Source organism: Vibrio sp. Vb2880, from assembly GCF_033337975.1.
Classification (GTDB): Bacteria; Pseudomonadota; Gammaproteobacteria; order Enterobacterales; family Vibrionaceae; genus Vibrio; species Vibrio alginolyticus.
Window position 1 is genome coordinate 1 of record NZ_JAWORT010000001.1, and the last position, 57,671, is coordinate 57,671.

A 57,671-nucleotide genomic window follows, 5' to 3' on the forward strand; every position below is an offset into this window, starting at 1 on the left:
CAACAGCAACAGCAACAGCAACAGCAACAGCAACAGCAACAGCAACAGCAACAGCAACAGCAACAGCAACAGCAACAGCAACAAAAGTCTCAAAACGAAGGGAAAGAAGCGCAAGGACAACAGTCACAAAATCAGCAAGATTCTGAAAATAAAAAAGAAAAACAAAAAACGGAACAACATCAACCGCAACGAGATGACAAGCAAGTGAAGGATCAAGGTGAACCAATACAGGCTAAAGCGCATCCCGAAAAAATGCATCAGGATGATCCTGAGTTCCGTCGACTAGAAGCAGTAGAAAGTGCTCGCGACCCAAGCTTTTTGATCCGTGCGCAAATGCAACTTCAAGCGCAACAAAAACAACCTCCACAACAATCTCAAAAGGAGTGGTAAGCCTGTGATGAACAAAGGCGTAAAACTGGTCTTTATTTTTGTGGCCAGCCTAATATCCAGTTTCTCGGTGATGGCACAGACACTTCAAGCTAGTGTGAATAAAACACAAGTAGCCAAGAATGAAGTGATTAACCTCAGAATCATTTCAGATACTGAGCTCAGCTCAGACTCAATCGACTTCAGTGTTCTAGAGAAAGACTTCTTCTTGGGTCAACCTCGTTATGGCCGCTCTAGCAATAACATTAACGGAAGAAAATCAGTGCGTACCGAATGGAGTATCTCAATTGCACCAATGAAAGAAGGTGTTCTGACTATTCCAAGTTTTTCCGCTGATGGCATGAAAACGGAGCCGATCAAACTACGTGTCAACGCAAGCCAAACAGACCCCAATCTTGATGATCTATTTAGCTTCAATATTACGGTCGACAACAGTACGCTCTACCCTCAGCAATCTGCAACATTACGTATACAACTTCTAATTAAAGCGGACACTCGACGCCTAGATAACCCGCAAATAGTACCTCCACAGATTGAAGGCATGAAGCTTGAGGCACTGGGTGGCTTACAACAAAGACAGAAGATCTTAAATGGGTTAGAAGTAGCGGTCATAGAGCAGTCGTTTCGCTTAACGGCCAATCAACCAGGCACTTATACCTTGATAGGTCCTAAACTGACCGGTTCTTATATTTATGGCGACAGCTTGACGGGCTCAACCAAAATAATGCCTATCAACACCAAAGCGGAACGCATGCCAATCACGGTCAAACCGATTCCGAGCGAATTTAAAGGTGAATGGCTTCCTGCTTCAGCGTTAGAAATGACACAGAGCTGGCAAGACGATCAAGGTAATCTATTGTCGACTAACGCGATCAACACAGTAAAACAAGGCTCTTCACTCACTCGAACCATTCAAGTTAAGGCTCGCGGTACACAAGCCGAATATCTGCCACGAGTCAATATTAGTTACCCGAGTTCACTGCGCGTGTATCCCGAACAACCTAAGTTCGATAGCGCGAGAGATGGCACCGTTACCATGACGGTGAAGCAAGTCATTATTCCTACAGAGGCCGGGAAATATACCTTACCAGGATACGACTTGAACTGGTGGGACAGTCAAAATGATGAAGCGAAGAAAACAACGTTACCAGAGCTAACATTAGACGTAGAGAAAAATGACACTGGGCTAATCACGTTGCCGGAATCGCCTCTTTCAGCGCCTTTAGTGTCAGCCCCTAGTCCTGAATCAAGCGGCGATGTAAACAGTCTCTGGCGAACATTAACCTTTGTTTTCTTAGGGCTTTGGATAATGACATTGGTAATCGCTACTTGGGCATGGAAAAAGCGGTCAATAACAGCGAGTGGAACGGTTTCAAATACTGAACAACCACTTTGCATCGACGCGCTAAAAAAAGTCATCGAAGAGGGCGATGCTGCGAAAATTGAGCGCTCTGTAAATGAGTATTTAACCACTCATCAAGACAGGTTAAACCCTGGTGACGTACAAGCAATTAAGCAAGAGCTTAATGCCATGAATCAAGCGTATTTTAGTGCTAACCAACAACCTTGGAGCCCTGATTCGCTGCTAGCGAAAATTCAAAACCTTGGCAAAGCAAACGTAACGAAAACCGACCACCAACTCGAAAAGCTATAAATAACTAGATAACAATGGCAGCTCTCATGAGCTGCCCATTCTCTTATGCGGTCAAATTTGCTTTAGCGGTTTTATCTAGAGCACCAACCGCCGCCCCCTTCCCTATCAAGTTGCTCTTATGAACATCACTCACTCAACAAACACTTGGGGCTCGTATTCGTATCGCCTTACACAATTTCGCCCATGATTCTTCGCTTGATAGAGTGCCTTATCCGACAACTGATATAAATGGTCGAAATTAAAGTCTTTGCCTTTCGCTTTATAACAGGAGTAACCGACTGAAACGGTAAGTAACTCCCCTTCTGGGTTATGTCGATGCTTTATCCCCTCGCCCTCGATGCACTGACGAATGCACTCTGCTCTCAGTCGAACCTCCTCTTGCTCAGAACCAATCATGAGCAATGCAAACTCTTCACCTCCGATACGGCAAAAAACTTCATCTTCACCTTTGGTATGATGATCCAAGATATAGCCAATTCGCATCAATGCGATATCGCCTTCGAGATGACCATAGTGATTATTGAATAAGCCAAAATGGTCAATATCAATCAGGATCAGGCCAAACGACATGTCGTCTTCACACTCTAGGGCACAATATTTTTGCATCACATGTTCTAACATGCGGCGATTACCAAGACGCGTCAAAGGATCGAGCTTAGAAAGTACCTCAAGCTGTCGATTGGCTTCCTCCAACTCTTTTGTTCGGTTCTGAACCTCCAGCTCTAAGTTTTCGTTTAATTCACGAATCGCCTCTTGAGCTTGAGTACGTTGCAATACTTCAGCTAAGCTGGACGCGAACATACGAATCACTTCACGTAACTGAGAAGTTAACGGCGCACGTGTCAGCAAATTATCAACAGCGATAAAGGCGATAGGACCACTGCTATTTGAAGTCAATACCGTCATCGCAGCCCAACCAAAGCCAACAATATTACAGTCATGATAAATAGGCACTGATTCTTCAAATGCGACTTCGTTTGGCATTGAGCGAGCCAGATTTATAAGAGAGAAATCTTGGGTTTCGCCAAAGAAGTAAGATTCATCCACCACATTACCTTGAATATCGGTACCCCACGTTCCTTGCATGTAAGAGCAATTTTCATCAGTTAAAAACACCGCCATTCGATCAATACCAAGATTTTTAATGGCGAAAGTGACGGCCGATTTGCATACTCCACTGACAGTAGTGCAACGTGATAACTCAACCATGCTTGAATGCAGCATGCGTACGTTTTGTTCTTGGCGCTTACGAATGTAAATTTGAGAGAAAAGTGAACCAAACGAGTCCAACATCTGTTTTTGATATGCCGTTATCGGCTTACGATGAATAAAGTTATCTAGCGCGAACCACCCAAACGGTTCATTGCCATCGCGTAAAATCAACATCGCATTCCAGCCCTGCCCGATGACCTTGCCTGCTGTGTATATTGGCGCGTCTTCTACAATCACTAAGTTGCTCTCAAGGCTAGATAACGCGGTGATATACTCCTCGCTAAGTTGATGTAAATCGTATTGTGTGTGAAATTCATCAATCGTAATTCCTGACTCATCCGTGCCGTATGTACCACTGAAGCAGCGCTTTTTCATATCGAGAAGCATCAGTGTAGAGCGATCAAACCCAAGTCGTTCACGTAACGCTTCGACGGCTTTGTAGTACAAGTCCTTTAAAGAATCAGGATTAGAGATTTCGAGTGCAACTTGCTGAACTAACTTCATATTTTCGATAAAGCGCTCGCGTTGGCTAATCTCATCAACATATTGCGCTTCACGAATATCTCTGTGCCTGATCTCTTTCGAGGCATTTTTTTCAGCACGAATACATTGCCAACGCGCCGCTGCGAGCTGCATTGCGTCGTAACTTTCTTCATAGATATTATGTGCTGTGCGAGCATGTACAGATTGAATCAGTAGGTAGGTACGTTTGATAGGCGTGTTGTCGAGCATCATGATGTAACTATCACCGCCTAAATCTCGGGTGTGATTCCAGTTACAAGTGTTGATCGCCAGAGGTATGATGCTTTCAGAGGTATCAAACTGACTTGCCCACTCCCAGAATGTCTCAGGATAGTTTTGGGTTGGGTAAAGCTCTCCGCGAGAGAAGCTCATCGAATGACGAGGGTTAATTGAAGGATCTTCAAAAATAGCGAGGGCTTGAGGGGAGAACAGACTCTCTAAATGATCAAAGATTGCCTCCGCTAGCAACCGATGGTCCCTCGTTGAAGACACTTTTCTTGTAAAACTTCTTAAACTCACCCTACCAACCTAATCTACTTTTTTATCCTCGATAAAAAACTACTTAGGCCATGATATGCAATCAATACGTTCAAATTTGAGCTGTTAAGTCATTCGCAAAATTATCAGACTTAGTGTTACATTCGAGAACTCTTCAGCACTTTTAAAGCCATGTTTCACATAAGTTACATGCTTTATAAACTGAGGAGGAAAGTTGTACTTATTTACAAGATTTTTGTGTTGGTAGATGTTTTAAGCCTACGACTTAAAAAGAAAAAGGCCCCTCATTAAGAGGGGCAAAGTTACCATCGCTTATAGTTATTTAGTTATGCTTGAAATACGGAGGATTAACCGAAATCACCATTTACGTAGCCTTGAGTACGGTCGTCTTGAGGGTTGCTAAAGATCACTTGCGTATCGTTGTGCTCAACCAGTTCACCCATTAGGAAAAACGCAGTGCGGTCAGAGATACGACGCGCCTGTTGCATTGAGTGAGTCACGATAACGATGGTGTAGTTCTTCTTTAGCTCTTCCATCAGTTCTTCGATTTTGTGTGTCGCAATTGGGTCAAGTGCCGACGTTGGCTCATCCATCAGAATCACATCCGGCTCCATCGCGATTGTACGTGCAATACATAAACGTTGCTGCTGACCACCAGAAAGACCGAATGCGTGTGATTTAAGGCGATCTTTCACCTCATCCCAAAGTGCAGCACCGCGCAGCGAACGCTCTACCACTTCATCAATCGTCTTTTTGTCTTTGATACCTTGAGCACGTAAGCCGTAAGCCACGTTCTCGTAAATGCTCATCGGGAATGGGTTTGGCTTTTGGAATACCATGCCGACTTTGATGCGAAGGTCAGCAACATCAATGTTGCCGTAAATATCTTCGCCGTCCATCGCCAATTTACCTGTAATTTTCACGCCTTCGATTAGGTCATTCATTCGGTTCAAACAGCGTAGAAGCGTTGATTTTCCGCAACCTGACGGGCCGATAAGTGCAGTTACTTGGCGAACTGGAATTGGTAAGTTGATCGATTTCAGTGCTTGGTTGTCACCGTAGAATAGGTCTAGGTTTTCAATATCAAATTTGTTCATTGTCTTAATCTCTTAATTCTTGAATTCGTGTCTTTTAACGTGCGTTCTTAATTAGTGTTGTTAGTAAGTTGCGGTGTTAAAACGTCTAGCAATCAGTTTCGTTACCATGTTGATCAAGAGAACAACTACGATAAGCACTGTTGCCGTACCGTAAGCCTGATTCCATTCTTCAACGGTAAACAGTTCGGTAGTCAGTTTGTATAGATGAACGGTTAGCGTACGACCTGAATCCAATAAAGAATCCGGAATACGTGCAACCATACCTGCTGTCAGGAATACTGGAGCAGACTCACCAATGACACGACCAATACTTAGAATGACCGAGGTTAAGATACCTGGCATTGCGCTCGGAAGAATCAAACGCCAGATAGTGTAAATCTTAGAAGCACCGAGGCCATAAGAGCCTTCACGGTACGTTTGTGGTACTGCCATCAGCGCTTCTTCCGTTGTACGGATGATCACTGGCAGGATTAGGATACTTAGCGTCAATGCACCCGACAGAATCGAGAAGCCAAGGCCAAGAATCGCCACGAAGAAAGTCATACCAAACAGGCCGAAAATGATCGACGGGATACCCGCCAATGACTCGGTACAGAATCGGATGATTTTCACCAAACGACTGCCCACTTTCGCGTATTCGGTCAAGTAGATTGCCGTCATGATACCGAGTGGCGCTGCCACTGCGATAGAAGCGATAACCATGTAAATGGTCGCCACAATCATTGGGAAGATACCGTGCTCTTCACCTGTGCGCGTATAGTTATCAGTAATGAAGTTCCAATCTACGTGTTGTAGACCGTTTGATAGGATGTACCAGATAATCCAGAACAAGAAACCTACCGTTAGTGCTGCCGAGATCCAGACAAATGCGTTAAAGACATTATCTTTGAACTGGCGTGCTTTTTTTAGTTTTGCGCGATCCATAATAGTCACCTTTAACGAGCGATTACTTCGCTTTTTCTCGGTTTAGGTACAGTAGTACAGCGTTCAACGACATGATGAAGACCAGAAGTACTACACCTGTAGCGTAAAGTGCGTTCGCGTGAACACCACTTGCGTAAGACATTTCAATAGCGATGTTTGCAGTTAGTGTACGAGCCGAATCAAGGATGCCTTCTGGCATTGCCGGCGCATTACCCATAACCATGATAATCGCCATGGTCTCACCCAACGCACGACCGATACCCAGTATCACACCTGTCATGATGCCTGAGCGAGCCGCTGGAACGAGCAACTTAAAGATGGTGTAGATTTTCGATGCGCCCAGTGCCAAAGAACCTTCTTTATAAGTACGAGGGACAGCGCGGATAGACGTTTCAGATACCGTAATTACTGTTGGTAGAATCATCACACCAAGAACAATAATACCGGCCAAGATAGTGTTACCTGCAGGTACATCAAATACCTTCTGAATCAATGGAACGATAATAACCAGACCGAAGAAACCGTAGACCACTGAAGGAATACCGGCTAGCAGCTCAACCGCTGGACGGATAATGTCTGCTAATCGCTTTGGTGCGATTTCAGCGATAAAAATGGCGGTCAGAACACCAATTGGAACCCCAACAATGACAGCACCAGCCGTCGATACGATAGACGCCACAATCATGGTGGCGACACCGTAAAGCGCAGGTGGTAACCAGTTTTGTCCTAAGACAATGCCCGATACGCCTGCTTCTTGGAATGCCGGAATACTCTCTCGAACGATGAAGTATGCAATAACGGCCAATGAAACAATGCCGATTACGGCACTCGTTAGGAACAAGCCGTGGAAGATGCGCTCTTTCCAGTCTACACGACGCTTCTCGCGTAGGCCTGACTTGCTGATAGCTCTAGCGTCAGTATTCATAAGCTTTTCACTATTTGTTGCGATGGTCATTTAAAAATCTCACGGTTCTGGGCAATGCCGTTGAACACAATGGATAGAAAAGGCTCAGCCCTAAACGTTGGGCTGAGCAAACTTTAGAGTCCCGATGGGATTAGTTAACTGAGATGTAACCTTTTTGGTCAACTAGCGCTTGCGCTTCGTCAGTTAGCATCCAGTCTAGGAATTTTTGCGTTTCTGTTGATGGCTTGCCTTCTTTGTAAAGAACAAGGAATGGACGCGCTACTTTGTAAGAACCGTTTTTAACGTTAGCTACCGTTGCATCAACGCCGTCGATTGCTAGCGCATTAACAGTGTTGTCTACAGTACCAAGAGAAATGTAGCCGATTGCGTATGGGTTAGATGCAACCATTGTTTTCAGTGCGCCGTTACCGTTTGCAACTTGAGCACGTTGAGAGATAGCTGATACTTTCTTACCAGAAATCTTCATTTTTAGAGACATGATGTCTTCAAATGCGCCACGAGTACCAGAAGCCGTGTCACGAGTAATGGCTACGATTGGCTTGTCTGCACCACCGACTTCTTTCCAGTTTGATACTTCGCCTTTGTAGATTGCAGTCACTTGCTCGGCTGTTAGACCTGGCAGTTTGTTTTGTGGGTTAACAACCACTGCGATACCATCACGAGCAACCACTTCTTCGATTAGTGTTGATTCTTTTTCAGAGTCTTTTAGATTACGAGAAGACATACCAAGGTCTGCTGAACCATTTTTCGCTGCTTTTACACCAGCTGAAGAACCAGGACCTTGAACTTCGATAAATACGTTAGGGTTCTTCTTCATGTACGTTTCAGAGAAAACTTCCATCAGTGGAGTTACGCTGCTAGAACCCACTGCAGAGATAGTTTCTTTAGCAGAAACAGGAGTCACTGCCATTGCGCCTAGAAGTGCGATTGCACCGATTACTGTCTTTTTCATCACAATTTCCTTAAGTGGCTTTATTGCCGTTGTGTTTCACTTGAACGGTGCTCACTTTAGAATTTGAATATGACAGTTGTGTTTCACTTAGTTGAACCCTCTATGACACGTTGTCATTTCTAACTATTAATTCCGCGACTTATCCCTCTCTCAATTTGAACGTAACGTTTTTATAAGTTGCCTCATGTTCAAGATGATAACCCCATCGATTTTGGTACATTTCATAACAATTAGATATGAGTAACTCATTGATTTGGCGAATGTAACAATTAAAATCGAAATGCTTATTTATAAAAAAGATAATAATCAAACCGATAGAGGGTCAATCTCATGCGTCAATTTCTTAGTACGCTTTCTATTAAACTTCAGGTTTTTCTGCCTGTTCTATTCACAGTTATATTACTCATCATTGGACTAAGTGTCGGAATCGGTAAACTCGATCAAGCATTCAATAAGGTTTCGGCTTCCACCCATAAGCTAATCATTCACAAAGAGGAACTTAGCGGCATCGTAGACAACACTTACGCCATGCGCATCAAAGCCATTTATAGTCTATTTAGAGCCGAAGATGTTCAGTCTCTCAACCAAGAGCTTTCTGAGCGACAAAACAAAAACCGCGATTTTCTTAACTCCATCGACAATCTCCCTGGCGTTCAAAATGAAGTCAATGCTATGCGTAAGGCCATGAATCACTATGTTGATTTCACTCGCGTTACCATGACACCTCTGCTCACCACTAAACACTCTTCTGATTACACCACCTCTGATTTCAATCAAAAGTACGAATCTGCAATGGCTGAGTATCGATTAGCTGGCGAAGCGATGATCAACGCCATCGACAAACTATCTAAACAATTGAATCAAATCGTCACCGATGAAGTCGAAACGAATGGCGAACAACATTCAACCACGCTAACTTACAGCGCCGTCTCGCTTGCGGTGATCTTGAGTGCCGCTTCACTTATTAGTTGGGTACTCGCCAGCTACATCGTTGCACCGATTCGTAACCTTCAAGTAACGATGCAGGAAGTCGCGAAGGGAAACCTACTAGTTAAGGCCGAAGCCATCGGGAAAAACGAAGTGTCTCAGCTGGCTCGAGATGTAAACCAGACCATAGAAAAACTGCGTGAAACTGTAAGCGCATTGGTTCGCATTAGTGAAGATGTGGCATCAGCATCAACCGAGTTAGCAACTGTTATGACTCAAAGCAGCGTCAACTCGGATCAAGAAAAGCAAGAAGTTGAGCAAGTAGCCTCGGCGATCAATCAGCTAGAGTCGACCGCAGCTGAAGTATCGACCAATGCACAAGAAGCCGATAGTGCATCAAATCAAGCACGTACGTTAACCTCACAAAGTATAAGCATGTTTGGGGAAAGCACTCGCGCAAGTGAAAAGATGGCGGAACAACTTAACGAAGCCGCTGCCGTCGTAACTTCGCTAAAAGATCAATCAGAACACATTGGTCGCGTGATCGAAGTGATTGAAGGTATTTCTGAGCAAACGAATCTACTTGCACTGAATGCAGCGATTGAAGCTGCACGAGCGGGCGAAAGTGGCAGAGGCTTTGCGGTAGTGGCCGATGAAGTACGTATGCTGGCAGCGCGAACTCAGGAGTCCACCAAAGAGATCCAAACCATTATAGAAGAGCTACAGCAACAATCTGGTCACGCAAATGAAAGTATGCATTTCAGCTTAGCGATGTTGTCAGACAACCAAGCTCTGACACAAGAAGTTAGCCAATCACTTGCTAATATCAGTAATGCTATCGCCGATCTGAACTCAATCAACACTCAAGTTGCGACCGCATCAGAAGAGCAGAAGCAGGTCACGGCTGATATCAACAACAACTTAACGAACATCTATGAACTAGTGAGCCAGAACGTCACTGGTATCACTCAATCAGCCGCGGCAGCGCAAGAACTGTCTGGCTTAGCGGAAAACCAAAAACATCAGCTTAAGCAGTTCCAAGTTTAAATACTCTGCTCAACACGATAAGTTCCAAAGGTTAGAAAAGAAAAAGCTCCGCACTGGCGGAGCTTATTAACATCTGGATTCGTGAAAATCCAACGGGGTGATTACTCCTCGTCAGTAACCAGCAGAACAGAGGAAATGTTCGTTGACTCTAGTGGGTTCCAGTTGTAAACCTCACCATTAAATGAATCAAACACCATAACGTTTGAGCCATCACCGTTTGGTGTGTTACTCCAGATGTAACCAGCATAGTCACCCACCTCTAGCGTGTAGCCACTTGCGAATGCAGTGCCGTTCATCGCAGGGCTATGGCAAGCACGTTCTGTCAACGCGACTAACTCCTTAATGTTTGGTATGCGCCAATTCTTTTTGCCAGCGAAGTCATATAAAGCATGATTACCTGATTCATTGCGGATTTGCTCAGCGGTTGATAGCGCTAACTGCCATGACATCTTAGTCGCAGCGCCATCACAAGCTTCGTTTGCCGTATTCCACGTTGAACCAACAGGGCAACGCATCCATGTTAGACCTGTTTTCAGGTCAGTTACGGTACCGCTCTCAGAATATGTATAACGCGTGTTAGGTGCCGTTTTAGCAAAGTCAGTAGAACACTCTTGTGCAGCCATTACAGTTTGAGAAGCCAAAGCAAGAGATAGTACAGTTATTAATTTCTTCATCTTATTGGCCCTTTACTGCTACTAGACGGATTGGGAATTGGAATGACGTGCCTGTGTCACGCTCTACTTTGTCAGAATAAATTTCAACAAAGCTTACGTGGCCACGGTCAGCGCCCTTCGCTGCAATCACTGCAAATTGAAGTGCACCTTCGTAGTTAGCAGGAGAGTAATTATTAAATGTGAAATCACTTAGCCAAATAGCACCTGAATTAGCGTCTGGGCTGCCTTTACCCTGTTGAGGGAAGTAAGCTGTCGTCATACCATAGACATTGCCGTCGGCGTCTTTCTCTGTCTCACCTAAGTCGAGAACATCGTAGAACTCTTGGTATGTTGGTAGGCGCCAGTCACTAATGCCACATAGTGATTGCTTGTTTATATGTTCAACATATTGGCTTGTTGAACAGATGCCATCAGCAGCATCCACACAACCAACGACTTCAAGATCTTCGTAATACGGCTTAAATGTTTCAGACTCAAACGCAAATAGGCGATCTTTAAATTGAACTGAGCTCGCATCCGCACTCTTATTTTCCCAAACAAGACCAGTACGTTCGTCCATAGTACAAGCCCACTTAGTCGCATCTGCTGCTAAAGCTGCACCTTGTGAATCTAGCTTAACGAACTTAAAGCCAGCGCCTGTCGACGTTTGCTTGTCCTCTTTGTCGAAGCCGTATTCCGCATCTTGACCAGGGTAAGACGCTTGAACCTCTACTACGTCTGCTGCTCCTTCAGCAAAATAAAGAACGGCGCCCGTATCGTTACTACCAACCGTTTGTTCAGCAACCGCTACAATTTCTTCAGCAAATGCACTTACTTCCGCTTCAGACAGAAGATCAGAGGCCAACGATTTACCTTGGAAGCTAAGATTTTGAGCAAGCAGCGCTACGCCTTTGATCATTTGCTTTGGTTGCATCGCAGCTAATAGCACAACCGTGTTTTGCTCTAGCTTGTCTAGCTCGCTAGCTTCTGCGTTAGACATCACCGTACCAGAAAGAGAAACGCCGGCATCGGTGAGTTGTGCTTTCACAATCTCTTCAGCTTGAGCAACGGTTTTACCGTCAATTACAAGACCCGCGAGCAACGTTGTTACACCATTGACCGTGTTACCCGTTGCTAAATTTTGACCCGGAGCCGCAAGACGCAACGTTTGGTTTGAACCTTGATCAACTTGAGCAAGAATGGTACTGGTTAGTACGTTTTTGTCGCTTGAAGTCAGGCTAAATTTACCGGCATTATCCGTTTTAGCACTCGGTTCAGTGGAATCACAAACGTAGTTTTGGTTTAAATCGATGCACACTGGCGTATCAAGAAGTGTACCTGCAGAAACGATGGTGCCAGCTACATCATAGGTCGGTGCCGACGTGTCACCACCAGAACCGCCGCCACAGCCAGCTAGGGCTAGTGACATAGCAACGAAAGAATATTGAAACTTCATAGATTTTATCTTCTTTTGATTTTAATTAACGAGAGCGAATCACTCTCACCATTGAAAGCAGGAAAAGTCCTAACAAGGTCCAAGGCGAGCCACTGCCACCTGAACCACCACCACTGCTTTCTTTAGTGGTATCAGCACTGCACTGATACTGAGCAAAGTGACTCACACCCCACTCTTTCAACACCCCAAAGTTCCCTGACACACGGTCAGACACTTCGAGACGCCAAGTACCCCAACTCGGTTGACCGACAAGCGCTTGTAACTCCTCGTCATACTGAGCTGTGAAGTAACCTTTAAATCCATTGGTATTGCTTGATTGATGGCTAAGTAGCACAACTGATTTGCCTTGTGGAGACACTAGCGTCACTTGCAGATCTTGCAGTGAGTCATGTTCGATGTTCAGGTAAACCGCAAACGAATCATCAATCGTGCGTGACTTGTCCGATAGCGTCTGAGAGAACAGTCTGTCGCCCTGTTCCGGCAAAGCGGAGTTCACTGGTTGAGGCTGGATATCGAGCTCTGGCGTACCATTAACCAGCATCACCTTTTCACTCCACTGGTGAGTCTTTAGGCCTTCAGAAAATTGATAATCCAATGAAATAGAGGAATCGAATTGCGTGCCACATGTTAGACCGCTTGGTAACGCCACCTTCATTGAGGTCGAGTCAGAAAGCGTTTCATCAAAGTCGAAAACAGATGCGTTGTTTAGCTGCCATTGCCCTTTGATGCTCGCTTCACGGCCAGTTTGGCTCAGGCTCAAACCAACGTCTTGACCTTGTGCGATGTATCGAGCGTCATAGCGAACACGAAGAGGCGCTTTAAGTAAGTTGTGTCTGTTGAAGCTGTCCGTCAGGAATTGGGCGTAGTCTTTATTTGGGAACAAGGTGTTTGCGGCAAACACGGTCGACTCCGCCAGATCATGCATTTTCACGCCACGACCAATGCCGTACATGCCTTCAAGAACAATGGCGTCAAACTCGCGGAACACCCTATCGGTATCATCACCGTATCGTTCAACCGATGCTTTAAGCGCTTGAAACAGCGGCGTTGACCATAGCTCGTCACCTAGTTCACCGCCCACACTGACGTGCGCTGGGTACTCTGAGCTCTCGAAGTAACGTGCTCTTTGGTTCCATAAGCTACGAGTTGTTTTGCGTGTTCCGAACACACCGTCCCAGTTGAACACCGTATCTAACTCGAATTCTTGACCACGACGCGAAGCATCCAAATATTGAGTTCGGTAGCTCGCGCTGCCCGCCCAGTAATCAGCAAAACCCTCTGCGATAGCACCAGTGTGACCGTACGCCCAATCCGGTACGATTTGGTAATGAATGCCATGCCCAAGCTCGTGTATCACTACATCAGCATCGACTGCATCCGGAGAAACACCACCAACACCCAGCATGAGTGCTTTTGGACCGTAATAGTAAGTAGAGTTATCTTTTGATAAACCGCGAGCATCAAAGCGAAGTGGTTCATCAAACAAGTCGTAAGTCAGGCTTGTCAGATATTGGATCGAGCTATCAAGATGATAAAAAGCCATCAACTGTGGGAACGCATTGTCACCAAACTCGGTGCTTTGCATCTCATCAACACTGTCAAATGCTTGAACCCCTTCTGCGCTGAGAAAGTCCAACGTATCGAGTACAGGCGCTTCACCAGGTGCTGGGGCTGCAAATAAACCCGTCGCATCCACTTGCTTCAATCTTGGGTTAGACAAATAGAACTTACCGCCGGACTGTAAAACCTCAATCGGCTTGGTGACGTACTCGATCGGCTGAGGGTAATCGGATAGTGCTGACCACGTCGATTCTGGTGCCGCTTGTTGTTGCATAGTACGAAGATCTGGGTTGAATAAAGAAACCTCAACATCAACCAAACTTCCAGAGCTCAGAGCCGGTGGCTCTTGTGCTTGCAGTTGGCGAGGCGATTCCAATTCCATTGCAACCGTTGGTTTACCGTTGCGAATTATCGTATCGTCAAGGCTCTTAAACACTCGCACAACGTGATGATTTTTATCGGTTGTTACTACGAGGGTGCGCTGTGCTTGATATTCACCGTTTACCCAAACATCAAAATTGTAATGCTCACCAAGCTGAGACTGGGTTTTGTAACGGAACTTAAACTCGCCCGCTTCCGAGTAGTGGCTGTCTAGATAAGTTTTCGCTTGCGCTTCATTCGTTACCACAGAGTCCGTTGCGGGATAATCCCACTCTGCAGCCTGTGCCGCAGGGGTACAAGCAATAAGCAGCGAAAACGCCAATGGTTTTAGCTTCATGATTTCGTCCTAGAATTCGTATTTTGCATTTAGCGTGAAGTAGCGCCCAGGCTCAGTTGAGTAACGCTTACTTTCCTCAGCGATACCCGCTACGTCTTGGTATCGGATGTATTCTTTGTCGAACAGGTTGATGATGTTTGCGCTAACACGAAGGTCTTTGGAAACGTGGTAAGTTGCGCCAATATCAAACGTATTCCACGCACTTGTCTGCGCGCACTCTGTCGCTAGACCAAGCGTGGTCTGGCATTTAGGAACGCGATCCATGGCCGCGGCCCAGTTCCAAGCCACGTAAGCATTGAAGTCTTGGTTGACGTATTTCAGTTGAGCGTTACCTTCGAATGGCGTAATGCTTCGAACGTATTCACCTTCCGCGTCTTTGCCATCTACGTAGCCAAACTTGGTGCTGATGTTCCATCGCTTAGTGATCGCGTAACCTGCAGAAAGCTCTGCACCATACGTCTCGACACCATCGAGGTTTTGGTATTGTTTAATGTAATTACCATTGCTTGAGTCAAAGCCCGTGGTCACAACGTCGATGAAGTTTTCAAACTTGTTGTAGAACAAAGACGCATAGACATACGCACGACCGTTATCGAACTTGTTACCGATTTCAAATGAGTCGGAAGTTTCAGCTTCTAGATCCATGTTTGGTGCAATGACAAACGGCGTGAGCGGCACAAAGTCGTGGCTTACGAAGCCATACGCTTTATCGTATTCCGGAGCACGGTAACCATGGTTATAAGATACATAAGCAATGTTGTTGGCAAATACCTCACGAGAAACCGACAAACTTGGAGATACCTCTGAGCTATCCATGTCTTTTAATGGGAAGCCGCCCACTTCACCCGCACCGTCTGGCGTGAGACGGTGCGCATCAAAGCGTAGGCCACCTGTGATGGTCCATTTATCCAGTTCCACCATGTCTCGAACATACAAGCCAATGTTATAAGCACGAGCAGGAGCGAAAGGTTGTTTGGTCGAAGGCGTTACCCCGTTCCAATCAATCTTGGAATCGCTATCTGTGCGCTCGTAATAGTCTGTAGAAAGCTCAACACCGTAAGCCAATTGGTGCTCAGCATTTGCTGCATAAATCGTATTGGTGAAATCGCCACGGAAGCCAATTGTTTCGTCAATGAAGGTTTTGTGTTCCAGCTCGCGACGCTTGGTGATCAAACCATTGTGATCCACTTGGCGCATTAAACGGTTGGTGTCTTCCACCACTTCGGTGTGACGCCAGTAAACTTTGGTATCCAACTCTTCGAACCAAGTTGGATTAATCGGTGTCACCTCTGCACCAATGTAAGCGCTGTACTCTTCCGTGGTTTCATCTTCAGCAAAGTCTTCAATATGCCAGATTCCATCAGGTTGAATGGACGGTGATCCCTCCAAACGCTCTTGATTCTGGGTGTAAAGTTCCGCTTTGGCTTTCAACATCACCTCTTCATTGAAAAAGTGGTTGATCGTATAAGCACCGCTGTAACCATCTAGGTCGCGGTTATACAAATCTTCATCAAAGTTACGTGTCTCTTGCCCTTGCCAGTATGAAACGTTGAACAAACTCTCTGTATCACCGGAGCGGAAAGCTAGGTTACTCGTACCTTTGTACTTGTTACTGATGTCGGTGTAAGTACCGGAAACATCGGTGTAGAAGTCTTTGTCTTTTAAGAAATCACCCGGCTGACTGGATTCTAAAATCACCACACCGCCGATCGCGCCAGAGCCATGCACCGAAGAACTTGCCCCTTTAATGATTTGCAGCGATTCAAAATTGGATAAATCAAAAGTATCTCGCCCAACGGCATCATTAATGTCATTCGCACCGAAGCCATCCGCAGAACGAATGCCATCACGAACGATCATAATGCGGTTACCCGTCATACCACGGATGGTAATGTTTTGCGGACGTCCTGCACCGCCCGTCACGCTTACACCAGGTTCGTTACGCAGCACGTCATATAGCTCGGTCTCGCCTCTTTCTTCGATTTGCTCGTTTGTGATAACCGCGACACTACCTGCCACTTTTGACAATGGCTGATCGATTTTATTGGCGGTTACCACCACCTCTTCCATTGAGAAAACCTTAGATTCGGCGTGCACTTGACTGGCAGCAAGTACCGAAAGTACTGCCGCTGACACTGGGGTAAGCTTCATTTACTGCTCCGCTTTAGATGTTTTAATGAGTGATAGTAGAAATGCGTATTCTTTTGCTTGTTGTTCTTGCGCTTGTCGTGGGTCCATTTGGTGGCCCGAATTAAAATCAGTTTGCAACAAGTACGGCCCGTTGCGCTCACTTAACGCTGAAACTTTAGCGAGATACTTTGCGCCTTCCCAATATGGCACGCGCTGATCGATTAAACCGACTTGAACAAACATGGGTGGGTAAGCGTCTTTATGGATATTGAGAATCGGATCGTACGCCTTCATTAACGCCAATTGTTCAGGTTTGGTTGGGTTACCCCATTCGCCATACTGCTGTGTGGTAAGCGGAAGTGAGGTATCCGACATACTTGCAACCACATCAACAAAAGGCACTTTAAGTACGACACCTGAAAACAATTTAGGATCTTGATTAACCGCTCCGGCCACCAACGTGCCACCAGCACTAGAACCGATGGCGAAAACCTCTCTATTGCCACGTTCGAATGTTTGCAGCGCCTTCGCGGCCGCGACAAAATCACCAATAGAATTGGCTTTTCGCACACCACGGCCTTGCTTGTGCCATTCATCGCCAAAGTACCCACCGCCACGGACATGGGCGATAGCGTAAATCACACCTTGGTCGAGTAAACTGATAACCTGAGGCATAAAGTACGGTTTCATCGTAAAACCATACGCACCGTAACCGTAAATCATCACAGGAGATTGTGGGTGCAATTTGTCTTTGCGATACGCCAAAGAGACAGGGACAGAAACGCCGTCGTGCTTAATAAAAATACGTTGGGATACATAACGCTGACTATCAAAGTCTTGGTAAGCATCTTGAGAGTACAAGGATTTATTCAGCGTTTTTACATCGAACTCTTCCCACTGAGGAGGCGTAGTCATCGACATGCTTCGGATACGAATTTTGTTTGATTCAAAATCGCCCAATGTGCTTAGCCAAGCGACATTACCATCGTGTTCCAATGGCAGTATCACTTTTTCCTGACCTTGGTAAGAATACACCGTCAAAGTCGACACATTGTTTGGCTTGCTAAGTGCCACAACTCCTGCATCATAAAGGTAGAACTGTTCAAGCGGCTCACGAGGATTGGTAAAGCGTTGCCATGTTGCGCGAAGCGGTGCGAGTTCGGCTTGGTAAAGGGCGAACTTTCCTTCAAGGTTGCTTTTCAGATAAATGTAACCTTTCGCCACATCCGCGTAATATTCCACACCCACTTCAGGCTTTCGCAATGAATCTGAGACAGTGCCCGTTTCTAGGTCGACAAGCTTCTGCTCTGTTGTTGACTCGTTGTTGCTTTGCAGCACAGCATAACGGCTATCTGCCGCACGATAGAAAGAAAGTAACCAATCTGACTTGGGTTCATTCCATAGGACTGTTTTTGCCAAAGATTCAGTGGAGATACGTAAGATCTGATGAGGTCGCTGAGTGCGCATTTCCTTTGCAACGAGGAATGCCACTTTTCCGTTAGGTGATAACAATACGCCACTATCGACGTGCGTCGCCAGTTCCGTAGATTGGCCGGAGAGTAAATCAACAACCACGGCGCGATATTGTTCGCTGCCGTCGATATCTTCCGTGAAAAGTAATGTGTCACCATTCACTTGCCATTGACCAAGTTGGTAGTACTGATGCGCAGATTGTCGTTCATCGAAATCGAACACCACGTTTTCTGGTGCATGTTGACTCGCACGGGATAATAGTAAGTAACGACCATCGCGACGCGTTAGCGTCCACTCTCTTCCACTCACGATCGACCATGGCTTATCACCTTTGTCTGCCACCATGGTATCCCACTGCGTTAGTAGGTTTTTTGTCAACGTCTGATAACTTTTTTGGTGCTGTTCAGTTTTGTGGTTTTGTTCTGTTAGGTAGGTAAGAACTCGCTCATCTTTACGAGCATCATCTCGAAGCCAGTTGAAATCATCAGCAGCAAAGCCAGAACTAGAGGTAATTATGAGCCCTAAAAAAACATGAGTAAATTTCATATAGAGAGCGAATTCATTTATAGGATTAATACAATGGCGCGTATTCTGCCCTTAAATAAAAATGAGATCAATTATCATTTTCATAATCATGTGAGATTTTTATCTAGTGTGTGAGGAAAAACGTTTGCTTTGACCGAGGTAATAAAACTTAATAACTTCCTAAATTAGCGTTCTATGCTGTTTATATACAACCAGACAAGTATAAAAGCTGACAAACGAGTGAGTATGGAAAGACGCTATTTCACCTAGCGACAGACATAAAAAATCCGAGTGCGAACACTCGGATTTTTAAGAACTAAAATCAATGGGAAACTACAGCAGCTTTTACTCTTCAGAGCTCGGTGCCGCTGGTTTTTTCTTAGGGATGAAGACATCATCACCCACAGATACGTTTTTGTAGAAGCTCTTGTCACGCTTAGCTGGTTTTTTCGCCGACTTTTTCGCTTGAGGGCGAGCTTTCTTTGCGGTCGCTTTCTTATTGCGAAAATCTGGTTTAGGTGGCTTAAGGCCTTTAAACTTACCTTTCAAATCTTCGAACACTGAAAACTCAAGATCTTGTTGTAGGTATGATTCTACACGTTTAAAGCTATCCCAGTCTTTTGGACCAACAAGAGAGATTGCATCCCCTTTGTTTCCAGCACGACCAGTACGACCAACTCGGTGTACGTATTCTTCAGTATGCTTTGGCATATCGAAGTTGATGACGTGTGTCACAGTTGCAATATCCAAACCGCGGGAAGCAACATCAGTCGTTACAAGGATCTTAAATACTGCGCGCTCAAACTGACTCATAATGGTGTTACGTTGAGTCTGGTTCAAGTTACCACTCAGTGCTACAGCCTTCAGTTTCTTTTCGTTTAGCTTTTCTGTTAGTCGCTCAGTATCATCACGCGTTGCCGTAAAGATAATAACTTGACGGTATTCAGCCTCAGAAAGAACACGATCTAAAATTGCCTCTTTATGATCCAGGTGATCACACAAGTAAAATTTTTGCGTAATATCTTTATGTTCTTCGTTAGAAACGCCGATAGCAATACGCTTTGGCGCATTGAGCATTTCAGCCGCGATTTCATTGACGTCTGCATGATCTAATGTCGCAGAGAACATCAACGTTTGACGACGACGATGCTTGGCTGCTTTATGAATGCGACGAAGCTCTGGTGCAAAGCCCAAATCCAACATACGGTCTGCTTCGTCAAGAATCAGCGTTTCCAAACCATCCAGATAAAGCGAACGATGATCTAAGTGATCAGCCAAACGTCCTGGTGTCGCCACGATAAATTTCGGGTAACGACGCAGAGCTTTTACCTGATCGTTAAAGTTCTCACCACCCAAAATCAGTGCTGCTTCATAAGATAGGCCAGCTAGCATAGAACGAAGCTCACCATATACTTGTTTCGCTAGCTCACGAGTAGGAGCAAGGATAACCGCGCGAGGGTCTTTCGCAGAAAACGATTTTGTCTTTAAAGACTTATGAAGCATTGGCAATACAAACGCCAAAGTCTTGCCCGAACCCGTTTTCGAAGATGCCAATAGATCCTTGCCTGCAATCGCAACAGGAATCGCCTGCTGCTGAATGTCAGTCGCTTTTTTAAAATCGTAGTGTTTTAGGTTCTTCAACAATCGGTTGTCTAGGCCTAGATCTTTAAATTGCAAAGTATTCTCCAATAAATCAGTCAGCGTCTGAGCGCTCTGTAGTGTCGTTTCCGCTCTAACGCAGCAAAAAAATAAAGCTCGGTATAATACCGCAAATCATAGGAGTATAGATAGAGATCACACAAACTAATTCCCTGTGGTAACGGTAAAACATCATTTGTGGCTCAGTTCAGAGTAAAGCCTAGCCTTTTTGATATGCATCTGAACGTGAAGTTTAATGAAAGGCCTTTCAGATATGTCTTCTATTCTTCAACAAAACGACGTAAATAGCAGTTATTTGGGCCAATAAACTTTCATTTGTGTCAATATCGTCTAAATTATTGATATCAGGAACGTGGCAAATACACCTGCTATGAAAACTGTTGTGAGAGCGAGGGAGAAGATAGACTATTCACCTTTGTTAAGCTCAGGTAAAAGTTGACGTCAGGTACTCCATGAAATTCTTGGGTTTTTTTGACTTTTGCTACATCATGTACTGATAAAATGTAACCACATTTAACCTCGCTACTGTATAAAATAATAGTTGGTGGCGAGACTTTCACTATAAGCAAGGAGTTCTTATATGAACAAAACGTTGATCGCAGCTGCAGCAACTTCAGTACTTCTACTAGCCGGTTGTGCTTCTTCTGATGACGCAGCAACAGCAAATGCAGCAAAATTAGACGAACTAAGCAACCAAGTTAGCCAACTAAGCCAAGACGTACAAGCTCTTCAATCTGACGTTCAAAAATCAGGCGCAGCAGCAATGGCTGCTCAAGAAGAAGCTGAGCGTGCTAACGAGCGTATCGATAACATCGCTCAGTCTTACACTAAGTAAGATTTGATACCGCGTCTTAACGCCCGTTAAGGCGCGGTTATTTCGACAGGAACCCCATTCTGTGCAGCGATTGCTGCTTTAGCCTTCACGTTTTTCATACCGAATTCATCCAGCCACCACTTTAACTCTTTCGGCACTTTGAGTTCATCTTTCTCGCCATTACTACGAGTCAAAGGCTCATGTGCTTCTAAGAACACACTTCTGTCAGGTTCAAGTGTCATTTTGATAGGCTGATTAATGATGTTAACGTCTTCGCCGTTACGAACCTTGTCAAATAACCACTCAATGTCACTTGGGTCCATACGAATACAACCCGCGCTGACTCGCATACCAATCCCAAAGTCCTTGTTGGTACCATGAATTAGGTATTCGCCATTCCCGTAAGCTAAACGCAATGCAAACATACCAAGTGGATTATCAGGCCCCGCAGGAACAACGGCTGGTAGGTCAATGCCCTTTGCTTTGTACTCGGCACGAATAGAGGCTGGAGGAGTCCATGTAGGGTTCGGTCGTTTTTGGCTGATACGCGTTGTCATTACTGGGGTATCGCGCCCTATTCGGCCAATTCCGACAGGAAATACATGGACAATATCTTCTCCTTTCGGAAAGTAATACAAGCGCAGCTCGGCTAGATTAATAACGATACCTTTATAAGGTACGTCTGGGAGGATTAGCTGTGTCGGAATAGTAAGAACATGCCCCTCTTCTGGTAAGAAGGGATCCACGCCTTTGTTTGCGGCCATTAAACCTAGCATACCCACATCGTAGAGCTTAGCGATATTTGCCATGGTTTCGCCTTCTTGCACGACGTGGTTTTCAAGGCGACCAATTAAACGGCTTCCATCCTCTGGTAATTCGTACATCTTAGCGAATGATAGACCACTCACTAAAGATAACGACACAGATAGCAGGGTACGTTTTGCGAAACTCATTGATCGCTTTTTGCTAAGCATTTCACTCTATTCCTTGGCACTTTTAAAGAGCTGTAAGGTTATCTCTCTTTCTGTCTTGTGATCAACCATCGGCTTGTGATATTCCAGTAAAGAAAAGCCCTCCCAAGTCCAAGGTTTATGGATGTATTTGTTCGGTACACTTTTGATTTCTGGTACCCAGTGGCGCACAAATTCACCATTATCATCGAACTTTTCGCCTTGGCTTATCGGGTTGAAAATACGAAAGTATGGCTGCCCGTCACAGCCCGTAGAAGCAGACCATTGCCAGCCACCATTGTTCGCTGCAAAATCGCCGTCCACCAGCTTACTCATGAAGTACGCTTCTCCCCATCGCCAATCAATATGTAAGTCCTTGGTAAGAAAGCTCGCGACAATCATACGTAATCGGTTGTGCATCCAGCCTGTTTGATTGAGCTGACGCATTGCTGCATCAACGATTGGGTATCCTGTTGTTCCTGTCTTCCATCGCTCAAAGGCTTTCTCATCATAGGACCACTGGATTTTATCCTCCCAATCGATAAATCCTTTGCCTTTGACGAGTTTTGGTTCGAAAACCAATAGGTGCTGATAAAACTCACGCCAAATGATCTCACTTAACCAAGTTGCTTTCCCCTCTGTAAGGTCATTTTGTTGATTTTCAGCATACAAACGAGCAATACACTGCCTGGGTGATAGCGCGCCAATCGCAAGGTATGGAGACAGTTGGCTAGTGCCATCGATAGCTGGAAAGTCTCGCTCGCTTTGGTACGCGTCACTGCGCTCCCGTGCAAATTCCCTAAGCTGTTTCAAAATATCATTAGTCGAAGCCAGCCAGTCTTCACTGGATTCTCGAGGATAGCTAAATGTGAAGCTTGAATTAAATCGAGCCGACTCTAATTGTTCGAGTACCTTTTTATTGAGTGGCGCTTGCTCGTGAGGTTTTACTACCGTCGGCATATGGAACTGCGTTAACCAAGCACGCTTGAATGGCGTAAATACCTTAAAATATTCGCCTTGCTTATTAAGAACCGTCGTTGGCGCGTGCACACATTTGTCATGAAACAGTTCAAATTCGATATCGTGAGAAGCTAACGCTTCACTTACTTGTGTATCGAGCTCTCGTTCGTTCACCTCATAGTGAATGTTTGCCATGACAGACGTAGCTTCAAGTGTTTCCGCCCACCCACTAATCACATCTGTACAAACGGAAAACGACGGCACCTCTTTGTACAAAAAAGGAATATTAAGGCTTTCAAGCTCCTCGTTAAGACAAGCTAAGCGACGAGCAATGAGGTCTGCCTGCATCGGCGCCATGTGATGCTCCCGCCACTGATCTGGCGTCGCGATAAAGCAAGCGACAACAGGCTGACCTGAATCCAATGCCGCTTTGAGTGCCGTGTGGTCTAACGTACGTAAGTCACGTCGAAACCATACTAAAATCATGGTAGCTCCTATCTTTTGTCTACTAAGTTAGGTGTAATTTCTCTATCACTTCAGAGCACCCCATCCGATCACCTAGTTGTGCGTGAAGCATTTTGATGGATGCCACTTGTTTAGCAGCTAGCGCTTTGTTGGAGAAAAGGTAGATAAACGAACCATTTTCAACGACCTCGTGATCTAGTAGACCAGAAACATCATCAACCTTATCGATCAAAGTCGTGTGATACCCTTGTTCACAAAGCTTCGCTGCTTGAATCCAACTCTCAGATTCTCTGTTTTGTTCAAAGCTAATGAGCAGACACTTTCCTTTGGAAGCGGCTTTGTTTTCAGAATCGATAACAAGGGCAAGTCGAGTGATTAAACAAGTCTGAAATAACCCCACCTGCAAGGATCGCAACGATCCTTTTACCATATCTAGCGCATCAAATACTGGGCTAATAAACTGATCAATAACGAGTTTTAGTGGGTACTCTTTAAGCACAGAGGCAAGTAAACTCTCTGCTTTTCCTCGATTCAGGGTAGACAGCGCAAGCAGCATGTTTTCAACTTCTTCGAGTGTGCGAACCTCGTTTTTGACTTCGACATCGGCGCTTTTTCCTAGCAGCCCCTTCACTTTACCAATCGAAATCCCCTTCGCGAGCCAACTCTGGACTTCGCGAATCGTATCGAGATCTTGCTGGCGATAGAGTCTGTGTCCTTTTTCAGTTCGCTGAGGTTGGATCAAGTTGTATCTTCGTTGCCAAGCTCTCAGCGTAACTGGTTTTACACCCGTGATTTCTGCGACATCTCGGATCGCGTATAGTTTTTCTTCTGAACTACAAACCATAGCGTAATCTCATCTCCTGCGGATACGGTTCTAAAAACTTCTGTTTTGCTAAATATTCGTCTGGGTAAGTATTTAAGTAATGCTTAATCAATGTAAGTGGTGCTAGCAGAGGCAGCATTCCGATACGGTAGTCGTGAATCACTGTCGCTAACTCTTCTTTTTCTTCTTTAGTTAGTGAGCGTTTGAAGTACCCTTGTAAATGCATCAACACATTTGTGTTATTTTTGCGGCTAGCCCGATTCGTTAACGCCTTCATCAGTCCTAAACGATACTCTTGGTAAAAGTCTTCAATTTCATAATTAGCGACATCAGCGACTAAGCGGCCAAGGGAGCGGTATGACTCTGGGTGGTGTGCCATTAACGTCAGTTTGTAGCGCGAATGAAAGTCGATGATTTTGCCACGAGTAGGCTCACCATCCATCGAGTCGTAAAAGTCATTTAGACAAAATACTCGAGTAATAAAATTTTCTTTCAATACAGGGTCGTTAAGTCTGCCATCCTCTTCAACAGGCAACCAAGGCATTTTTTGCATCAATGTTTGCGTATACAAGCCAACACCTTCTTTCGCAGCACTGTTCTTGCTGTAAACCTTGACTCGCTCCATGCCACAAGTTGGTGACTTGGCACAAACGATGTAACCACAAAGCTGCTCGCTTTGAAGTTCATCTACTTTATTGGCCGAGTAAGTGAGCATATTGTCGGTATGATCATTTTCTGGATTTTTGGTTTCAACCAATGCAACACGCTCTTCATTAGAAACAAGACGAATGGTTGGACGGGGTACTGGCATACCTACGCCGACTTCAGGGCATACCGAAATAAAGTCAAAATACGGGCTAAGCTCTTTAGTCACAAAGTTGCTCACCTTATGACCAGAGTCAAAACGCACTCGTTCACCCAAAACACACGAACTGATACCTACTTTGATCGAAGATTCCATGATGACGCATCCCTATACAAAAAGTTTTGTTGTATAACTTATAGCAAGCCTTTCCAGATTGTACAAGAAAATAAGTTGTACAATTTAATCGTTTTACTTCACTCGAAAGTATTTCGATCAACCAGCTGTCAGAAAAAAGTTTGGCCCAAAAACAAAGAATTTGTGCGCGCAATCGACAAACTGCTCAAAAGCAAATCGATTGCTCTTTTGGTTTCAACAGATTTAGTTATCAATAGGAGTTGCAGTTTCTAAATGCGTGGTTTTTGTGACTAAGCTCTCAAGGGGCTACTGTACGTCCCGATATTATTGCCTCAACGAAAACGAACAAGTTCAACAGAATTGGTAATAGCGTTCTATAATAGAGGCGTTTTATCAAAACAAAACTTTGGAGAGCACTTATGGCAACCCCACACATTAACGCACAACCAGGTGATTTCGCTGAAACAGTTCTGATGCCAGGCGACCCGTTGCGCGCTAAATACATCGCTGAAACGTTCCTAGAAGATGTGAAACAAGTTTGTGACGTTCGCAACATGTTCGGCTTTACTGGCACTTACAAAGGCAAAAAAGTTTCTGTAATGGGCCACGGCATGGGTATCCCGTCTTGCTGTATCTACGTACACGAGCTAATCGCTGAATACGGCGTGAAAAACGTTATCCGTGTGGGTAGCTGTGGTGCAGTACGTGACGACGTGAAACTAATGGACGTTGTTATCGGTATGGGTGCTTCTACAGACTCTAAAGTTAACCGTATCCGTTTCAACAACCACGATTTCGCAGCAATCGCTGATTACGGTCTTCTAGAAGAAGCAGTTAACCAAGCACGCGCTCAGGAAGTGCCTGTAAAAGTAGGTAACGTATTCTCTGCAGACCTGTTCTACACACCAGAAGCAGACATCTTCGAGAAGATGGAAAAACTAGGCATCCTAGGTGTAGACATGGAAGCGGCTGGTATCTACGGCGTAGCAGCTGACCTAGGCGCGAAAGCACTGACTATCCTGACAGTTTCTGACCACATCATCCGTGGTGAAAAACTAAGCTCAGAAGAGCGTCAGAAGTCGTTCAACGACATGATGAAAGTTGCACTAGAAACTGCAATCAACATCTAAGAACAAATAGTAAGTAATAATTTGCAGCCAGAGTTATGCTGGCTGCCCGAATTATCCCGAGGGGGCGATTGTGTCTAACGGCGAACTGCCAAAAGACGCAGATGGGTTACAACTCAACTTTTGTAAAACATTGGCGTGTGACAACTTTGGATTGAGTGATGCAAAGCGTTACGTTCTGCAACATGCGAACCCTAAGCGTCCGGCGATGGTATGCCGTGAATGTGGAGCTTTCCCCCCCTTACTTAATAATCGCGATGTCGTGAACGAACTTCATCGCCTGCGGCACGTCCACAGTGACGGGTTGCCTGCTTGCCGTAATGATGATTGCGACAACTTTGGACTTTCTGTCCACACTCACAAACACCTCTATCACGCTTTCGGTTACAGTGGCGATCGCCAACGTTACCGCTGTAAAGTGTGTCAAAGTACCTTTGTCGACAAGTGGTCTGGTGCCAACAAGAAGCTTCAATTTCAAGAGAACTTGATGGGCTTGTTGTTTACGGGATATTCAGTACGAGAAATCTGCCGCAAGCTTAGTATTAACCCAAAAACCTTTTACGATCATGTTGACCATATAGCTAGCCGCTGCCGCCGTAAGCTGGCAACCATTGATGCGCGCTGGGTAAACCACGCAACGCATTATGAATTGGCCTCAAACTATATTGCATTGCAACCGAACAGCAATAACGGTGTGTATTGGATTGTTTCTGGCGAAGCGCATTCTGGCTATATTCTTTGCCAGCACGTCAATTATTCCGCTGATGAAGAGCCAATCGCAACGCTCGATCATAACCCTTACGATGAGGTGTCTCGTTTTGTTTCCCAGGAGTACGTAGCGGAAGCAAGTGAGCCGCTTGCGGAACCTTCTCATCACCTCAGAGAGCGAATTGACCAAAAATACCAAACAATTTTGGCTCGCGGTAACGTAGAAGACCCTCTTGGTAATCTATCTGTATTTCATTACCCTTCAAAAGGGGCATTAGTCCGTCCACCATACACCTCATATGCACACTATTTGCACGTACTTGATATGTGCTGCCCAAACAAACGTGTATCTCTATACATGCCTCAAGATCCCCTACTACGTTCGGCTGCACTGAGCGTTTGTTTACCTCGCATTAAAGAGAAAAGTGTCGACTTGATGTACGTAGAAGAGGACGCTAGCTGGGACATGAGTACTCCCTTTGGCAAAGTCGATATCGCCTATATGAGTTGGTGGCGCGATCGTTGGGCAATCTCTAGTCAAAACGAAAACCACAAAGGCATTTGCTACCTCGCTGGCGATCAAAATGAGCCTGAAAAATGGTTTAACGTTGCGACAACTCGTCATGTGAAGTTTTATCAAAACCGCTTTCAGATTCTTTTCGAAAGCTTCATTAACGAGCCACGTCGCAAATTACGACCTGCTGGTATTTTACCTCTTTTAGATATATTCAGAGCTTGGCATAATTTGTGCTATCAGGATAAACAAGGTCTTACCGCTGCACAAAGGTTAGAAGTCTCTGATGCACCTTTGACAATCAAACAGCTCCTATCGTAGCTATTCTATTGGTAATTTAGATGTAGTAATTAGGGGTTGTAACGGTATACATTACGGCCCCTGATCGTTTACCAAAACGTTATCCGCATCGCTTTGGTAAAGAAACATGCATCTAACCACTTAATATTAGGTGTGATTTCCAGTTCGATAGTCATGGATGTGAACGTTGGATAAAAACCAAATTCAGCTAGAAGATGATCTCACTAAGCTTAAAGGCCAAATAAAATCGGCCCCTAAACATACCTTTAATGTTGCGCAGCAATATCGTATCCGCGCGGAACAAATTTTATTTGTGGACGGAGAGATCAAAGCCTTACTCATCATGGCGCAATGCTGTTGGTGCCTAATGGATTACCGACAAGGCTTAAAACTCGTCAAAGACGCTTACAGCAAACAAACACAGCTTGAAACCGACGATCATCTCCCGGAAATTCTCCATCTTTTTGCACTCCAATATTGGGGGCAGGCAAAGTATTATTCCGCGCAACAATATTGGATTAATGCGCTCGAACAATCTGCTCTCGTTGATGATGTTGAAATTCAAATCGAATCTCTAATTGGGCTTGGTAATGTATGGCGCATCACTAATGAACACCAACTTGCCGCTTCAACTCATGAGTTAGCCGTTAAAGTGGCAAACAATGTTCGTATTGCTTGGTTAGAAGGTAAAGCGCGCATCTTATTAGCTTGGGACTATTACTTACTAAATAAGTTTGTCGAGATGCTTACGGTACTGGATGGAGCAACCGAAGTATTAAAAGATCATGATGATAGTACATGGCAAGCCGAGATCTGGGACTTTAAAGGGTTAGCACTGCTTGGACTAGAACGCCTTGATGCGGCCGAAGAAGCCACCCAAAAAGCCCACCAGCTCGCCATTGAGCATGACCTCGTTTGGATGAAAGCACACTCTTTTATTAGCCGAGCAAGACTTGAGCTTTTGCGCCAAAATACAGACAGCGCTGCCAAGTTGCTACTTGCAGCAGAAGAGTCTGCACTCAGTTTCGACCACGGTGAGCTACTCAGCCAAATTTGCTTCCAACAATCACGAGTCGCTGAAGAACAAGGAGACTTTGAGTCTGCGTTTAACGCGTTCAAGAAATACCGTAAGCACGCACTCAAAATGCTCAAAGAACAAACTCATCGAATCAGCATGGATAAAGCAAGAGGCTCTAAACGCCAACTAGAGCAGCGAGCACGTAAGCTGATCAATCATATTCGCTCTCAACACGAATACGACCCTGAAAAACAGTTCTCTAATGTCGTTTCTGAAACCTACTGGTGGGAACAGTTAGTTTTGTTTAAAACGGAGCTCAAACGCTCTAACCACGCCATCATTATGATTCAGCATTCAAACCCCGAAGTTCTCGATGTTTGTACCGAGCTCGTTCATGCATTAACAACCTCCAGCGACCTCATCTCGAGAATTTCCAGTAACAGGCTAGCAATGTTAATTGCAGAAAAAGGTCAAGCAGCAGAAGAGGTCTACCGCACTGTCCAAGCGATGTTAGACATCTATCCATGGAAGCGACGCGGAATCAAAGGCCCGAAACCGATACTGTATTTGCAAGATATCCTGACCTTCCCATTCACGTTAGAACAGCTCGAAGAAAGTTATATTGAGGTAATGAAGAATGGAACAACTGCTTAGCAAGGTGACTGACGCAGGTATCGATCCTTCTTCCGTTTCAGGTGAAGAAGCGATTACGCTATGGGAACACATAGGGTTACATATTGCGTCAACAAACCGAGAGAAAGCGCATTGCTATATCATTAGCGCCGAGTATCGAAGAGAGATCAAACAGCTCAACGACAGCATTAGTGAATTGAAACAAGCCCTTGAGTTACTTGTTTTACCAGAAGATGTGGAAGATATTCTTTCTGTGAAAGCAAGCTTGAGTGAGCGTTTAGTTGAAGTAGGTGACTACAATGCGGCATTAACCGAGTATGTTGCTTCAACCAATATCGCCGTCGAGTACGGCTATATTGATGAGTACGTATTGGCCATTATTGGAATGGGTAATTTGTGCGATGCCTATGGGGATCACCAACGTGCATTACGTTATTATCAAAAAATAGATGCTATCGATCACGCTATTGGCAGTCGATCCCTACGCCTTCGTTACAAGCTGTACATGCTTGCCTGTTATATCAGCTTGAACCGTACCGCAGACGCCAAAGAGCTATTGAGTGAATGTGAAGAACTGAGCATTCTCGTCAGTGATAAAAACCTCGCCGCACAAATTCACCTCTACCGAGCCAAATTACATCGTCTGCAAGAAGACTACCCCAATGCGTTGCTGGCTATTTCGAATGTTCAGTATACAACGGGTAGTGCCACGACATACTGGTTATCTACGATGGTCAAAATTGAGACTGCGTATTGTCTAAACGGTGTAGGGCACACTTCTTTAGCTAATTTAACGTTGGACTCCATCAGTAAAAGGATTCAAAAGCAGCTATCTCCTATCGTTACTCAGCATTTTTATAACGCGATGAGTCAAGTTTACGCCTCTCAAGGGTTGTATCAAGAAGCATTAAATTGTGAAAAAAAAGCGCATAGAATCGAATCTGATCTTGTAAAACATATTCCGATCGGTGAGTTAGGGTCTGCTCAACTACGCCGACTTTCACGCTTTGAGTTACAACTCAAACTCATTTTGTCAGAGCTAGAAAACAAAGAACTAAAAGAAACCACCAAGCAGCATAAAAATACTGTTGCTCAGCTACAGCAGGACGTCTTTACCGATCCACTTACGTCTTTACACAACCGACGCTGGTTAGAAGTTAAACTAAAAGATCTACTTCTGCACGATACTGCATTTGCATTGATGGTCATCGATATCGATCACTTCAAATCTATCAATGACGAACTAAGCCACTTGGTTGGCGACAAAGCGATCAAAAGTGTGTCACAGGAACTGGCGTCCTACTTCAAATTTAAAAGCGCATCATGCGTTCGATTTGGTGGTGAAGAGTTCCTCGTGATCCTTGAAAATACCCAACTGGAACGAGCAGAAATGCATGCCGAGAATTATCGTGAACGGATTTATCAATATGGTTGGGACGATATTCTTGGTGAACGGGGGCTGACCGTATCCATAGGGATTACCTTGCATCGAGAAGGCGAGAATACTCAGCGAACTTTTTATCGTGCAGACAAAGCTCTTTATCGCGCCAAAGCCAATGGCAGAAACCAAGTCTGTACCGAACTTTAAACCATGCCCCGGTTGACACCTGGGGCTTTAGTATACTTTTTATTTATCCTTCCTATATCACTTCACTGCTTGTTTAAATAAGTACTCAGCAACACCTTAACTGCCAATAAACATCAGTGGATACTTACATCGCATAAACATAATTCCTACATAAAAACCGCTTGATTCATCTGTAGTTAAGACAAATACTTAAATTGTTAATTTACGTAGATTTTCCATTTCGCAATACGCACAGGTAGGTAAGATGTTTCTAGACTATTTTGCACTTGGGTTACTCATCTTCGTTGCTTTAGTGATCTTTTACGGAATCATTGTCATCCATGATATTCCATATGAAATCGCCAAAGAGAGAGAGCACCCGCACCAAGACGCAATTCACTACGCTGGCTGGGTCAGCCTTTTCACTTTGCATGCGCTGTGGCCATTTTTATGGATCTGGGCAACATTATGGCGCAAGGAACGCGGCTGGGGTTTTAAACAACTAGAACAAGAAACACACGACATTCATCACCGCCTTGAAGAACTCATCGATGAAGTCAACGAACTCAAAAACGAAGTATCGATGTTGAAACAACAAAAGATTCAGCAAAAGCCTTTGCCTGAACAAAGTAAAGAGGACGAATAATGGACTTATTGCTGATTCTGACTTACGCAGCTCTTTGTATTGCCATTTTTAAAATTTTCAATATTCCTCTAAACAAATGGACCGTTCCAACCGCCGTACTTGGCGGCGTAGTGTTAGTGGGCACACTCGTGCTGCTTATGAACTACAACCACCCATTTACTCAATTGGGTAACCAAGTGTTCCCGACTACGCCTATCGTCTCTGGCGTGCGTGGCCGCGTGGTAGAAGTGCCAGTCCAGGCCAACCAACCGCTCAAAACGGGCGATATTCTTTTCAAAATCGATCCTGTGCCTTTTGAAGCAGAAGTTGCTCGCCTTGAAGCGAAAGTCAAAGAAGCAAGCCAAGGTGCCTTGGGTTTAGAGTCTGATCTAAGAGAGGCAGAAGCTGCTGTATTGAAAGCGCAAGCGGACAGAGATAAAGCACAAAGGGAATTCAGCCGATATCAAAGGGGCTTTGATCGTGGCGCGTTTACTGAACAAGATTTGGATACTCGACGCCAAGCGTATAAAGCGGCAGAAGCCATGTTAGACGTTGCGATTTTGCAACAAGAACAAGCGCAAATCGCTCTGGACTCTGAAATCGGAGGCGAAAATACCCAAGTCGCGCAACTTCTTGCCGAGCTGCGTAAAGCAGAGTTTAACCTAGAGCAAACCGTCGTTCGTGCGCCAACCGATGGTTACGTTACGCAATTGGCTTTACGTCCTGGAGTGATGGCTGTGCCGTTGCCACTTGCCCCGGCAATGACCTTCGTACATACCGAAGACATTACGTACACCGCGGCATTCAGACAGAACTCATTACAACGCTTGAAGCCAGGCTTTGAAGCAGAATTTATGTTCCGCGCAATTCCGGGCAAAGTGTTCCGTGGCGAAGTCATTGACGTGATTCCAGCCATTGGTGAAAGCCAAATTCAAGCGCGAGGCGCTCTGCTCGGGACTGATGCCTTGCGCACGAGCGGACGTGTTTTTGCGAAGCTGAAAATTACCGACGACTTGAGTGGATACCACTTACCAATGGGTACTGCGGTTGAAGTTGCAGTTTATTCAGACAGCTTTACTCACGTATCAGTGATGCGCAAAGTGCTTATTCGTATGAAGAGCTGGCAGAACTATTTATACCTCGACCATTAATGAACTGCTAGCTCATTCATTTATCGATGAAAATAGCATCAAAAAGTGTAATCGGGGGCTGACAATCAGCCTCCGATTTCATTCTAGCCATCCAGACAGATAGCATTCCCACTTTTATCAATATTCTGTATAATGCGCGCCTTATTTTTAATGCTTGCTAAAAAACAAAGCCAGTCAAAGGGATGCGTGAATCAAATCACACATTTCCTGAAGAAAAATAGAGCAAACAATAAGCAGCTTGGTTGTTTTGAATATATGTTACACAATCAAATAACTAACGCTTTCCAACAATATAAATGAACGTTCTTTAAAATCGACTATTGAACTGAGGTTATCTATGAATCTTTCCGCTAAAACTGTTGTGGTTATTGCAATCGGTGCTGCTCTTTACGGTATCGGCGGCTTACCTATGTTTGGCATCCCTGTGTTTGCAAACACAACGCTAAAACCAGCCATGGCAGTATTAGCATTGTTCTCAGTACTATTTGGACCACTTGTTGGCTTCTTGGTTGGTTTTATTGGGCACTGGGTTACTGACCTATTTGCTGGTTGGGGCGTATGGCTCACTTGGGTACTTGGTTCAGGTATTGTTGGTTTGATTATCGGTCTATTCCCTTCTCTAACGCGCTACCGTTTAGAGAAAGGCGATTTCAATATGAAAGACTTCGCGTTATTCGTGGTACTTGCACTATTAGGCAACGTATTTGGTTACGGTTGCTCTGCATTCCTCGACACGATTTTATACGCAGAACCGTTCACTAAAGTGTTTACCCAGCTTTCTATTATCGCGATCGGTAACACCATTCTTATTGCTATTGTTGGCTTCTTCATTCTTAAATCTGTCGCTAAACGTAACAAGCAAAGCCGTAACTTAACAGAGGCTTAATGTCGAATGACAATCGAATTTTCTAACTTCTCTTTTAGATATGAGTCGCTGGACAAACCGACGCTAAAAAATATCAATCTAAGGATAGAGAAAGGAGAGAAAATCGTCATTATCGGTCCAAGTGGTAGTGGTAAATCTACTCTTGGGCAATGTCTTAACGGACTGATCCCACACGCAATCAAAGGGGAAACCAGTGGAACATTGATCATCAATGGTCAAGACACCGCCCCTTTCGACATGCACCAATACACTGAGCAAGTTGGCACCGTACTCCAAGATACGGACAGCCAATTTGTCGGTTTGAGCATTGGCGAAGACATTGCATTTGCGCTGGAGAACCAGCTAACTTCAAATATCGACATGTACCCATTGGTCAAAGCCACGGCCAAAATGGTCGACTTGGAACAGATGCTAGAACGCTCACCCCACGATTTATCTGGCGGGCAGAAACAGCGTGTTTCTTTGGCGGGCATTCTCGTCGATGATGTCGATATCCTTTTGTTTGATGAACCACTAGCTGCGCTTGACCCTAAAACGGGTAAAAAAACCATCGAGATCATCGATGATCTACACCGCGAAACGGGCAAAACCATCGTAATCATTGAGCATCGTCTTGAAGACGTTCTGCATTGCTCAGTTGACCGTATTATCTTGATGGAAAGCGGCAAAATCATTGCCGATACAACGCCAGATGAAATTTTAGCGTCGCCTCTGCTAGAAGATTACGGCATCCGCGAACCGCTTTATATTTCAGCACTGAAAGAAGCAGGCTGCGCGATTGAGGACGATGCAAAACCTTCTAGCTTAACTACCTTACCGTTGGAGCAATATAAACCGGCAGTACAAGCATGGTTTGATGGTTCAACAGCACAACCACCTAAAACGCCAGCCGAGACTTTGTTTGAAGTCCGTGGCCTCACCTATTCTTACGACGGTGAGAAAAACGCGTTAGAAGACGTGAGTTTTGACATCAAGCGTGGCGAGTTTGTCTCTGTACTTGGCAAAAATGGCTCGGGTAAATCGACCATCACCAAACTGATTATGGGCGTTATTGAAGCGGATAGCGGCTCAATGAGCATAAATGGTCAAGATCTTAACGAACTGACCATCTTCGAGCGTAGCCAGAAAGTGGGCGTGGTGATGCAAAACCCGAATCACATGATTTCCCATCACATGATTTTCGACGAAGTGGCCTTCGGCCTCCGTAATCGTGGCGTTGAAGAGAAACAAATCGAAGCTAAAGTATTTGAAGTCCTTGAGCTGTGCGGTTTGAGCAAATACCGTCACTGGCCAATCGAAGCATTGAGCTACGGCCAGAAAAAGCGCGTAACCATTGCGTCAATTTTGGTATTGGAACCAGAGCTTCTGATCCTTGATGAACCGACGGCAGGTCAGGACTACCGGAACTACACATCTATGCTGAGTTTCATCGAAAAGCTCAATCGCGAGTTGGGCGTAACCGTGATGATCATCTCTCATGACATGCATTTAGTGCTGGAATACACCACGCGCTCTATCGTGATTGCAGACAGTAAATTAGTCGCGGATGCACCAATGACGCAGGTATTCAGCAGTCCAGAGCTACTAGACCAAGCAAACCTCACCACAACAAGTCTGTTTGAGTTGGCTACGAAAGTTGGCATCGAAGACACCAATGGCTTTATGCAGCATTTTATCAATGTAGAAAAAGCGCACCGCCAACAAAAAAGCAGCGAAGTAAACCAACCAGAGAAAGCAGTGGCATGAAAGACAATAAGATGAAGTTTGGTATCAACTACATCGATACCCAATCGCCACTTCATAAGTTGAATGGCATTACTAAGTTCTTACTTTTCATTGCTTGGGTAACGGTGGTGTTGACCACATTTGACTTGCGAATCATCGCGCTGTTGATCGTGCTTGGTTTAGGCTTATTGAAAATGACCAAAGTGCCATTTCATGTCTACAAACCGCTTTTACTGGGTACAGGCACGGTATTGCTGATCAATGCCCTGTTTATGTTCGCGTTAGCGCCGCAACAAGGTACTGAGTTCATGGGCTCATCAACGGTTTTACTCTCGTTACCCGGTAATTACTCACTCACTCAAGAGACGTTGTTTTACTTAGTAACGGTCACGTTGAAATACTTCAGCATGTTCCCAATCGCGTTGGTGTTTGTATTTACCACTCACCCGACGGAGTTTTCAGCCAGCTTGAACCGCTTAGGTGTGCCTTACAAAATCGCCTATGCCGTGAGCTTAACGCTGCGCTACTTGCCGGAAGTGAAAAAGGACTTTGTTAACATCATGCACGCGCAACAAGCACGCGGAGTAGAACTGAGTAAGAAGGCTCCGTTGTTCACTCGTATGAAGAACGTGGCGAAGATTCTTGGCCCTCTGATTTTCTCTAGTTTGGACAGAGCCGACCAAATCTCCAACGCGATGACGTTGCGTGGCTTCGGCCGTCACTCATCTCGCACCTGGTACAGCCTAAAACCCCTGACCAAAGCCGATATGATCTGTATGGCGGGGATTGCTGCGATAGTGATTGCTGCGATCAGCAAGCGGGTTATGGACACACAACTGTTCTGGTATCCGTTTTAACACGAGATAGTCATAAAAATGGGATGCGATGCATCCCATTTTTCTATCCAGATTATGGCTTAGTCTTTTGAGTAGTGAGCACTAACTCCACCTCAACAATCGCGTTTCGTTCCCCTCTTCCGGCTTCGCTGGAATATTGAGTGACAACAACAAGCTAACGGCGGCCATACCCGCTCCGATGTAGAAAACGCTAGAAGGCGACACCAACCAAATCATCCCGAATGTAACGGGAATCACCACCGCTGCGATGTGGTTGATGGTAAACGCAACGCCAGCGGTCGATGCCATATCGGCCGGATCAGCAATCTTCTGGAAGTACGTTTTAATCGCCAAGGCAAGCGCAAAGAACAAGTGGTCGACAACATACAGCGCCGCAGCCCATTCCGCCGTTTGCACCAAACCATAGCCTACAAAGACGAAAATCAAACCGACGTATTCAAACGTTAATGCCTTACGCTCACCGACAACACCGATAAAACGGCCAATGCGCTTGGCAAATAAAAAGTTAAACAGGTAGTTGATCAAAAACAGTAAGGTAATGTCTGCGGCAGAATAGCCAAACTTCTCTACCATCAGGAAGCCCGCAAATACAGTGAAAATCTGTCGACGCGCACCACTCATAAAAGTAAGCGCGTAATACAACCAGTAACGCTTACGCAGTACGAGTTTCTTATTTTGTGGCACAGCTGTTTTGAACTGAGGAAACACCAGTGCCATCACGATGATCAACACAAAGCCAACGCCACCCGCCAGCAAATATACGGTTTTGAAATCAAATTTAAGCTGCTCTAACAAAATCCAAATCGCGCCGTAGGTAAACAGAGAAGCCAGAGCGCCGACCGAGATAAACTTGCCTAGCATTTCTGGCGCTTCTTCTTTCGATAGCCATTGCAAAGACAGGGACTGCTTCAATGTTTCAAAGTAGTGAAAACCAGTGGACATCAACAAGGTCGTAAAAAGTAAACCGTACAAAGTGGGAAAGTAACCTGTTAATGCTGTACCAAGTGTTAGCATCGCTAATGACACCAACATGAATCGTTGTTCGCGGATAAACAACAACAGAAACACGGCGGTAAAGGCTAAAAAGCCCGGTATTTCACGCACGCTTTGTAATAAGCCAATGTCCGCCCCATCAAAGTTCGCTTTTTCAATAACAAAGTTATTCAGCAAAGCCATCCAGGTAGAAAAGGCAATGGGCACAATAATCGAGATCAACAGAAGGAAATTTTGCGGCGTTCTCCAGCCGTGAGAAGAGGTATTCATGATGCATCCTTTAGATATGAAGTCATCATCATAGCTTTAAATGTAACAAATTCGCAATATCATTATTATTTATGGTCACATACGCACTGTTGCGATTCTAAGTGCACTGAGGATATGACCAATACAGAAAACATCGCGCCCAATGATGAAAGTGAGCGCGATGTGTAAAAGGCAAGAAAAAGGTTGATGAGTGGCTTATCGACTTAGTCGATGTTTTTCACATTAAGGCGATTTTTGAACTCAAACACATGTTCTGGACAAACATCCAAACAGCGGCCACAACTTATGCAGTTTTGATCCATAACTCGACGATCTCCCTCTTTCAAAGGCTGCCGAAGCACTTCTGGCTCTGGGCAAACGTAAAAGCAATCCATGCATTTCGTGCAATCTTCGCGGCGAACAGCAGTAACACGCAACAGGCTTTTTCGGCCTATCACGCCATAGGTAGCTCCCAGTGGACATAAGTGCCCACACCACCCATGCTCAACTAAGAGTAAATCCAGTACGAACACCAGTGCGATCAGCACCCAACCTGCGCCCATACCAAACACCAATCCGCGATGCAGTGCCGCCACTGGATCTAACCATGTCCAAAGAATCGCGCCAGACAGCGCGCTGCCCAACATCAAAACAGGGATCAGCCAATAGCGAATAGCAGGAGACCAACGATAGCTCGCTTTAATGTTGAACTTTCGGCGCAGCCACGCCGCCAAGTCCGTCACGATGTTCAACGGGCATACCCAAGCACAAAATGCGCGCGGCGCTAACATCGCGTAGAACAGCACGACAATCACTACGCCTAACAACGCATTAAACTCCGGGATATGCCCTGTCGCCAAAGCTTGAAGCACAATTAACGGGTCACTTAAAGGGACCGTGTCGAACAACATACTCGATGAGAGGTTACCGGTTAGAACCCCTAATGTCGGCCCAGCCATAAACAGCGCAATGATGGTGAGCTGACATAGCCGGCGTAAAATCAGAAACCGATGCGCACGCCACCAACCAAGCTTTTCTACCGCTTCTTTGCCAGCATTTTGAGCTAAGTTCTTTGCCATTACTTACCTCCTTTTAGCGATTCAAGCACACCTTCCGGTACAGGCGTCTCACTAGGGAGGATATTTTCGAGTGGTTTGTCGATCTCTTTCCAACCAAAATTGTAATGGCTGCCCACTTTGCCTTTCGCCAAATCCGTCGGGACAACTTTAATAGCAGCGACATCCAACACGCACGCTTGTTCGCACTTACCGCACCCAGTACACACTTCTGAATTCACTGTAGGGATAAGTTTGGCGTGATAGCCAGTTCGGTCGTTATGAACCATCTCTAATGTGATGGCTTCATCAATCAGCGGGCAAACGCGATAGCAAACGTCGCATCGTAGCCCTTGCCAGTTAAGGCAAGTTTCATGGTCAATAAGAACCGCTGTACCCATTCGAGCATCATCAATATCGGTTAACGTCGGATCCAGCGCCCCACTCGGGCAAACCACCACACAAGGAATGTCTTCGCACATTTCGCAGGGAATATCGCGCGCAGTAAAGTAAGGAGAACCAGTGGCTACAGGAGAAAGTAATGTCGCGAGTTTCAATGTGTCGTAAGGGCATGCTTGAACACACAAGCCACATCGAATACAGGCTGATTCGAAATCGCCTTCTGGCAAAGCACCGGGTGGGCGAATAGGCACACCTTTGGTTTCTCGAGCTTGGCTTTGCAGCGATTGTAAACCCAACACACACGCTGCTGCGCCAACGCCTGCAGCAGTTCGGACAGTATCCCGCAAAAATCGGCGCCGACTTTGCGATGTTTTAGACTGAGAGGATTTCATGCTATTTCCTCAACGAAACTCCTTTATCAAGTTAAGCATAAATAGCGCTAAACGTGCCTCTTCCCCATACCTCATAAGAGGTAACTCCACCCTCAATTGATTCAGGTCAACTGATGTACAGTGCCGCCGTCACAGTTTGAATAATTCCATTTATTTCCTCCAACATGAAATTCACCACGATACTCTGCCGTGCACGCCATTTTCAGTACAATAATTCAACACCTTTGCAATCTATTTGCTAAATCCGAAGATAAATGACTACTAAAATTTAGAAAAACATCCCTATAACAACCTAATTTAAAAGGTGTTTATCTCTAAAACATCAAAAAATACTATCCAAAATAAGGAACTGTGGTTAGATTGAAAATTAATACTAAAAAGCGAAGGAGAGAAGCATGGAAATTATCGTACGTCCAACGACCGTTGAAGACGCAGCGGCACTCGTAGAAATCTATTCACAACCAAAAGCACAACGTGAAACCCTGCAACTCCCAAAACCTTCGCTCGCAATGTGGGTAGAACGATTGTCGAATATGCCCGCTGGTGTTTACAGCTACGTCGCTGAAATCGATGGTAAAGTAGTGGGTAACATTGGCTTTCATCACTCGCAGCGCCCAAGAACGGCGCACACGGCCGCGTTTGGTATTGGCGTTCACGACCAGTTTCACGGCCTAGGCGTGGGAAGTAAGTTGATTGAAACCATCACCGAGTTGGCGGATAACTGGTTGAATGTAAGACGCATTCAGTTAGAAGTGAATGCCGACAACGAGGCCGCGATTGGCCTGTACAAAAAGCATGGTTTTGAAATTGAAGGAGAGGCGATTGATGCCTCATTCCGAGATGGTGAGTTCATCAATACCTATTACATGGCACGTATCAGACCAAGTAAAAAATAAAGAAAAGCCTCCTACTAGTTGGAGGCTTTTCTTTTTAAACTTCGACTCACTTTCGTAAGTAAGCCAACGCTCTGCGAGTCAATGCTTCTGTGTAGGGATTGATCTTCCAGTGGTCAGGACTCCAACCTTTCACAAAGCGCTGAAAGTCAGCCCACGCTACCGCAAACAAAGGACGCCATTCATGCTCGACTTCATCGGGGTCAAGATTCGGCTGATAAACCATTAATGCCTGTTGCAACTGAGCGAAATACGTATCCAAGACCCAAACTTCCATCTCTGCACAACGTTCTGGCTTAACGGCACTACTCATAAACAGTGCCACATCTTTCATGGCACACCCACATCCAACGTATTGCAAGTCAACCGCAGCAACGTTTGATTCTTCTTCATCAAAACAGAAGTTCGCCAATTTGGCATCACCGTGTACTAGTGTTTTAAACTTAGCTTGCGAAAGCGTTTGATCAATCAATTGAGCCGCATTTTGTAGCTCAGTGTCTTGCAATGCTTCAAGCTCGTCGGGTCTGGTTGCTAAGTGCCAGTATGTACCGATATGCCACAACTTATCAGAACGAACATCGATGTATCGCGCATGAAAGTTCGCCAACCAAGTGAGGCAGGCTTGTAGATGCTTTAGCTGTGCATCTGTGATGACTTTTGGAAAGCCCACCTCGGCGAGATCTTCCATCACAATGAGCCATTCATTCTCCGATTGGAACGTTTTTAGACCTTGCGGTACTCGGCAGCGAGTATCCACCCCTCCGGAAAAATACTCATACCAATTCACTTCCACCTGATAAGAGTGCAACTTTCTTTGATGAGAACGGTCCGTATTCCAGCCTCTAGGATGCTCTGAAGGCTTAGGGAGTTTTACATGCTTAATGATCACCGAACGAGTAGAATAAGTAACTCGGACTAACTCTCCATAGCCTCCCCATAGCGATTGTATGACTTCTACAGAGCGGTAATTACCTAGATTGAGTTCCTGGCCAATATTTTGGTAGCGTTGGTGGTTGTTACTCATCATGTGAGCAGATGTGACCACGTTTGGTTCTTCTCCATGTAGTGAATAACATATGGGCAAACTGGTTTGATTTGATAACCGAGTGACTCAATTTCTGGCAACACCGCTTCCATCATCACTTTTCCGTACCCCTTACCTCGCAGTGCTTCAGGAACAACCGTTGATGTAATGTGCATGACATTACCCTTAAGCTGATAAATCACCTTGGCTTTATAACCCTGCTCTAAATCAACCCAGAATGTACTATTCGTGGTCTCATGAGTTACTTTATGCATATCTTGCTCTCTAATTTTTGTTACAGATTGATTGAATCAAACTATATCACTGAATAAAATCGATACCATGCGAGAGTGCTGCTTCGCCTCACGCGATTACCTTCTTACATCAGGTACGACAATTATAATGAGAAATATGAGCCCAATTGCCAGAGACGGCAAGCTACCTCTGCAAAGCAAGAAGGCACCAGAACGTCAGGCAAGTACATTAAATAGCACCGATGCAATGGCAATGGTCGAACACGGCAGTGAAGTGAGCTTAAACGTCACCACCCCTGTTGGTACAAAGTTTATTACAACCAGCACATTTGTTGGCTGTCACTCAAATAATACTGCATTGATAGAGGTTCCGAACATCTCCGATGAAGACTTGAAGTTCTATTTTCAGGAAGGCTTTTGGATCAATGTAAAAGCCTACTCTCATCGAGGTGAAGGGGCCGTTATCCCATTTCGGGCCCAATTACAGCATCGACTAGGCGATCCGTACCCAATTTTGGTGCTAGGCCTACCCAACACTATGCAGGTCTTTCAGCTTCGCAAAGAAGTGCGTTACGAAGTAAACTTGACAGCGCGTGTTTGTTTAGAAGCCTATCGAACTGAATGCGAAATAAGAGATTTATCTCGTAGTGGCTGTCGTTTTGTAACATCACCGATGAGCCGACCACTTCAGGTTGGTGACCACGTTTCATTGGATCTAACGATGCCCGGAGAAAGTCGTATGCTAGCGCCGTTGCGAGGTCGTATTTGTAATTTACAAAAATCAACGCACTATGCTCGCTACGGAATGGAGTTTGATGAGGTTGGTAAAAACAACGCTAAAAACCTCCTCAGTCACCTCAAATTTGATGGTACTAAGCTCACACTAAAAAGATAGATTTGATAACCCCTATCGCTTATCAAGAAGCTTTGAAGTGCTAGAAAACAAGAAACCCCTTACTTTTCAGTAAGGGGTTTTATTTACTAAGAATAAGGCAGTATCTTAGATAAGAGTCATGACTTAGAAGTCGTAACGTAGACCTAGCGCTAGCTCATCTTTTTCAGCCGCGCCTTCGTTATCCATTAGATCGAAGTTGTATGATGCGTAGCCACGGAAGTTAGGCTTGAAGTAGTAAGTTACATCAACAGCTAGGTTTTCTACAGTATCTGCGTCTTCTAGTTCACCTTTGTTGAACGTAGAAGTGAATACAGTTTGACCCATAGTGTAAGCAGCGGCTAGTTCGTAGCCTTTGTAATCAAAAGTCTTACCTGCAACATCCATATCCGCGCCAGTGTAGTTACCAGCGAAGTAGAAGTCACCTACAGAGTATGCAGCTACCAGCATGAACTCATCGCTGTCGTTTTGATCTGCGTAACCAGCACCTAGTTCAAAACCAGTGTTAGCAAACGCGTAAACACCAGATAGAGAGAAGCCATCTTCCTCGTTGTCTGTAAAGCCTTGTGCATCTGTTGTGCGATCAGCAAAACGGTAGCTAGCACGTACAGCTAGTTGCTCGAATTGGCCTTTGTAAGACAGCATGTTATCTGTACGGTCAGAAACAGGCAGTTTAAGTGCTGCTGTGTTACCGTGGTAAGCCATAATGTCAGTAAAGTCAGTAAGAACCACTAGTGCGCCGTCGTTTTTACCGTAAGTTACTTCACCGTATTTGCCACCCAGCCCCGCATAAGCGTAACGAGTTTCAAGATCACTATTGTTATCTACGGCACCTTCTTCTTTTGTTTTGAACTCACCTTCCCAAAAACCAACGCCGTATAGGTTTTCATTGATTTCCTGTTTGCCTAGGAAGTTAAGACGGATGCGAGTACGGTCTTCTGCCTTACCATCCATCATAGAAAGACGCGCTTCAGCGCGGCCGCCCATCTCAAGAGAAGTGCCATCTTGGTTGTATAGTTCTGAAGCGACAACTTGAGATCCTGATGCCATTAGCGCCACTGCTACAGCTAAAGTTTTTAATTTCATTGTTATTTTCCATATCATTGTTTTATATGTGTTTTCTCACCAGAAAAACAGGACTTTTCTGTACCAACGAGAAAACTGGCGGCATAGTAGCAGCTGTTATTTTTCACGCAACGTGTTGAATAAACAGCACTTATAGAAGAAAACACCACTTAAAATGACGATATGAATACCTCTCAACCATCAAGTTATCGGTTGAGTTAAAAAAAATGTTCGCGTCAAAAAAAAATTGACGAAAAAAATGTAAAAACAATATCACAAAACGTGATATTGCCCGCAAAAAATCTTGTTAACTGACTGTTTTAGATAGACTTATTGATAATAAATCCGATTATTACAAACAAAAAAATCCCTGAGCATTCACTCAGGGATTTAGAGATTTGATAAGTAGATGATGAATTAAAGCTTAAAGAAACTTAATTGCTCTTTCTGCTTCTCTGCAAGTAATGAAAGCTCAGTACTCGCACTTGCACTCTGGCTGATGCCCGCTACGTTTTGGTTTACAAGCTCCGACATGTTAACCACGTTGCGATTGATATCTTGAGTAACTTGAGACTGCTCTTCGGCTGCGGTTGCTACTTGCGTGTTTGAATCGTTGATGTTGGCGACCGACTCGGTAATTCCAACCAACGCTTCATTCGCTTGTTGCGTCAGCTCGTTGTTGCGGCTAAGCATATCAAGGCTGACTTGCATACTGTCATTCGCAAGCCCAGACTGCGCTTGAAGCTCTTCAATGATCGTTTGGATCTCTTGTGTCGAGTCTTGAGTACGCGCTGCTAGCATGCGTACTTCATCAGCTACTACCGCAAAACCACGACCAGACTCACCAGCTCGCGCCGCTTCAATCGCAGCATTCAATGCTAGCAAGTTGGTCTGCTCAGATACGCCACGAATCACTTCAATAACATCGTTGATCTGTACAGATTGCTCTTTTAGACGCAAAACAACTTGCGCTGCATCGTTCAATGCTTGAGACATTTGCGCACTTGCTTCCGCACTTTCTTGGAAGATAGCCAAACCTGATTGAGCAAGTCCATCAGCTTCACGCGCTGTTGCGTCAGCAGAGGTCGCGTTATCACTCACATTATTCGCAGTACTTGCAAGCTCGTTAACCGCAGATGCAACTTGCTCGATCTCCGCCAACTCTTGTTGAGCGTTCGCTTCCGCTTGCGTCATTACCGCAGCTAATTCGGTCGATGCAGACGCAACTTCCTCACTAATACGGGTTAACTGGTCCACAGTGTTGTATAACTGCTCTGCGGTTTGGTTTACATCTTTGCTCAGCTTAGAGATCTCATTGTCCCCATCGACATCTGCACGTACTGATAGATTACCCATTGCTAACTGACGCATCACTTCTTGCAGCTTTTGGATTGGTGTAACAATCATGCCAGATAGGAACCAAGCGCCTATCAATGAGAAAGCAAATACCGCTAAAACTGTCAACATAGCGTTATTTTGCACACGCTCATTTTGCTGATGACTTCTGATAGTAGATTGTTCAGCTTGCTCGTTTACATGCTTTGATAGCGTGTTAATTTGTTGGACCATTTCTCGGCCAACATTGCGATACTCTTTGACAAATGCACGGTACTCGCTATCCGATTTCAAACCTTGATCGTATTGGTTGAAGAAAGCAACTGAGCGCTCTGAATATCGCACATAGGATTCAATTGCTTGGCGAACTTTAACGGCATCGTCACGGAATAGGTTTCGGGCTTCAATTGCGCTTAAATCGGCATCAACTTGCTTTAAGCCTTCTTTCAATTCGGTTAGAAAATTCTCACGACGAGAAGCATCGTAAATAGCGTAAACCGCGCTTATGCGCAGAGGGTAAATTTGGTCGTCAATACTCGCCAATGTGTCTTTGTGAAAAACCAAAGACTCTTGGTTGGAAGCAATAACATCTTGCTCTGCTTGAAGATTGTTTTTAGTAATCCAAAGAGCAATAAACAAAACAATCGCGGTAAATAATACCGGAACCAAAATTTGCGTTCGTACTGACAAATTTTTCAGTGATAACTGCATGACAGGGCCTCAGTTGTATGCGTGATGTCTATATCCAAACAAACTCGAGCAGTGCTTATAACAACGTTACTTTTCGGCAGTTTGAATATCTATGCTTCCTTGCGACGGGATAAATCCCAGACGAATAAACAAGTGGCGAATATTAGAGGTCGATCACACTTTTGTCTAGTACAAAAACTCTCCATTTTCAATCTGTTATTGACAATATCCCGACAGTGGCGTCGGGATATTGTCGTTATGATAAATTATGATCACTTATGATGAGATACATTCACATTTAGGACGGTTTCAGCCTATTTTCTCAACGAATTGAGCTTGGCTTGAGCAAGGCCAAAAATGGTATCGATTGGATAAGAGCCTTCATCGGTTGGCTCACCAGCAACTTTCCCCGTAAACAATTCGATAGCTTCAGTAACATGGTCAATCGCCCAAATATTAAACTCGCCTTTTTCGACTGCTTTCACGATGTCGGAACGAAGCATTAGATTGTGAACATTAGAGCGCGGAATAATGACCCCCTGCCCGTCATGACGACCTTTAATTACACACACATCATAAAATCCTTCGATCTTTTCGTTTACGCCACCAATAGGCTGAGCTTGGCCAAATTGATTCATCGACCCTGTTATCGCAATGTCTTGTCGGTTTGGTTGCTTTGAAAAAGCAGACACAACCGCACATAACTCAGCCATGCTGGCACTATCACCATCAACACCACCATAAGATTGCTCAAAGGTAATGGTTGTCGTTAATGGCACTCGTGCCGTTTTACCAAATACGGAAGATAAATAGGCAGACAAAATCATTACGCCCTTAGAGTGAATACTGCCACCCAAATCCACGCTGCGCTCGATATCGATAACATCCCCATCACCGTAACACGTCGTCGCTGTGATGCGATTCGGTGCACCAAACATGTAGTCACTAGTGCTCAATACCGAAAGTGCGTTCACTTGGCCTACGGCTTCTCCTTCGGTGCGAATCAGCGTTGTGCCGTTAATAAAGGTTTCCATTACGTTATCGCGTAATCGGCTTACTCGCATTTCTTGGTTATTGAGCGCCTCTTCAACATGCCCAATACGGATCATGTTAGAGTTAGCTTGACGAGCCACGTAGTTCGACTCTCGAAGCAAGTTGGCGATATTAGCCGAATGTAGAGATAGCTTGGATTGGTCGCCAGACAAACGTGAGCTGTATTCGATGATCCGAGCAATGGCTTTGCGATCGCAATGCAGCATATTGTTGTCATGCACCACGCTAGAGATAAAGCGCGCGTAATGCAGCTCAGACTCCGGCGTACGTTTCATTTCGTCTTCGAAATCTGCCGTCACACGGAACAACTCGCTGAACTCTGGATCGTAATGTTGGAGTAATTGGTAAGTTCGGTAATCACCAAATAAGATAATTTTGATATCAAGCGGAATCGGTTCAGGATCGAGTGATACCGCCCCCGTCAATGTGACTTCTTTTTCTAGAGACGTAAAACTCAATTGACGAGCACGCAATGCGCGCTTCAAACCATCCCAAACGTAAGGCTGTTCAAGTACTTTCTGAGCATCCATTAATAGAACGCCGCCATTCGCCTTATGCAAGCTCCCTGCGCGAATCAGCGAGAAGTCGGTAAACACCGTTCCCTTGAAAGTGGCAGTCTCAATCGACCCGAAGAGTGAATGATAGTTGGGATTTTCTTCAACAACGATAGGAAATTCGCTGCTTTTACGGCTTACCAAGACGTTCACTTTATAACGACGTGGCAATTTTTTATCCAAGGATGCCGTCGCAATTTCGCCTTGCTCGCCACTTTGGTCAAGGAAGATATCTGCGTTTTCAACAATATCTTTTTGCAGCTCAGTTAAGTAGGTTTTGATTTCGGAATATTGCGCGTAATCCACTTTGAGTTTTTTGATGAAGTGAGTAATCACATCAAGCGTCACTTCATCATTGAGCTTTTTGATTTTATCGCTGTATGTCTCTTCCCACTCCGTAAGCTCACGAACCATCGAGCGCAATCGCACTTCGAGTTCATCAATAGCATCGCTGAATTGCTCTTGTTCTTTTTTGCTTAGTGCATCAAAAGACTCTTCCGTATGAAGCTCATCACCGTTCATGGCGACAAACTGATAATCCCCCTGTGTAGTCAGTGTTAGGCTGATGCCTTTTTCTTTTGCCTCTCGACTAATACGATCCAGCTCGTTTTGTTGCTTAGCTGCCAATTGATTTTTTAATCGCTCAGCGCGGCTAAAGTACATTTCATTGTCGAATGCTAGGGGTAAAGCATTCAATAATTTGCCCATTAAAGCTTCAATATCAACACGTAGCTTATTTCCGATACCACAAGGCAGCTTTAATACCTTTGGTGTACGGGTATCCTCAAAGTTCGCAACGTAACACCAATCAAACAGGGCTGCTGCATCGTGCTGGTGACGATTCAGATAGCGCAAGATCATGGTGCGTTTACCTAGCCCATTCTGACCAATGGCGTAGATGTTATACCCTTTCTCTTTGATGGACATCGCAAACTCGACCGCTTTTTGCGCGCGCTCTTGGCCCACGATTTCATCAATTGGAGGTAACTCCTTGGTCGACTTACATGGCATATTCTCTAGATCTGCTACAGAATATAGCTGCTTAGCTTCCAATCTTAGTATTGCCATATCCACTTCCTTTTTTCTTATTTTCGTTATTTGAGTGTAGAGATTATTTGCTTAATTTTAAGTGATTTACCTTCCACCCTAGATTGATTGGACATTTTATGAACACATAAGTGATATTAACACGCACTTGCAATTGATAATCAATTTCATTTAATATCTAAACAAATCAAATGTTGTGGAGATGGATATGAATATTGAGCAATGCTGGATGCGCTACTTAAAAGCGGAGCAACTGATGGAACAAGGCCATTGGCCAGAAGCTCATCGTTTATATGACGACGTGCTCAACAATCTACCCAACCACATTCATCTAGCGCTAGAAAATGCACAAACTAAACCTTGCCAGTTTGTATGTCTCATTACGGGGCTTAGAGATGCCAGCGTGACGCAATCAGAGATTCTCAACAAACTCGGCTTACAACATGATGCGTTCTCAATACTCAATCAAACTTACGCGCTATTTCAATTTTTGCAGCTAGAGAGCCATGAACTGATTGAGCGCGTAGGTCACCTACTTGGTCAACAGAGCGAAGACTTGTTAGCTCACATGGCGGCATTTTGCTCTGCCCAACGTAATGCTCAATGGATGATAGAACTCGAGCACGTAACGCGCGCGCATGAGCAGTTCTTACATTTGCAAGCAATGAGTTCGGCAAAATCTTCGCCTTCTCACCTGTATAATTAATCTAAAGCTCAAGTATTGAGGCCAACTAGGTTTGTGCTGTCCATTGCTTGAGTATCATTTGCTTTATCAACCACAAGGATCTGTGATGTCTTCTAAAACCATTCTTTCGGTGAACAACCTATCAGTCAGCTTTACGACAAACGATGGGATCGTCGATGCAGTAAAGAATGTTAGCTTCGATTTAAAAGCAGGCGAGACGCTGTCCATCGTTGGCGAATCTGGCTCTGGCAAGTCAGTATCAACCAATGCACTGATGAAACTATTGCCAGACAACGCTATTTTGCATGAAAGCTCATCCATCATGTTTGAGGGTAGCTCCATCTTGGATAAAACAGAGCGTGAAATGCAAAGTATTCGCGGTGATCGCATTGGCATGATTTTTCAAGAGCCGATGACCTCACTAAACCCGTACATGCGGGTGGGTATCCAAGTCGCTGAGGCCATCATGTGTCACCGCCCGGTCGACAGACGAACAGCAAAAGCAAAGGTGTTAGAGCTGTTTGAATTGGTTCATATGCCAAACCCAGAAAAAGCGTACAACAAGTACCCACACGAATTTTCTGGTGGTCAATTGCAACGCATCATGATTGCGATGGCACTGATTAACGAGCCCGATATTTTGATCGCCGACGAACCTACAACAGCGTTGGATGTCACGGTTCAAGCAGAAGTGTTGCACCTGATTAAAGAAATTCAGGCTCAGATGGGCATGGCAATCCTATTTATTACTCATGACTTAGGCGTCGTAAAACACTTTGCAGATCGTGTCATTGTGATGTGTAAAGGAGAAGTCGTCGAAGAAGGCGAAACGCAAACACTCTTCGAGGACCCAAAGCACGAATACACACGTATGCTAATCAACTCGATTCCTAAAGGCAGTAAGGAGCCTATTAGCGAAAGTGCTACGCAGCTGTTAAAGGCCGACGATATACGAGTCAAATTCTTGGTAAAGTCGCATTTTATTGCGAGCAAGAATGAGTACTTCGAAGCGGTAAAAGGCATTTCTCTTGAGCTTAAACAAGGAGAGACCCTCGGGATCGTTGGGGAGTCCGGTTCAGGTAAGTCTACACTCGGCCGAGCTTTGATAGGTCTACTGCCCTCAACTGGCAAAATAGAATATAAAGGCCAAGATATAGCCTTGCTGACAAACAAAGAACGTTTTGAGCTGAAAAAAGACGTTCAGATGGTATTCCAAGACCCTTATGGTTCGCTTTCTCCTCGTATGACTATCGGCGAGATCATCACAGAAGGATTAACTGTCCACCAACCAATGTTGAGTAAAAAAGAACGTATGCAGAAAGCACGCGACGTGCTCCGTGAGGTCCGCTTAGATCCCGCGTCCATCAACCGTTATCCGCACGAGTTTTCAGGAGGCCAGCGTCAGCGTATTGCTATCGCGCGAGCACTGATCCTTGAACCTTCGTTTATTCTGCTTGATGAGCCAACCTCTGCATTAGACCGCTCGGTGCAACTGACAGTGATTGACCTTCTGAAAGATTTGCAGAAAAAACACAATATTGGCTACTTGTTTATTAGCCACGATCTATCAGTAGTTAAAGCACTCTCTGATCGTGTTCTAGTCATGCAAAAGGGCGAGGTCATGGAACAAGGTACGGCCGAAAAGATTTTCCAAAACCCTAAAAATGACTACACGAAAAAACTGATAGATGCCTCATTTGATCTTGAAAACAGTGAAAATCAGCACAATGCGGCTTAGGTTCATCACAGTTTCATATTCATAAACTAGGATTAAGAAAAGGTGATAAATTCATCTTGTCTTAAGAATGGCGTAGCTGCCTTTCGGTTTGGCCGCCGAGACTGGTTGGTTCAAGAGTCAGACTTAGTCAACCTGGCTCAAATACTGGCAAACAGTATGAATTGAGTTCCCCCAACCATGAAAAATGCCGCGACACTGTCGCGGCATTTTTTTATTCTCAGAAGTTTCTAACAACTAGGGCATTAAATCGACTCAATACCCATATTATGTAACGTAAATGCATACACGTCTGTGGTGAGGTCAATTTGCTTACTCAGCGGCATTCCTGCACCATGACCGGCATTAACATCAATGCGTATCAATACTGGATTAGCGCCTTGCTGCTTGTCTTGCAGCTCCGCAATAAATTTGTACGAATGTGCTGGCACAACTCGGTCGTCGTGATCAGCAGTTGTCACCAAGGTAGCAGGATATTGCACGCCTTCTTTTACATTGTGAACAGGAGAGTAACCAAGCAAGTATTGGAACATCGCTTCACTTTGCTCCGACGTGCCATAGTCATACTTCCAGCCTTCTCCAGAAGTAAACGTGTGATAACGCAGCATATCAAGCACGCCAACCGCAGGCAGCGCGACTTTGAATAGTTCAGGGCGTTGCGTCATACACGCTCCAACTAACAAACCACCATTAGAACCACCGCGAATCGCTAGGCGGTCCGAGCTAGTGTAGTCGTTTTCAATCAGGTATTCCGCCGCCGCAATAAAGTCATCAAACACGTTTTGCTTTTGCTGCTGAGTGCCTGCGTTGTGCCAGGCTTTACCGTATTCACCGCCGCCTCGCATGTTGGCGACAGCGTATATACCACCCAACTCTAGCCAGTTGGCTACATTGCCAGAAAACATTGGAGTAAGGCTGATGTTAAAACCGCCGTAACCATACAACATGGTTGGTGCTCTACCATCAAGTGCAACGCCCTTCTTGTATGAAATGATCATCGGAACTTGCGTGCCGTCTTTTGAGGTGTAAAACACCTGTTTTGATTCATACTCATTACGATCGAACGGTGCCTTTGATTCCTGAAACAGTGTCGATCCACCAGATTCGACATCAAATGAGAAGATCGTCGGAGGCGTCACGTAGTTAGTGAATGTGTAATAAAGTGTGGTTTCTTCTTTTTTACCCGCCAGACCATAAGCCGTGCCTTCTCCCGGCAATTGTACATCTCGAATCCACTCACCTTGGTAGTTAAACTGCTGCACTTTAGAAAGCACATCTACCATATAAGTCGCAAACAGATAACCGCCACCTTTGCTGATTTCTAACGGCTGTTCTTGTTCAGCAATCACGTCAGCCCATTGTTCTGTCTGAGTGTTGTAGCTGACAACTTTGCCATTCGGCGCGTCTAGGTTGGTGTAAAGCAGCAAGGTTGCGTCTTGGCTATCAATTAAGTAGGTGTCGCCTTGCGTTGTATCGCGCAGCGTCACAATTGCTTGGGAGTCAGACTGTAAATCGATATAAAACAGACGATTACCCGATGTAGATTCTGCGCCAGAAATAATGAGGAAGCGATCATCTGTCGTCGTCGTACCAGACACATAACGATGAACTTGCGTATCCAACTCACCAAAAATCACTTTATCTTCAGATTGAGGGGTACCAAGTTCATGATAATAAAGCTTGTGATGCTCAGTTCGAGCAGACAACTCACTGCCTTGCGGCTTATCGTAGCTTGAGTAATAGAAGCCTTTGCTGCCCAGCCAAGAAATCGACGTAAACTTCGCATCAACAATCTCAGGCTCTAACTGTTCTTTGGTTTCCGTATCAATGACAAAGATCTTACGCCAATCACTGCCCCCTTCCGAGATGGAATACGCGACCAAACGGTAGTCTTTAGAGAAGCTGACTTCGCCAAGAGAGGTCGTGCCCTCTTCGGAGAAAGTATTTGGATCAAGGAAAACCTCGGCTTCTCCCTCGCCTTTACGTCGATACAATACGCTTTGGTTTTGCAAACCGTCGTTTTTGTAGAAGTAGGTGTAGTCACCACGTACAAATGGCTGGGAATATTTTTCGTAGTTTTGACTCTTCGCCACTAAGTCACGGATTTGTTGGCGGTACGGTATCTGACCAAGGAAATCGAAGGTGACCGAATTTTGACCCGAAACCCATTGAGCGGTTTCTTCACTGCGATCATCTTCTAACCAGCGATAAGGGTCGGTAATGTCGTGACCAAAATAAGTGTCCACGACAGAATCTTTACGTGTTTTTGGGTAATGCATAACGTCCGTGTTACTCCGTTGTTTTTATTAAGTTGTTTATCTTCAATCGTTTTATAGCGGTGATTACCTTAGAGCACCCAATTTTGATTTCAATGACATTGTTTTAAATCTATGAAGGAACTAGAAATAATGAGATATCGTTAAGTAACGATCACGAATGTGCTCAATAAGCAGTTTCACTTTATTCGGTGGTTGACGAGTAAACGGGTACACCGCATAGATACCCAACTTTTTACCCACTAGTTCAGGAAAAATATCCACCAGTTGGCCATTGCGAATATCATGATACACCAAGCATCGCGGGACGTAAGCTATACCATGGCCGCCCAGAGCGGCTTTACGTAATGCGGTCGCGTTATCAGTAGAAAAGCAGCCCGATACTTTGACGATGTAATTGCCATCTTCTCCTTTAAACTCCCAATCCGTTGCACCTGTGGTTTGGTAAGCGTATTGCAGACAATTGTGCGTGGTGAGATCAATCGGCTCGATCGGTTTCCCATTTTTAGCGATATATGAAGGGGACGCGCATACCACCCATTGGGAATCGAGAATATGTCGTGCGATCAAACTGGAGTCGGCTAGGTAGCCAGTTCGAATGACTAAGTCGTAACCATCAGCCACTAAATCGACAAAGCGGTTATCCAATGACATGTCCACGGTCAGACCCGGATGAAGGTTACAAAACTCGGCAACAGCATCAGCAAGTATCAAATCTCCAGAGATACACGGCACGGACATTTTTATATGACCGCTCACATTCTCTCCAAAGCCTGCAACAGCATCCATAGCCTCCTGAGTGGCCTGCTTCACATTTTTAGCACTGTGGAGTAACACCTTACCTGCCTCGGTCAAGGTTAATTTGCGCGTTGTTCGATATAATAGCTGAGCCCCTATTTCTTCCTCCAACCTCGCCATTCTTTTGCTAACTACCGAATTTGTAAGGTTATTTGCCTCTGCAACCTTACTAAAGCTGCCAAGTTCGATTACTTGAGAAAATAGGATTAAGTCGTCTGCTCTCATACCATTATGTCACTTTTGGAATTAATTATTTTCATTATTTCCCTATATCAACAAAAAATAAAGGAGTAAATTCACGCCAAATTAACAAAACCATTACAACAAAAAGTCACCTCTACAGCGGATTGACACCGTTCGAGAAGTCAGCGTACGAAGGATGTACAAATGAGTGAAACCCTACTTGCCCTAGTGGCATTTTCGCCAATTGTTGTTGCCGCCATCTTATTGGTTGGTCTCAACTGGCCTGCTAAAAAAGCCATGCCTGTTGCGTTCGGTCTAACCGTCGCTATCGCACTTATGTTTTGGGATATGTCAGCCAATCGCGTACTGGCTTCCGTATTCCAAGGACTCGGCATTACTGTCTCTGTTCTATGGATCGTGTTTGGTGCCATCTTCTTGCTCAACACTTTAAAACACACTGGAGCGATCACCACAATCCGTAATGGATTTACCGATATTTCGGCTGACCGCCGTGTACAAGCCATCATCATTGCTTGGTGCTTTGGCTCGTTCATTGAAGGCGCATCTGGGTTCGGTACCCCGGCAGCAATCGCTGCACCACTACTGGTTGCAATCGGCTTCCCTGCGCTAGCCGCTGTCCTAATGGGCATGATGATTCAGTCAACGCCTGTTTCATTCGGCGCGGTAGGAACGCCTATCATCGTAGGTGTAAACAAAGGTTTAGACACGCATAACATCAGTGAGTCGTTGGCCGCACAAGGTGCAACGTGGGAAATGTACCTGCAAGATATCACAGCGCACGTTGCTGTCATTCACGCAGTCGTAGGTACGATGATCCCGGTATTAATGGCGATGATGTTAACACGTTTCTTCGGCAAGAACAGAAGCTGGAGTGAAGGCCTGGATATTCTACCATTTGCGTTATTCGCTGGTGTCTCTTTCACCGTTCCATACGCGTTAACCGGCGTATTCTTGGGCGCAGAGTTCCCTTCACTTATCGGTGGTTTGGTTGGTCTGTCTATCGTTGTTACCGCAGCGAAAAAAGGCTTCTTAGTACCAAAGACTAAGTGGGATTTCGAAAGCGAAGACAAATGGCCTGCAGAGTGGTTAGGTTCGCTAAAAGTCGATCTAAACGACAATCCGGGCAAGCCAATGAGCATCGTAAAAGCTTGGGTTCCATATGTAATGCTGGCAGTTATTCTCGTCGCAAGCCGCGTAAGCCCCGAGCTGAAAGGCTTTGTACAAAGCGTAAGTTTATCGTTCAGCAACATTCTTGGTGAGACTGGCGTTAGCGCTGCGATTCAGCCGTTATACCTTCCTGGTGGCATTCTGGTGTTTGTCGCACTACTTGCTGCAATGTTACAAAGCGGTAGTGTAAAGCCATTGCGTGAAGCGTTTGGCGAGTCAAGCAAAACACTGATTGGGGCGGGTTTTGTCTTGGTATTTACCATTCCGATGGTTCGTATCTTTATCAACTCAGGCATCAACGGTGCTGACCTAGCAAGTATGCCCGTCACAACCGCAAACTTCGCCTCTGACCTTGTTGGTTCTGCGTTCCCAGCGCTGAGTGCCACCGTTGGTGCACTGGGTGCGTTCATCGCTGGCTCAAACACGGTATCAAATATGATGTTCAGCCAGTTCCAATTCGAAGTGGCACAAACGTTGTCTATTTCGAGTGTGATTGTTGTATCACTCCAGGCCGTCGGTGCTGCTGCAGGTAACATGATTGCGATTCACAACGTTGTTGCCGCATCAGCCACGGTAGGTTTGCTTGGTCGAGAAGGCGCAACATTGCGTAAGACGATTATCCCTACGTTCTACTACATTGTAATGACAGGCATTATTGGATTGGTGCTGATTTATGGCTTCCAAATGACAGATGTCTTAATGAAGTAACGCGAAATGCAGGGTTTACAACCCTGCCTAATTTGACACAGCTGTCTGCACTACTACCCCGACATGTTGATTTAGCTTGCTACATCAATTCCCCCGACAGCTGTGTCACCCTTTCCAGTTTGCATAACTGATTGAGTGATTTAACAAAATTTTTCAACCAATTATGTAAATGGGTTACCAACATCACCGATTCAAACGTAAGTGAACCATAGGTAACTATACTCATTTTGATGTCTTCACTGCTTTGCGATGAAGGCTCAACGAAAGAGCAAATTGCTCCACAACTTTGCTTAGAATAACCGCTAGGACACCATTATGATTATCTCAGCTTCTACTGACTACCGCGCTGCCGCGAAAGCCAAGCTTCCCCCGTTTCTATTCCATTATATTGATGGCGGCTCTTACGACGAACGCACGCTGAAGCGTAATACTGACGATTTAGGTGATGTCGCTCTTCGCCAACGCGTCCTACGCGATATGACAGATTTGAGCCTCGAAACCGAGATCTTCGGTGAGAAACTGGCAATGCCAATCGCGCTAGCTCCTGTTGGTCTAACTGGTATGTACGCGCGCCGAGGCGAGGTACAAGCAGCAAAAGCAGCCGAGAAAAAAGGCATCCCATTTACTATGTCGACTGTTTCGGTTTGTCCGATTGAAGAAGTCGCACCTGCAATTGAACGTCCAATGTGGTTCCAGCTTTACGTGCTTAAAGACCGTGGCTTTATGAAAAACGTACTTGAGCGTGCAAAAGCAGCAGGCGTAACAACGCTGGTGTTTACCGTTGATATGCCAGTTCCTGGCGCACGTTACCGTGACATGCACTCAGGTATGAGTGGTCCTAACGCAGCCATGCGTCGTGTATTCCAGGCGATGCGCCACCCAAGCTGGGCGCTGGATGTGGGTCTACTTGGTAAACCGCACGACTTAGGTAACATCTCAACTTATCGTGGCGAACCAACAAAGCTAGAAGATTACATCGGCTGGTTAGGCGCAAACTTCGACCCTTCTATCTCCTGGAAAGATCTTGAGTGGATTCGTGATTTTTGGGATGGTCCAATGGTTATCAAAGGCATTCTGGATGAAGAAGACGCGAAAGATGCGGTACGTTTCGGCGCAGATGGCATTGTGGTATCTAACCATGGTGGCCGTCAGTTAGATGGCGTACTTTCAAGTGCTAAAGCACTACCAAGCATTGCGGATGCGGTAAAAGGTGATCTTAAGATCTTCGTAGACTCTGGTATTCGTACTGGTCTTGATGTCGTTCGTATGCTCGCACTTGGTGCAGACTGTACGCTTCTTGGCCGTTCATTTGTGTACGCATTGGCAGCACAAGGCGGAGCAGGCGTTGAAAACCTACTGGATCTGTACGATAAAGAAATGCGTGTAGCAATGACGCTGACTGGCGCTAAGTCTATCGCGGATCTTTCACGCGATTCGCTAGTGAAAATCCCATAATCTTTGCAATCGAGCAAAACAGAAACGAAAAAACGAGCCAACAGTGGCTCGTTTTTTTATTGCTCTTCAACCCGATAATTTGACGAGCAAGCTAGCTAACTTGGTGAACGTACTCGATCACAACTTGGTTTCCGTCGATAAACACGTTACTGATATCGCCATCCACCGTCACACGATTTTGTAAATAAACGGTACCAGATGCAGATAGATCACGCTCCGTCAAAGACGGAATCACCTGACCAGGACGTACATGTAGCTGCTCGCATAGCTGTTTTACAAAACCTAGCGTCAGTGGAGAATTACCACGTAACAAGCCAGAAAACTCGTGTAGACTCAAACCAAGGCGCTTCGCCATTTCCATTT

Annotated in this window: 44 protein-coding genes and 1 pseudogene (1 of these 45 running past the window's edge); 19 read left to right on the forward strand and 26 right to left on the reverse strand. The window is 45.1% G+C overall.

Translation table 11 applies throughout. The features are described 5' to 3' along the window. A pseudogene (locus R7M92_RS00005) lies at positions 1-390 on the forward strand (hypothetical protein); the annotation flags it as partial. A gap of 4 nt (positions 391-394) precedes the next feature. Then, a complete protein-coding gene (locus tag R7M92_RS00010; protein WP_238843697.1) occupies positions 395-2,041 on the forward strand; it encodes a BatD family protein in 1,647 nt (548 codons plus the stop codon). Between the two features lie 129 nt (positions 2,042-2,170). Here the strand turns inward: R7M92_RS00010 and R7M92_RS00015 are convergent, their stop codons facing one another. The 5 genes from R7M92_RS00015 to R7M92_RS00035 form a co-directional block, all read right to left on the reverse strand. Further along, positions 2,171-4,294 (reverse strand): GGDEF domain-containing protein, encoded by a 2,124-nt coding sequence (locus R7M92_RS00015; protein ID WP_262634142.1) that lies wholly within the window; start codon positions 4,292-4,294, stop codon positions 2,171-2,173. A gap of 326 nt (positions 4,295-4,620) precedes the next feature. Further along, positions 4,621-5,370 carry a phosphate ABC transporter ATP-binding protein PstB gene (pstB, locus tag R7M92_RS00020; protein ID WP_005375156.1) on the reverse strand — a complete coding sequence of 250 codons (750 nt, stop codon included), beginning with the start codon at positions 5,368-5,370 and terminating at the stop codon, positions 4,621-4,623. A gap of 60 nt (positions 5,371-5,430) precedes the next feature. Next, entirely contained in the window at positions 5,431-6,294 is an 864-nt protein-coding gene (gene pstA, locus R7M92_RS00025; protein ID WP_005383923.1) for a phosphate ABC transporter permease PstA, read from the reverse strand. A gap of 22 nt (positions 6,295-6,316) precedes the next feature. Next, positions 6,317-7,249: a phosphate ABC transporter permease subunit PstC gene (gene pstC, locus R7M92_RS00030; RefSeq protein WP_005375154.1), complete on the reverse strand. Its 933-nt coding sequence runs from the start codon at positions 7,247-7,249 to the stop codon at positions 6,317-6,319. A gap of 100 nt (positions 7,250-7,349) precedes the next feature. Beyond that, the gene (locus R7M92_RS00035; RefSeq protein ID WP_005375153.1) at positions 7,350-8,171 is read right to left on the reverse strand and encodes a phosphate ABC transporter substrate-binding protein; all 822 of its coding nucleotides are present in this window, start codon (positions 8,169-8,171) and stop codon (positions 7,350-7,352) included. A 330-nt stretch (positions 8,172-8,501) separates the two neighbouring features. Here R7M92_RS00035 and R7M92_RS00040 point away from each other — a divergent pair, with 330 nt between their 5' ends. Then, the gene (locus R7M92_RS00040; RefSeq protein ID WP_154203997.1) at positions 8,502-10,145 is read left to right on the forward strand and encodes a methyl-accepting chemotaxis protein; all 1,644 of its coding nucleotides are present in this window, start codon (positions 8,502-8,504) and stop codon (positions 10,143-10,145) included. 101 nt (positions 10,146-10,246) lie between these two features. Here the strand turns inward: R7M92_RS00040 and R7M92_RS00045 are convergent, their stop codons facing one another. From R7M92_RS00045 to R7M92_RS00070, 6 genes are all read right to left on the reverse strand, one after another. Beyond that, the gene (locus R7M92_RS00045) at positions 10,247-10,819 is read right to left on the reverse strand and encodes a DUF1566 domain-containing protein (RefSeq protein WP_017820503.1); all 573 of its coding nucleotides are present in this window, start codon (positions 10,817-10,819) and stop codon (positions 10,247-10,249) included. Position 10,820: 1 nt separating this feature from the next. Beyond that, positions 10,821-12,254 (reverse strand): DUF1566 domain-containing protein, encoded by a 1,434-nt coding sequence (locus R7M92_RS00050; RefSeq protein ID WP_318132455.1) that lies wholly within the window; start codon positions 12,252-12,254, stop codon positions 10,821-10,823. Positions 12,255-12,279: 25 nt separating this feature from the next. Then, complete coding sequence (locus tag R7M92_RS00055) at positions 12,280-14,532, reverse strand: proprotein convertase P-domain-containing protein (RefSeq protein WP_318132456.1); 2,253 nt, start codon at positions 14,530-14,532, stop codon at positions 12,280-12,282. Positions 14,533-14,541: 9 nt separating this feature from the next. Further along, complete coding sequence (locus tag R7M92_RS00060; protein ID WP_285385242.1) at positions 14,542-16,683, reverse strand: TonB-dependent hemoglobin/transferrin/lactoferrin family receptor; 2,142 nt, start codon at positions 16,681-16,683, stop codon at positions 14,542-14,544. Further along, the gene (locus R7M92_RS00065) at positions 16,684-18,681 is read right to left on the reverse strand and encodes a prolyl oligopeptidase family serine peptidase (protein WP_318132457.1); all 1,998 of its coding nucleotides are present in this window, start codon (positions 18,679-18,681) and stop codon (positions 16,684-16,686) included. 324 nt (positions 18,682-19,005) lie between these two features. Continuing rightward, entirely contained in the window at positions 19,006-20,349 is a 1,344-nt protein-coding gene (locus R7M92_RS00070) for a DEAD/DEAH box helicase (protein WP_044129603.1), read from the reverse strand. A 550-nt stretch (positions 20,350-20,899) separates the two neighbouring features. Between R7M92_RS00070 and R7M92_RS00075 the strand changes: the two genes are divergently transcribed. After that, on the forward strand, positions 20,900-21,154 hold the full coding sequence (locus R7M92_RS00075; RefSeq protein ID WP_005375145.1) for an Lpp/OprI family alanine-zipper lipoprotein: 255 nt from the start codon (positions 20,900-20,902) through the stop codon (positions 21,152-21,154). Between the two features lie 26 nt (positions 21,155-21,180). Here R7M92_RS00075 and R7M92_RS00080 read toward each other — a convergent pair whose 3' ends face one another. Genes R7M92_RS00080 through R7M92_RS00095 form a run of 4 tightly spaced genes read right to left on the reverse strand, consistent with a single transcriptional unit; the run spans position 21,181 to position 25,292 of the window. Then, positions 21,181-22,107, reverse strand: coding sequence for a L,D-transpeptidase family protein (locus tag R7M92_RS00080; RefSeq protein ID WP_005383933.1), 927 nt, complete (start codon positions 22,105-22,107; stop codon positions 21,181-21,183). 6 nt (positions 22,108-22,113) lie between these two features. Beyond that, positions 22,114-23,529 (reverse strand): deoxyribodipyrimidine photo-lyase, encoded by a 1,416-nt coding sequence (gene phrB / locus R7M92_RS00085; RefSeq protein ID WP_213897531.1) that lies wholly within the window; start codon positions 23,527-23,529, stop codon positions 22,114-22,116. Between the two features lie 22 nt (positions 23,530-23,551). Beyond that, entirely contained in the window at positions 23,552-24,352 is an 801-nt protein-coding gene (locus tag R7M92_RS00090; RefSeq protein ID WP_033906723.1) for a MerR family transcriptional regulator, read from the reverse strand. Beyond that, the gene (locus tag R7M92_RS00095) at positions 24,342-25,292 is read right to left on the reverse strand and encodes a YbgA family protein (protein WP_017635475.1); all 951 of its coding nucleotides are present in this window, start codon (positions 25,290-25,292) and stop codon (positions 24,342-24,344) included. The genes R7M92_RS00090 and R7M92_RS00095 overlap by 11 nt, the downstream gene beginning before the upstream one ends. Before the next feature lie 398 nt (positions 25,293-25,690). Between R7M92_RS00095 and deoD the strand changes: the two genes are divergently transcribed. From deoD to R7M92_RS00140, 9 genes are all read left to right on the forward strand, one after another. Next, positions 25,691-26,401, forward strand: coding sequence for a purine-nucleoside phosphorylase (gene deoD / locus R7M92_RS00100; protein WP_005375140.1), 711 nt, complete (start codon positions 25,691-25,693; stop codon positions 26,399-26,401). Positions 26,402-26,471: 70 nt separating this feature from the next. Next, a complete protein-coding gene (locus tag R7M92_RS00105; RefSeq protein ID WP_005383936.1) occupies positions 26,472-27,941 on the forward strand; it encodes a hypothetical protein in 1,470 nt (489 codons plus the stop codon). A gap of 166 nt (positions 27,942-28,107) precedes the next feature. After that, complete coding sequence (locus R7M92_RS00110; RefSeq protein ID WP_054729922.1) at positions 28,108-29,592, forward strand: hypothetical protein; 1,485 nt, start codon at positions 28,108-28,110, stop codon at positions 29,590-29,592. Further along, on the forward strand, positions 29,576-31,159 hold the full coding sequence (locus R7M92_RS00115) for a GGDEF domain-containing protein (RefSeq protein WP_154204002.1): 1,584 nt from the start codon (positions 29,576-29,578) through the stop codon (positions 31,157-31,159). The genes R7M92_RS00110 and R7M92_RS00115 overlap by 17 nt, the downstream gene beginning before the upstream one ends. 244 nt (positions 31,160-31,403) lie before the next feature. Beyond that, positions 31,404-31,784, forward strand: a complete 381-nt coding sequence (locus R7M92_RS00120; protein ID WP_005375135.1) for a DUF3302 domain-containing protein — start codon at positions 31,404-31,406, stop codon at positions 31,782-31,784. After that, positions 31,784-32,914, forward strand: coding sequence for an HlyD family secretion protein (locus R7M92_RS00125; protein ID WP_005375134.1), 1,131 nt, complete (start codon positions 31,784-31,786; stop codon positions 32,912-32,914). The genes R7M92_RS00120 and R7M92_RS00125 overlap by 1 nt, the downstream gene beginning before the upstream one ends. Before the next feature lie 337 nt (positions 32,915-33,251). Continuing rightward, on the forward strand, positions 33,252-33,800 hold the full coding sequence (locus tag R7M92_RS00130) for an ECF-type riboflavin transporter substrate-binding protein (protein ID WP_005375133.1): 549 nt from the start codon (positions 33,252-33,254) through the stop codon (positions 33,798-33,800). 6 nt (positions 33,801-33,806) lie between these two features. Next, positions 33,807-35,546, forward strand: a complete 1,740-nt coding sequence (locus tag R7M92_RS00135; RefSeq protein ID WP_318132459.1) for an ABC transporter ATP-binding protein — start codon at positions 33,807-33,809, stop codon at positions 35,544-35,546. Further along, positions 35,543-36,382 (forward strand): energy-coupling factor transporter transmembrane component T family protein, encoded by an 840-nt coding sequence (locus R7M92_RS00140; protein WP_025504575.1) that lies wholly within the window; start codon positions 35,543-35,545, stop codon positions 36,380-36,382. The genes R7M92_RS00135 and R7M92_RS00140 overlap by 4 nt, the downstream gene beginning before the upstream one ends. Positions 36,383-36,463: 81 nt before the next feature. On the opposite strand, the gene R7M92_RS00145 is transcribed toward R7M92_RS00140, so the two are convergent. The 3 genes from R7M92_RS00145 to napG form a co-directional block, all read right to left on the reverse strand. Next, positions 36,464-37,645, reverse strand: a complete 1,182-nt coding sequence (locus R7M92_RS00145; RefSeq protein ID WP_025632319.1) for an MFS transporter — start codon at positions 37,643-37,645, stop codon at positions 36,464-36,466. A 203-nt stretch (positions 37,646-37,848) separates the two neighbouring features. After that, positions 37,849-38,703: a quinol dehydrogenase ferredoxin subunit NapH gene (gene napH, locus R7M92_RS00150; protein ID WP_045545521.1), complete on the reverse strand. Its 855-nt coding sequence runs from the start codon at positions 38,701-38,703 to the stop codon at positions 37,849-37,851. Next, the gene (gene napG / locus R7M92_RS00155) at positions 38,703-39,473 is read right to left on the reverse strand and encodes a ferredoxin-type protein NapG (RefSeq protein WP_318132464.1); all 771 of its coding nucleotides are present in this window, start codon (positions 39,471-39,473) and stop codon (positions 38,703-38,705) included. The genes napH and napG overlap by 1 nt, the downstream gene beginning before the upstream one ends. A 395-nt stretch (positions 39,474-39,868) precedes the next feature. Between napG and R7M92_RS00160 the strand changes: the two genes are divergently transcribed. Then, positions 39,869-40,369, forward strand: coding sequence for a GNAT family N-acetyltransferase (locus R7M92_RS00160; protein WP_005462908.1), 501 nt, complete (start codon positions 39,869-39,871; stop codon positions 40,367-40,369). 46 nt (positions 40,370-40,415) lie between these two features. On the opposite strand, the gene R7M92_RS00165 is transcribed toward R7M92_RS00160, so the two are convergent. Both R7M92_RS00165 and R7M92_RS00170 read right to left on the reverse strand, forming a co-directional pair. Continuing rightward, on the reverse strand, positions 40,416-41,393 hold the full coding sequence (locus tag R7M92_RS00165) for a phosphotransferase (protein ID WP_318132568.1): 978 nt from the start codon (positions 41,391-41,393) through the stop codon (positions 40,416-40,418). After that, entirely contained in the window at positions 41,390-41,665 is a 276-nt protein-coding gene (locus R7M92_RS00170) for a GNAT family N-acetyltransferase (protein ID WP_005375124.1), read from the reverse strand. The genes R7M92_RS00165 and R7M92_RS00170 overlap by 4 nt, the downstream gene beginning before the upstream one ends. Positions 41,666-41,792: 127 nt before the next feature. Here R7M92_RS00170 and R7M92_RS00175 point away from each other — a divergent pair, with 127 nt between their 5' ends. After that, positions 41,793-42,539, forward strand: a complete 747-nt coding sequence (locus R7M92_RS00175; protein WP_373921558.1) for a flagellar brake protein — start codon at positions 41,793-41,795, stop codon at positions 42,537-42,539. Positions 42,540-42,662: 123 nt separating this feature from the next. Here R7M92_RS00175 and R7M92_RS00180 read toward each other — a convergent pair whose 3' ends face one another. The 3 genes from R7M92_RS00180 to R7M92_RS00190 all read right to left on the reverse strand — a co-directional run bounded on the left by R7M92_RS00180 (position 42,663) and on the right by R7M92_RS00190 (position 48,301). Continuing rightward, positions 42,663-43,622, reverse strand: a complete 960-nt coding sequence (locus R7M92_RS00180) for a porin (RefSeq protein ID WP_064354918.1) — start codon at positions 43,620-43,622, stop codon at positions 42,663-42,665. Between the two features lie 396 nt (positions 43,623-44,018). Then, a complete protein-coding gene (locus R7M92_RS00185) occupies positions 44,019-45,647 on the reverse strand; it encodes a methyl-accepting chemotaxis protein (protein WP_005375120.1) in 1,629 nt (542 codons plus the stop codon). Between the two features lie 293 nt (positions 45,648-45,940). Next, the gene (locus R7M92_RS00190) at positions 45,941-48,301 is read right to left on the reverse strand and encodes a Lon protease family protein (RefSeq protein WP_136976844.1); all 2,361 of its coding nucleotides are present in this window, start codon (positions 48,299-48,301) and stop codon (positions 45,941-45,943) included. 187 nt (positions 48,302-48,488) lie between these two features. Between R7M92_RS00190 and R7M92_RS00195 the strand changes: the two genes are divergently transcribed. Both R7M92_RS00195 and R7M92_RS00200 read left to right on the forward strand, forming a co-directional pair. Continuing rightward, complete coding sequence (locus tag R7M92_RS00195; RefSeq protein ID WP_005375116.1) at positions 48,489-48,986, forward strand: hypothetical protein; 498 nt, start codon at positions 48,489-48,491, stop codon at positions 48,984-48,986. Positions 48,987-49,071: 85 nt separating this feature from the next. Continuing rightward, positions 49,072-50,703 carry an ABC transporter ATP-binding protein gene (locus R7M92_RS00200; protein ID WP_318132465.1) on the forward strand — a complete coding sequence of 544 codons (1,632 nt, stop codon included), beginning with the start codon at positions 49,072-49,074 and terminating at the stop codon, positions 50,701-50,703. A 242-nt stretch (positions 50,704-50,945) separates the two neighbouring features. On the opposite strand, the gene R7M92_RS00205 is transcribed toward R7M92_RS00200, so the two are convergent. Together R7M92_RS00205 and R7M92_RS00210 are read right to left on the reverse strand one after the other, a co-directional pair. Next, the gene (locus R7M92_RS00205) at positions 50,946-52,979 is read right to left on the reverse strand and encodes a prolyl oligopeptidase family serine peptidase (protein ID WP_318132467.1); all 2,034 of its coding nucleotides are present in this window, start codon (positions 52,977-52,979) and stop codon (positions 50,946-50,948) included. A gap of 120 nt (positions 52,980-53,099) precedes the next feature. Next, entirely contained in the window at positions 53,100-53,999 is a 900-nt protein-coding gene (locus tag R7M92_RS00210; protein ID WP_005375112.1) for a LysR family transcriptional regulator, read from the reverse strand. A 162-nt stretch (positions 54,000-54,161) separates the two neighbouring features. On the opposite strand from R7M92_RS00210, the gene R7M92_RS00215 reads away from it, so the two are divergent. Continuing rightward, the gene (locus tag R7M92_RS00215) at positions 54,162-55,853 is read left to right on the forward strand and encodes an L-lactate permease (RefSeq protein ID WP_005375111.1); all 1,692 of its coding nucleotides are present in this window, start codon (positions 54,162-54,164) and stop codon (positions 55,851-55,853) included. Between the two features lie 315 nt (positions 55,854-56,168). Further along, on the forward strand, positions 56,169-57,308 hold the full coding sequence (gene lldD, locus R7M92_RS00220; RefSeq protein WP_005383962.1) for an FMN-dependent L-lactate dehydrogenase LldD: 1,140 nt from the start codon (positions 56,169-56,171) through the stop codon (positions 57,306-57,308). 91 nt (positions 57,309-57,399) lie between these two features. Here the strand turns inward: lldD and R7M92_RS00225 are convergent, their stop codons facing one another. After that, positions 57,400-57,671, reverse strand: the 3' portion of a protein-coding gene (locus tag R7M92_RS00225; RefSeq protein ID WP_005375109.1) for a helix-turn-helix domain-containing protein. 76 nt of this gene lie beyond the right edge of the window; only the last 272 of its 348 coding nucleotides appear in the window; the start codon falls outside the window, past its right edge; it ends in the stop codon at positions 57,400-57,402.

Coding starts and splice junctions, on each gene's coding strand:
- R7M92_RS00045 (WP_017820503.1), bottom strand. CDS start 10,819: ATGAAGAAATTAATAACTGTACTATCTCTTGCTTTGGCTTCTCAAACT.
- phrB (WP_213897531.1), bottom strand. CDS start 23,529: ATGATTTTAGTATGGTTTCGACGTGACTTACGTACGTTAGACCACACG.
- R7M92_RS00145 (WP_025632319.1), bottom strand. CDS start 37,645: ATGAATACCTCTTCTCACGGCTGGAGAACGCCGCAAAATTTCCTTCTG.
- R7M92_RS00180 (WP_064354918.1), bottom strand. CDS start 43,622: ATGAAATTAAAAACTTTAGCTGTAGCAGTGGCGCTAATGGCATCAGGA.
- R7M92_RS00215 (WP_005375111.1), top strand. CDS start 54,162: ATGAGTGAAACCCTACTTGCCCTAGTGGCATTTTCGCCAATTGTTGTT.
- lldD (WP_005383962.1), top strand. CDS start 56,169: ATGATTATCTCAGCTTCTACTGACTACCGCGCTGCCGCGAAAGCCAAG.
- napH (WP_045545521.1), bottom strand. CDS start 38,703: ATGGCAAAGAACTTAGCTCAAAATGCTGGCAAAGAAGCGGTAGAAAAG.
- R7M92_RS00195 (WP_005375116.1), top strand. CDS start 48,489: ATGAATATTGAGCAATGCTGGATGCGCTACTTAAAAGCGGAGCAACTG.
- R7M92_RS00140 (WP_025504575.1), top strand. CDS start 35,543: ATGAAAGACAATAAGATGAAGTTTGGTATCAACTACATCGATACCCAA.
- R7M92_RS00050 (WP_318132455.1), bottom strand. CDS start 12,254: ATGAAGTTTCAATATTCTTTCGTTGCTATGTCACTAGCCCTAGCTGGC.
- R7M92_RS00095 (WP_017635475.1), bottom strand. CDS start 25,292: ATGGAATCTTCGATCAAAGTAGGTATCAGTTCGTGTGTTTTGGGTGAA.
- R7M92_RS00165 (WP_318132568.1), bottom strand. CDS start 41,393: ATGATGAGTAACAACCACCAACGCTACCAAAATATTGGCCAGGAACTC.
- pstA (WP_005383923.1), bottom strand. CDS start 6,294: ATGGATCGCGCAAAACTAAAAAAAGCACGCCAGTTCAAAGATAATGTC.
- deoD (WP_005375140.1), top strand. CDS start 25,691: ATGGCAACCCCACACATTAACGCACAACCAGGTGATTTCGCTGAAACA.
- R7M92_RS00170 (WP_005375124.1), bottom strand. CDS start 41,665: ATGCATAAAGTAACTCATGAGACCACGAATAGTACATTCTGGGTTGAT.
- R7M92_RS00120 (WP_005375135.1), top strand. CDS start 31,404: ATGTTTCTAGACTATTTTGCACTTGGGTTACTCATCTTCGTTGCTTTA.
- napG (WP_318132464.1), bottom strand. CDS start 39,473: ATGAAATCCTCTCAGTCTAAAACATCGCAAAGTCGGCGCCGATTTTTG.
- R7M92_RS00130 (WP_005375133.1), top strand. CDS start 33,252: ATGAATCTTTCCGCTAAAACTGTTGTGGTTATTGCAATCGGTGCTGCT.
- R7M92_RS00075 (WP_005375145.1), top strand. CDS start 20,900: ATGAACAAAACGTTGATCGCAGCTGCAGCAACTTCAGTACTTCTACTA.
- R7M92_RS00160 (WP_005462908.1), top strand. CDS start 39,869: ATGGAAATTATCGTACGTCCAACGACCGTTGAAGACGCAGCGGCACTC.
- R7M92_RS00190 (WP_136976844.1), bottom strand. CDS start 48,301: ATGGCAATACTAAGATTGGAAGCTAAGCAGCTATATTCTGTAGCAGAT.
- R7M92_RS00185 (WP_005375120.1), bottom strand. CDS start 45,647: ATGCAGTTATCACTGAAAAATTTGTCAGTACGAACGCAAATTTTGGTT.
- R7M92_RS00040 (WP_154203997.1), top strand. CDS start 8,502: ATGCGTCAATTTCTTAGTACGCTTTCTATTAAACTTCAGGTTTTTCTG.
- R7M92_RS00175 (WP_373921558.1), top strand. CDS start 41,793: ATGAGAAATATGAGCCCAATTGCCAGAGACGGCAAGCTACCTCTGCAA.
- R7M92_RS00135 (WP_318132459.1), top strand. CDS start 33,807: ATGACAATCGAATTTTCTAACTTCTCTTTTAGATATGAGTCGCTGGAC.
- R7M92_RS00115 (WP_154204002.1), top strand. CDS start 29,576: ATGGAACAACTGCTTAGCAAGGTGACTGACGCAGGTATCGATCCTTCT.
- R7M92_RS00060 (WP_285385242.1), bottom strand. CDS start 16,683: ATGAAGCTTACCCCAGTGTCAGCGGCAGTACTTTCGGTACTTGCTGCC.
- R7M92_RS00205 (WP_318132467.1), bottom strand. CDS start 52,979: ATGCATTACCCAAAAACACGTAAAGATTCTGTCGTGGACACTTATTTT.
- R7M92_RS00055 (WP_318132456.1), bottom strand. CDS start 14,532: ATGAAGCTAAAACCATTGGCGTTTTCGCTGCTTATTGCTTGTACCCCT.
- R7M92_RS00090 (WP_033906723.1), bottom strand. CDS start 24,352: ATGGTTTGTAGTTCAGAAGAAAAACTATACGCGATCCGAGATGTCGCA.
- pstB (WP_005375156.1), bottom strand. CDS start 5,370: ATGAACAAATTTGATATTGAAAACCTAGACCTATTCTACGGTGACAAC.
- R7M92_RS00210 (WP_005375112.1), bottom strand. CDS start 53,999: ATGAGAGCAGACGACTTAATCCTATTTTCTCAAGTAATCGAACTTGGC.
- pstC (WP_005375154.1), bottom strand. CDS start 7,249: ATGACCATCGCAACAAATAGTGAAAAGCTTATGAATACTGACGCTAGA.
- R7M92_RS00065 (WP_318132457.1), bottom strand. CDS start 18,681: ATGAAATTTACTCATGTTTTTTTAGGGCTCATAATTACCTCTAGTTCT.
- R7M92_RS00125 (WP_005375134.1), top strand. CDS start 31,784: ATGGACTTATTGCTGATTCTGACTTACGCAGCTCTTTGTATTGCCATT.
- R7M92_RS00200 (WP_318132465.1), top strand. CDS start 49,072: ATGTCTTCTAAAACCATTCTTTCGGTGAACAACCTATCAGTCAGCTTT.
- R7M92_RS00035 (WP_005375153.1), bottom strand. CDS start 8,171: ATGAAAAAGACAGTAATCGGTGCAATCGCACTTCTAGGCGCAATGGCA.
- R7M92_RS00080 (WP_005383933.1), bottom strand. CDS start 22,107: ATGCTTAGCAAAAAGCGATCAATGAGTTTCGCAAAACGTACCCTGCTA.